We start from the raw sequence: 54701 nt of genomic DNA on the forward strand, positions 1-54701 counted from the left end.
CGTTTCGTCGGCCCGAGCATCGGCGCCCGCCCGGTCGACCCGGCGTTCGACGCCGAGCGGCTCCGGGACCCGGTGCTGTACGCCTCGCTCGGCACGGTGTTCAACGCCGATCCCGAGCTGCTGCGCACCTTCGCCACCGCGCTCGCGCCGCTGGGCGGCACCGTGGTCGTCTCCACCGGGCAGACCGATCCCGACGCGCTGGGTCCGCTGCCGGCGAATGTGCTCCCCCTGCGTTTCGTGCCGCAGCCGGAGGTGCTGGCCCGCGCGGCGCTGTTCATCACCCATGGCGGGATGAACAGCGTCAACGAGGCCATGTACGCAGGGGTCCCGATGCTGGTGGTGCCGCAGGGCGCCGACCAGCCGATGATCGCCCGTCGCGTCGTCGAGCTCGGCGCGGGCCTGTCGATCCGTACCCGGGACGTCGCCAAAGGCTCCGTGCGTTCCCTCGCCCGACGCCTGCTGCACGAGCCCGGGTTCCGGACGGCCGCGACCACTCTGAAGGCCGCCCAGCACGACGCGGGTGGATACCGGCGGGCGGCCGACGAACTCGAGCGGTACGTGCACACGGCCGCCCCGGTCCGCCAACCGGTCCCGACCGATCCGTCCCGGCGAGGCTGAGCGATGTCCGCTGTCGTCGTCCTGCTGCTGTTCGCCGGATGGTCGGAGGCCGCCGGCCGCATCCTGCCCCTGCTGGCACACCGGCCCGGCATGCCGCGCACGCTGGTGGGCGGGTCGCTGCTGGCTGCCGGCCTGGTCGAGGCCGCCGTGTTCGCGCTGTGGCCGCTGACCGCGTGGACCCTGGCCGAGCTGGTGGTGTCCACTCCACCGCCGGGTGACGGGTTGGAGTGGACGCCGGGCCTGGTCGCGCCGCTGATGCTCGCCGCCGTCCTCGCGTTCCCCTTGCTCGGGCCGCTGCTCCACCTGCTCCTCTTCGTGGGGGTCGGCGCCGGTCTGGCCGACCCGCTAGCGACGGCGTCCGGGCTGGGCTGGTGGGCCGCCGCCGGCTGCGTGGCCCTCGCCGGGGCCGGACTCGGGGTCGCTGTAGAGGCCGTTCGGCGTCTGGTCGTGAGGATCAGCACGCCCCGGACGACGGAGCCGATCGTATGAACGACTTCCTGCTCTGGGCCTGTGTGCTCGGGCCGGTCCTGCTGGCCGAGGGTCTGCTGGCCCGCTACGAGGTGCTGGTCTACAGCGCCGGCTTCCGGGCACCCACCACCGATCTTCCCGAGGGCGTGCCCTACGCCCGGGGAGCGGCCGCCGACCGGCCCCCGGACGCCTACCTGGTCTACCTGGACGGCATCGGGAAACGCCGCTTCCGCGACACCCGGGACGGCGGTCAGCTGGTCAAGGCCGTGCTCGCCGGGGCGCCGGAACTGCGCGTGCTGGGGCAGGTGCAGCCGTACTCGCCGCTGGCCGATCCGCTGGCCGATCGGCCGGTGTGGGCGCGGCTGCGCCACCACGTCGGGCTGCTGCTGTTCCTGCACAACGTCATGCAGATCTTCGTCGCCGCCGATCACCGGTACCGCCCCCTGTACAACCGGGCCGTCGGCTCCCAGATCGCCACGCAGCTGCAGCTCGCCGGCTACCGGCCCGACAGCGGTGTCCCCGTGGTGCTGCTCAGCTACAGCGGCGGCGCGCAGGTCGCCACCGGCGCGGTCGACGAACTGCACACCCGGTTGCGCTGCCCGCTCATGGTGATCACGCTCGGCGGCTTCCACAACGGCGCCAACGACCTCACCCACGCCGAGCACGTGCATCAGCTCACCAGCGCGTACGACCGGATCGAGCGGGTCGGTACCTGGATCTTCCCGCAGCGTTGGCGTCTGTTCCGCCGCAGCGGATGGAATCGCGCCCGCCGGGCCGGGAAGATCACCGTGCATCGGCTCGAGCCGGCCACCCACCTCGGTCCGCGCGGCTACATCAGCCCGGAGGCACAGCTGCCGGACGGCCGTACCTTCCTGGATCGCACGACCGACACCGTGATCACGCTGATCCGCGCCCGGCACGGAGCGACCGCGGGGACGGACAGCCCGGCGCGCTGAGAGCGGCTCAGCTCTTGGGTTCCTCGTCGAGTCCGGAGACCAGGCCGCGCAGAAGGGGGCCGTACTCCGGGTGGGCGAGGGCGAACGCCATCTGGGCGACCAGGTAGTCGGCCGGGTTGCCGGTGTCGTACCAGCGGCCCTTGATGACCTGGCCGTAGACCGCGCGGGTGGCGGCGTAGGCGTTGATGGCGTCGGTCAGGTAGACCTCGCCGGTCCGGTGCTCGTACCAGCGGCGGGTCTGCTCGCGCAGTTCGTCGATGATGCCGGGGGTGACGACGTAGCCGCCGATGGCCGCGTACGACGACGGGGCGGCCGCCGGCTCGGGCTTCTCGACCAGACCGGTGATGCGCAGCTGGCCGTCCCCGAGGTCCTCCTTGACGATGGGCACGCCGTAGCGCTGGGACTCGGTGGGGTCCATCGGCAGCAGGGCCAGCACCGGGCAGCCGGTCTGTTCGTAGGCCCGGATCAGCTGCTGGGCGCGGGGGACCTCGGCGACGAAGACGTCGTCGGGCCACAGCACCAGCACGGGCTCGTCGCCGAAGGAGCGGGCGGCGTTGAGCACCGGGGTGCCGTTGCCGTACGGGCCGTACTGGTCGAGGTAGGTGATGTGGCCCTGGCGGGCCAGCTCCGCCACCTCCTCCACGGCGTCGGCGTACGCCGTCTTGCCGTCCTTGCGGAGTTGCTCGACGAGGGCGGGGTTGGGGCGGAAGTGGTCCTGGATGAGGCTCTTGCCGCCGGAGACCACGATGGTGATGTCGGTGATGCCGGAGTCCACCAGCTCGCGCACGGTGTGCTCGATGACCGGCTTGTCACCGACCGGGAGCATCTCCTTCGGTGTCGCCTTCGTCAGGGGCAGCAGTCGGGAGCCGAGTCCGGCGGCGGGGATCACAGCCCTGCGAATGGTCGGGGACATCACTTCTCTCTCGTCGACGGTCGCGCCGGACCGGCGGGCACGGCACATGGTCGACGCTACCAACGCCTGCCGCGGCCCCGCCGGTCGACCGATGCGCCGACCACCGCACCGGACCGCGGCCGCCTGCCCGCCCCCGACAGGGGTACTCGGCACGAGCAAGCATCCCGTCGGCGCCATGGCGCCGGTCGCACTGTCACAGGTGCGCCACCTGACTGGTCTGGCTTCATATGCTCCCTTCCCTGTCAGATGTGTCCGTCGTGCCACCCCGTCGGGAGGCACCGGACGCGTACGCGATCAGCGCCGAGTTCTACGACATCCTGCAGGCGGACCAGGACAGGGCACGCGTACGCCGCTTCTACGGCCGCGCTGTCCGCAGCGCCCGCCGGGGTGTGCTGGACGTGGGCGCCGGCACCGGGCGGGTCACGTTCATGAGCCTGGCTCGATCGCGGGCTCCGGTGTTCGCCGTCGAGCCCACGCGCTGCATGCGGTCCCTGCTGATGACGCGCCTGGCGGCGCTGCCCGTGGACGTGAGGACGCGCGTCACCGTGTACCCGCACCGGCTCGATGAGGCCGCCCTGCACGAGGTGGCCGACGTGGGCATATGCCACAACACGATCGCCTGCCTGCACCCGACCTCGCGCCGGGCCCTGTGGCCGGCGGTCGCCGACGCGCTCGTGCCCGGAGGGGTGTTCCTCGTACAGCTCCCGCCCGACCGCCTTCCGGACGGCGCGGCCACCCATGCCCTCCCGGCTCAGAAGGTGGGCCGCCACGAGTACGGGGGACGCATGGTGATGTCGGCCGACGCGGACCGGATCCGGACGCGGTTCGACTACTGGGTGCGGGACGAGAGCGGTGTGCTGCGCGCGTACACCGAGACGTTCTGGATGTGGCCCGCGTCCCGTGCGGAGGTGCTCGGGGAACTGGCGGGGTGCGGGTTCGTCCCGCTGCCGGAACGAGCCGATCCCGCCGTGCTGGCCGTACGGCTCGGGCGGCGTTGACGTGCGCCCTTTGAAGGCGGGTCCGGACGGCGCGCGCCCTGCCCTGCCCGCTTGTAGCCTGGTCGTCCAGGACTGGAGGACATCCATGCGCGCCGAGGACGACGCGGGCTCCCTCGACCGGGCGACCAGGCAGTTCATGGCAGCGCGCCCCCAGCTCTTCGGCATCGCGTACCGCGTCCTCGGCAGTGCCGCGGAGGCCGAGGACGTCGTCCAGGAGGCGTGGCTGCGGTGGCAGCGGACCGACCGCGCCGAGATCCAGCAGCCGACGGCGTTCCTGGCGACCGTCACGACCCGGCTGGCGATCAACGTCGCCCAGTCCGCCAGGATGCGGCGTGAGTCGTACGTCGGACCGTGGCTTCCGGAGCCGGTCGACACCCGTACGGATCCGCAGCTCGGTGCGGAACGGGCCGAGGCGCTCGACCTGGCGGTGCTCCTCCTCCTCGAGAAGCTCAACCCCGTGGAACGGGCTGCCTATGTGCTGCGGGAGGCCTTCGACTACCCGTACAAACGGATCGCGGACATCCTGGAGACGAGCGAAGCCAACACGCGCCAGCTGGTGACCCGCGCCAGGAAGCACCTGGCAGCGGAGCGCAAAGCGCCGGCCGGACCCACCGCTCACCGGCGTCTGCTGGAGGTGTTCCTCGCCGCGGCACGGACCGGCAACCTGTCGGAGCTGGAGCAAGTCCTCACGGAAGACGTGGTCAGCTACACCGACGGCGCGGGGATGCGCGGGGCCTCCCGGATCCCGGTCGTCGGGCGCCTTCGCGTCGCCAAGTACCTTGCCGCCTTCGCCCCACGGTTCTGGCCTCCGACGGACGTCCGCTGGGTCGAGGCCAACGGCAGGCCGGCCGTTCTCGTCTCCGCCGACGGGAAGGCGGTGGCCCTGCTCTGCGCCGATGTGTCGGATCGGGGTATCGAACGCGTCATGTGGGTCATGAGTCCGGCCAAGCTGGCTCCGTACGTGGCTTCGCTGGCCGATTGAGTGCCCGGCTGCGGCCCGGGGCTGTCACAAGTTAGGTGACCGGTCGGTCAACCAGCTGTCCCGGACCGGGAGTTCCTCGACGAGGCAAAAGGGTGCATCGACCATGAGCGAGCAGTTCGGGTTGCCCGACCTGTCCATCGAGAAGGACTACGTCGGAGAGTCCTTCTCCCCCATCTACACCACGACGGTGACGGTGAGCGGCGGGCCGGCGAGTCACGGGCGGGCCTCCGGCCGGGCACGCTCGTCCGACGGCGTCCTCGATCTCGACCTGCGCATGCCTGCCGAACTGGGCGGAGACGGCCGCGGGACGAATCCCGAGCAGCTGTTCGCGGCCGGTTTCGCCGCCTGCTTCCACGGTGCCCTGAGCCTGGTGGCGCGCCAGGAGGAACTCGACCCCGCCCCGATCTCCGTGGAGGCGACCGTGGCCTTCGGGCGGGATCCTGGAGACGGCGGCTACCTGCTGCACATCGACCTGGTGATCAGGTGGCCGCACATCGACCCGGAGATCGCCGCCCCGCTCCTGGAGAAGGCGGACTCGCTGTGCCCCTACGCGAGGATGGCATGGCAGGGAACACCGACGACCATCACACTGGCGTCCTGACGGAACCTTGTCACAGATCCTCCGACGGCCCGGTCGTAATGAGTGACGCCCCCTGATCGGAGAAGACCGTGGCTATCACCGAACAACGTCTTTCCACCATGGTGCTGGTGATCGGCACCGGCGGTGCCGGCCTGCGCGCGGCGATCGAGCTGGCCGAGGCCGGTGTCGACGTCCTCGCCGTCGGCAAACGCCCCAAGGATGACGCCCATACGGCGCTCGCCGCCGGAGGAATCAACGCGGCGCTGGCCACCATGGATCCCGAGGACAGCTGGCAGCAGCACGCCGCGGACACGATCAAGGAGAGCTATCTGCTCGCCGACCCCCGCACCGTCGAGATCGTCACGCAGGGCGCCGGCCGGGGCATCGACGACCTGGAGCGCTACGGCATGGCCTTCGCCCGGGAGGAGGACGGCCGTATCTCCCAGCGGTTCTTCGGCGCGCACAAGTTCCGGCGGACCGCCTTCGCCGGCGACTACACCGGCCTGGAGATCCAGCGCACGCTCATCCGGCGCGCCGAGCAGCTCGACATCCCCGTGCTCGAAGGCGTCTACATCACCCGGCTCCTGGTGCACGACGGGGCCGTGTTCGGCGCCTACGGCTTCGACCTCGCGAACGGAAGGCGCTACCTGATCCACGCGGACGCGGTCATCCTCGCCGCGGGCGGCCACACGCGGATCTGGCGGCGCACCTCCTCACGGCGCGACGAGAACACGGGGGACTCCTTCCGCCTGGCCGTGGAAGCCGGTGCCCGGCTGCGCGACGCGGAGCTGGTCCAGTTCCATCCCTCAGGGATCATCGAGCCGGAGAACGCGGCCGGCACCCTGGTCAGCGAGGCCGCCCGGGGCGAGGGCGGGATTCTGCGCAACGCCCTCGGGGAACGGTTCATGGCCCGCTACGACCCCGACCGGATGGAGCTGTCCACCCGCGACCGCGTGGCCCTGGCCTCCTACACGGAGATCAAGGAAGGACGGGGCACGCCCAAGGGGGGTGTGTGGCTCGACGTCTCCCATCTGCCCCGGCAGACGATCATGACGCGCCTCCCCCGCGTCTACCAGACGATGCTCGACCTACAGATGCTGGACATCACCCGCGACCCCATCGAGATCGCGCCCACCGCGCACTACTCGATGGGCGGCGTGTGGGTGCGTCCCGAGGACCACAGCACCGACGTGGCGGGGCTGTACGCCATCGGTGAGGCGTCGAGCGGGCTGCACGGGGCCAATCGCCTCGGCGGGAACAGCCTCATCGAGCTGCTGGTCTTCGGCCGCATCACGGGGCAGGCGGCCGCCGCCTACTCACAGTCCCTGACCGCGCAGCGCCGGTCGGCGTCGGCCGTCGCCGAGGCCCGTGCGGAGATCGACGATCTTCTCGCGGCGGACGGGCCCGAGAACGTACGCGCCCTGCAGCGGGCCATCCGCAACACCATGACCGAGCACGCGGGGGTCGTACGCGACGAGGAGGGCCTGCGTGCGGGGCTGGCGGAGCTCGCCGTGATCGAGAAGCGGATGGCGGACGTCGGTGTGCACCCGGACATCGCCGGCTATCAGGACCTCGCGCACGCCTTCGACCTCAAGTCCGCCGCCCTGGCGGCCCGCGCCACCCTCGAAGCGGCGCTGGAGCGGCGCGAGACCCGAGGCTGTCACAACCGCAGCGACTACCCCGACCTCGATCCCGCTCTGCAGGTCAATCTCGTGTGGTCCCCGACGACCGGTGTCACCCGCGAAAGCATTCCGAGCGTTCCGGACGAGATTTCCGCCCTGATGGAAGAGGTCTCGACGGACGGAAAACTCGCCGAATGACCTGATGGCGCCGCGCGGAGAATTTCCTCGATTCCTGCGAGGCACCTGTCACATACCGAGACCCTGTCCTGTCTCTTCTGGTGCAGACCGAATTTTTCCCGAGAGGAATCCGCTATGAAGATCGTCGTGATCGGTGGAACCGGGCTCATCGGTTCGAAGCTGGTCGGCAAGCTCAACGAGCACGGGCACGAGGCGGTCGCGGCCGCGCCCAACACCGGCGTCAACACGCTGACGGGCGAGGGTCTCGCCGAGGTCCTGAAGGGCGCGTCGGTCGTGGTCGACGTGTCCAACTCCCCCTCGTGGGAGGACGAGGCCGTCATGAACTTCTTCCGCACCTCCACGGCCAACCTCCTCAAGGCGGAGGCCGAGGCCGGCGTGACGCACCACGTGGCGCTGTCCGTGGTCGGCACCGACCGTCTCCAGGAGAGCGGGTACTTCCGGGCCAAGCAGGCCCAGGAAGACCTGATCAAGGAGTCCGGCATGCCCTACTCCATCGTCCACGCCACCCAGTTCTTCGAGTTCGTCAGGGGGATCGCGGACCTGTCGACCGACGGCGACACCGTGCGTCTGTCCCCCGCCAGGATCCAGCCCATCTACTCCGACGACGTGGCCACGGCCGTCGGCCGCACCGCGGTCGGCACTCCCGTCAACGGTGTCGTGGAAGTCGCGGGCCCCGACGTGTTCCAGCTCGACGAGCTGATCCGCAAGGCACTCGCCGCCAAGAACGACCCCCGCACGGTCGTCACGGACCCGCACGCCCCGTACTCCGGTGCCGAGCTGAAGGAGAACACGCTCCTGCCCGGTCCGGACGCGCAGATCGCCGAGACCAAGTTCTCCGACTGGTTCGCGCGGCAGCAGTAGAGCGATAACGCGGCAGCGGTGAAGCCTCCGATGTGGCCCCTTCTTTCCGGCGGGGGCCACAAAAGGTTTCGGGTTACAGGGGCTGAGGTCCCACATCTGTACGGGTAGCCGAACCCTCCCGCGGGACATCTCACTGGGAAAGGAGGGATGCCCCATGGCGAGTGGGGAAGACGCGGTGCCGATCGCCGAGTTGCTCGACGAACGGCGGCATCTGCTGGATGTCGCGTACTGGATGCTGGGCAGCAGCCGTGCGGCCGAGCGTGTCATCGACGAGACCTACCGGCGGTGGTTCCGGTTGCCGGATCCGGCGCGGGCACAGATCACGGCGCCGCGGGCCTGGCTGGCGAAGGTCGCCGGAAGTATCTGTCTGTCCCGGCTGGCCGCGCCGGGCCGGGACAGGGAGCGTGCGGTCGCGGAGGCGGCCGCCGGTGCGGGTGCGGTGGCACGGGGGATGCTGGCGGAGGAGATCAGCGGGGTTCTGCTGGATGCGCTGGACTCCCTGTCGCCGGCCGAGCGGGCGGCGTTCGTCCTCAACGATGTGTTCGGGATGGCGCCGGGCGCGGTGGCCGACATCGTGCGCCGGACCGAGCCGGAGTGCGCCGAGTTGGCCGACCGGGCGCGGCGCAGTCTGCGGGCACGGCGTGCGCGGCCCACACCGGCCGAGGAGCACGATGCGGTGGCACGGGCGGTGCGTGAGGCGTGTGTGACGGAGGACGAGGCGGTTCTGGCGTCGCTCGTGGCGGCCGATGCCACGGCGTTCTTCGACGGCGGCGGCAAGGTACGGGCGCTGGTCAAGCCGGTGCACGGCAGTGCCCAAGTGGCCCGCAGCCTGCTGACGTTGCTGGCCCGGCAGCCACGGACCGGCGTGCACACCCATCCCGTCAACGGCCGTACCGGCCTCGTGGTGCGCTACGGCCGTCAGGTGGCCGCGGTCATCAGTCTCGACATCGCCGGTCCCCACGTCGTACAGGTCTGGGTCACCCTCAACCCCGACAAGCTCCGCACCTGGAACCACCCCGGCCCCGCTCACCCCTGAACGCGCGAGGGCGAGTCGAGGAACGCCGCGATCTTGCTCGGGTTGAACACCCACATCAGCTGGTGAATGCCCGCGGGCGAGGCCGCCAACGTCATGAACGTCGTCGGCTGCCCGTCCCGGTACAGCAGCACCGCGCCGCGTCCGTTGGCCATGACGTGGCGGACATCGACCCCGCCCCAGAACCGCCGAGTGGCGGTCGCCAGGTTCGCGACGCGTGCGCGGCCCAGCACGGGGACGCGAGCGGCGCCCCGGATGCCGTTGCCGTCGGACAGGCTGACGGCATCCGGCGTGAGGAGAGCCTCCAGCGAGGTGACATCTCCGTTCCGCGCTGCCGAGACGAAGGCGTCGAGGAGCCGTCGGTGCTCCAGGGTGTCCACGGTCCCCCGCTGTTCGGCCGCGAGATGCTTGCGTGCCCGGCTCACGATCTGGCGGACGTTGACGCTGCTGAGCCGCAGAATCTCCGCGATCTCGGAGTAGGCGTAGTCGAACGCCTCCCTCAGGACGTACGCGGCCCGCTCCGTGGGATTCAGCCTCTCCAGTACGAGGAGCAGAGCCAATTCCAGGGCTTCCGCCCGCACCGCGCCCACTTCGGGATCGTTGCTCGTGTCGACGGGCTCGGGCAGCCACGGTCCGATGTAGGTCTCGCGGCGCACCCGAGCGGACTGAGCGACGTTGATGGCCAGCCGGGTGGTGATGCTCGACAGAAAGGCCACGGGGCTGAGCACTACGGAACGGTCGGTCCGCTGCCAGCGCATCCAGACTTCCTGAACCACGTCCTCGGCCTCGGCCGCGCTGCCCAGCATCCGGTACGCGATGCCGAAGAGCCGCGGACGGAGCTCCACGAAGACGGAAACGGCGTCGTCCAGGGTGCTTTCCGTGGGGCTTTCCGTGGGGGACGTCTTGAGTTCCATGCTTCATAGACCGAGCAGCCCGCTGTTCTGTGACAGCGATTTCGAGCGGGGAGAGAGGCGTCCCGAGGCGTGTTCCAGGGAATGGACGCCTCTTGGTGGAGAGCCGCGGCTGCTGTACACATGTGCCTCATGAGTCCCGAGCCCTTGGTGCGACGCCTGGTCATCGACCTGTGCCGACGCCCGGGCGCGTGTTGTCGCTGAGCGAGCCCTTTCTGATGCGCCCTGCCGTGCGGTGATGGCACCCGCACCACCGCACCAGGGCGGTTCCCGCGCCCTGTCCCTGGGCGCGCTCTCTCTTCGTTCGGCATCACTCTCGCTCGGGGTCGTCCATGTCCACGATTTCCCCTCTGTCCAAGCCTGATGACACCACGTCACCCGCCGACGTTCCGCGCGGACCACGCTCGCCGGCACGGGGCGTGTGGGCGCGCGTGCGCCATGTCGCGCTGCCGTTCGGCTCGTTGCTGCTCTTCCTCGCCCTGTGGCAGCTGCTGGCGGCGAGCGGGACGTGGAGCGAGACGCTGGTGCCGTCGCCGGCCAAGGTGTGGGACGCGTTCGTCGACGTCTCCACCACACACGACGGCGTACGGGGCTACAACGGCACGACTCTCGTCGAGCACCTAGGCATCAGCCTGCGGCGCATCGCGCTCGGCGCCGGTCTCGGTATCGCCGCGGGCGTGGTCCTCGGGCTGCTCATGGGCACCGTCGGCTGGGTGCGCTCCCTGTTCGAACCTTGGATCACCTTCCTGCGGACGCTGCCGCCGCTGGCGTACTTCTCGCTGCTCATCATCTGGCTGGGCATCAACGAGGAGCCGAAGGTCACGCTGCTGGCCGTGGCCGCCTTCCCGCCGGTGGCGGTGTCCACCACCACGGCCGTCGCGGCCGTACCGAAGAGCCTGATCGAGGCCGCCCGTGCGCTGGGCGGGTCACGGTGGGACGTCGTCAGGGATGTCGTCGTCCCGTCCGCCCTGCCGGAGACGCTCACCGGGATCCGGCTCGCCGTGGGGGTCGCCTACTCCTCCCTCGTCGCCGCCGAGTTGGTCAACGGTCTGCCCGGTATCGGCGGCATGGTGAAGGACGCCGCCAACTACAACAACACCCCTGTGGTGCTGGTCGGCATCATCGCGATCGGCGTCTCCGGCCTGATCATCGACGGCCTGCTGCTGCGGCTGGAACGCACGGTCGTGCCCTGGCGCGGTCGCGCGTAGGCCCCTTCCTCCCCGCACGGTCCCCTCTCCGTAGCGCCTCCCTCCCCTTTGCACAGAAACGGCCCCGTCATGTCTCCTGTCCCCCAAGGTCCGTCCCGCCGTCTCCTCCTCGCCGGCGCCCTGGCCGCCGTCTCCGCGGCCGTCACCGGGTGCTCCTCGGACAGTGAGGCGTCGGCGTCCGGCGGCTCCAAGCGGCTGCGCATCGGCTACTTCGCCTTCCCCAGCGGCGACTTGCTGGTGAAGAACAGAAAGCTGCTGGAGAAGGCGCTGCCGGACTACGAGATCACCTGGATCAAGTTCGACTCCGGCGCGAGCGTCAACCAGGCCTTCCTCGGCAAGTCCCTCGACATCGCCGCGCTGGGCTCCAGCCCGTTCGCCCGCGGGGTGTCCGGCAGTTCACCGATCCCGTACAAGGTCGCGTGGATCCTCGACGTCGCCGGCGAGAACGAGGCCCTCGTGGCGCGCAAGGCCACCGGCATCACCGACGTCGCCGGGCTCAAGGGCAAGAAGATAGCCACACCCTTCGCCTCCACCTCGCACTACAGCCTGCTGGCGGCGCTGGCGGCGGCCGGACTCGAGCCGTCCGACGTCGAGCTCATCGACCTGCAGCCGCAGCCGATCCTGGCCGCCTGGCAGCGGGGCGACATCGATGCCGCCTACGTCTGGCTGCCGACCCTGGACGAGCTGCGCAAGGACGGCACCCAGCTCACCAGCAGCAAGGAGATCGGCGCGGCGGGCAAGCCGACCCTCGACCTGGCCGTCGTGTCGGACGACCTGATCGCCCGCGACCCCGAGGCGATCGAGGCCTGGCGCACGGCGGAGGCCGAGGCGCTGCGCCTGCTCAAGTCGGACCCGGACGGCTCGGTCAAGGCCGTCGCGGCCGAGCTCGACATCAGTACGGCGGACGCCGAGGCGCAGCTCGCGCAGGGCGTGTTCCTCACCCCGGAGCAGGTGGTCTCCGCCGACTGGCTGGGCTCCGACGACAGCCCGGGCAAGCTGCTCACCTACGTCACCGACACGGCCCGGTTCCTGGCCGACCAGAAGCAGATCGACGCCGCGCCGTCCGAGGACGTCGTCCGCAAGGCGTTCTATCTCAAGGGGCTCAAGGGGCTGTCCGATGACCTCAAGTGAGATCACCGAGGCCGAGGGGGCGGTGGACACGGCGCGCGCCGGATCCGTCCGTATCGACCACGTCATCCACCGGTACGGCCGGGGCGGCGAGGCGTTCACCGCCGTCGGGCCGGTCGACCTGACCGTGCCGGCCGGGGAGTTCCTGGTCCTGGTGGGCGCCTCCGGCTGCGGCAAGAGCACGCTGCTACGGCTGATCGCCGGTTTCGAGCGGCCCACGCAGGGCTCGGTGCGGGTCTCCGGCGCCGAGCCGCGGCCCGGTGAGGCGGCCGGTGTGGTGTTCCAGTCACCGCGGCTGTTCCCGTGGCGGACCGTGCGGGGCAATGTCGATCTGGCGCTTCGGTTCGCGGGTGTGCCCCGCGCCCAATGGCCCGAGCGACGCGCGGAGTTGCTGGCCAGGGTCGGTCTCGAGGGCACCGAGAGGCGGCGCACCTGGGAGATCTCCGGCGGCCAGCAGCAGCGCGTCGCGATCGCCCGGGCCCTCGCCGCCGAGAACCCGCTCCTCCTGCTCGACGAGCCGTTCGCGGCCCTCGACGCACTGACCCGGGAACGGCTCCAGGAGGACGTCCGCCGGGTGACCGAACGGACCGGGCGGACCGCGGTGTTCGTGACGCACTCGGCGGACGAGGCGGTGTTCCTCGGCTCCCGCATCGTGGTGCTGACGAAGAGCCCCGGGACGGTGGCGCTGGACCTGCCGATCACCCTGCCGCGCGGTGACATCGAGGCCGAGGAGCTGCGTGGCTCCCGCGAGTTCGCCGAGCTGCGCGCGCGGGTCTCCCACGCCGTCAAGGCCGCCGCCGCGGCCTGATCCCCGTACTCACTCCGAAAGGACACACAGGTGAGCATCCTCAGTGAGCGGCCCGCCGTGGCCGAACTGCCGATCACCGCGCTCGGCCCCGGCTTCGGCGCCGAGATCCACGGCATCGACCTCGCCCGCCTCGACGACGACCAGGTCCTGGCAGTGCGCGAAGCACTCGTGGCGTACAAGGTGCTCTTCGTGCGCGGCCAGCACGGCCTCGACGACACCGCGCAGATCGAGTTCGGCAGACGCCTGGGCGAGGTGACCGTCGGGCATCCGGTCCACGACTCCGGTGACGTGCCCCCCGAGGTGTACTCCCTCGACAGCCAGGACAACGGGTTCGCCGACGTGTGGCACACGGACGTGACGTTCGTACGGCGGCCCCCGGCGATCTCCGTGCTGCGGGCCGTGGTGCTGCCGCCCAACGGCGGCGACACGAACTGGGCCGACAGCCAGCTCGCCTACGAGTCGCTGTCGCCGGGCCTGCGGGCGTACGTCGACACGCTCACCGCCGTCCACGACGGCAGCAGGGAGTTCGGCTACTACCTGGCCCAGCGCAGGCAGGGCAAGGGCAACCTGTGGGAGGGCGAGGTGTTCACCGAACTGACGCCGGTGGAGCACCCGGTGGTGCGGGTGCACCCCGAGAGCGGCCGCAAGGGCCTGTTCGTGAACCCCGGCTTCACCTCGCACATCGTGGGCGTCTCGGAGTACGAGAGCCGGGGCATCCTCGACATCCTGTACGCCCACCTCACCAAGCCCGAGCACGTCGTACGCAATCGCTGGCAGCCCGGTGACGTCGCCCTGTGGGACAACCGCAGCACGGCCCACTACGCCAACCGCGACTACGGCGACCGGCATCGCGTCATGCACCGCATCACGTTGCGCGGGGACACCCCGGTCGGTCCGGCGACCGCTTCCCGCTGACCGGGCGTACGCCGACACGGGCGCGCGGGCTCCGACAGGGTCTCCCGCGCGCCGGCCGTCGGGCTGCCCGCCGGTACGCCACGTGCCGAGCGGCGGGCCGACGCGTCACTCGTCCTCGATCACGAGCCCTTTCGACGTCGGCAGCGGCGCGAGACCGCACATCTCGACGACGGTTCGGCCCGCCCGGTACGCGGCGATGTAGCCGGCCTCCGCGTGCACCCGCTCGCTCCTGCGACGCGGTGGCCACCTCCGCGGCGTCTTCCCGACGGACGACGACCACGCCGTCGGCGTCGGCCCGCATCACATCGCCCGGCCGGACGAGGACGCCGCCGACGGTGACCGGTTCGCACATCGGTCCGACGGTCTCCTTGACCGTGCCCTTGATGGAGATGCTGCGCGAGAAGACCGGGAAGCCCAGGGCGCGCAGATCCTCGGTGTCCCGGACCCCCGTGTCGGTGATCAGGCCGCCGAGGCCCTTGGCCCGGCACGCGTTGGCGAGGGCGTCCCCGAAGGAGCCCGCCTCCTCGTAGGCGCCGGCGGAGACGACGATGACGTCGCCCGGGCGGGCGTAGCCGATGGCGGTCTGCAGCATCAGGTTGTCGCGCGGCGCGCGCTGGAGGGTGAACGCGGGGCCGCACAGGGACATGCGGTGGTCGACCGGCTTGATGGCCGACTCCAGGGCCCCCAGACGGCCCTGTGCCTCATGGATGGTGGCCGAGGAGTAGGCGCTGACGAACGCGAACCCATGGGCGAGGACCTGTCCCCGCTGGTGGCGGAACCGCGCATCGTCACGCTGCCCCACATCGCATCGGCGACGGAGACCACCCGGGCCGCCATGGTCGACCTGGCCGTCGACAACATCCTCGCCGCCCTCGCCGGACACCCGGCCCGCACGCCGCTTCCCGGGGGCGCAGAGGCACACGCATGAGCCCGCGATGACGAACGGTCTCGCAGCGTCCAAGGGTGCGTCTCCTGTCAGAGACGCCGTCCAGCCGGTGGCTCAGCCTTTTGTCGGCGCCCCTCAGTACGTCCGGGCGGGCCACGGAAGGCGTGGCGCGGGCGCTGTCGGCGGCCTGGTGCGCGGCGTCGGTGACGATGCCGATGCGCGTTGACCGGCACCGAGACCTTCCCCCGAGCCCTACCTCCCCGTCCCCGGGCACCTGCCCAGATTGTCAGGCAGCCATGTGGCAGTGCCCCCAAGGGAATTCGTCAGCCCTGCACGGCCTATGCGCCACGACGGACCCGGGCTGCCTTGCGCGCCTCGGCCATCTGGCGTGCCTCAGCGGAGCGGCGAGACTCGCCACCGCCGCTGCCGGCCCGCCCCTGGCGGGTGCCCAGACCTCGGAAGGGGACACCGCCGCGCTTCGGGCGCTCGGCGACCGGCCCACTGCCGTTGAGGGGGACACCGGAGGGAGCCTGGGCGCCGGTGATGCGGCTCAGCTCCGCTTCGCCGGAGCGGACCTGCGTGATCTGGGGCCTGATGCCCGCCTCGGACATGAGGCGGGCCATGTCCCGGCGCTGGTTGGGCAGGACCAGCGTGACGACACTGCCGGACTCGCCGGCCCGGGCGGTACGGCCGCCGCGGTGCAGGTAGTCCTTGTGGTCGCTGGGCGGATCGACGTTGACGACGAGGTCGAGGTCGTCGACGTGGATGCCGCGGGCCGCAACGTTGGTGGCCACCAGGACCGTGACGTGGCCGGTCTTGAACTGTGCCAGGGTGCGGGTGCGCTGGGGCTGTGACTTACCACCGTGCAGCGCCGCGGCCTTGACGCCACTGCTCAGCAGGTGCTTGGTGAACTGGTCGACAGCATGCTTGGTGTCCAGGAACATGATCACGCGCCCGTCGCGGGCGGCGATCTCGGTGGCGGTGGCGTACTTGTCGGCGCCGTGCACCTGCAACACGTGATGCTCCATGGTGGTGACGGCGGCCGCCGACGGGTCGACCGAGTGGACCACCGGGTCATGGAGGTAACGCCGGACCAGGAGGTCGATGTTGCGGTCCAGCGTGGCCGAGAACAGCATGCGCTGGCCGTCGGGGCGTACCTGGTCCAGCAGTTCGGTGACCTGAGGCATGAAGCCCATGTCCGCCATCTGGTCGGCCTCGTCCAGGACGGTGATGTTCACCCGGTCCAAGCGGCAGTCCTTGCGCGCGACGAGATCCGCGAGGCGGCCCGGAGTCGCAACGACCACCTCGGCCCCGGCACGCAGCGCGCCTGCCTGCCTGCCGATCGACATCCCGCCGACCACAGTGGCCAGCCGCAGCTTCAGCAACCCGGCGTACGGGGCGAGCGCATCGGCGACCTGCTGGGCAAGCTCGCGCGTGGGGACGAGGATCAGAGCCAGCGGCTTCCGCGACTCGGCACGCTTCCCGGCCGTGCGCACGAGGAGCGCCAGGCCGAAGGCCAGCGTCTTGCCCGATCCGGTGCGCCCGCGGCCCAGGACGTCGCGCCCTGCGAGGGAGTTCGGCAACGTGACGGCTTGGATCGGGAACGGCTTGTCCAGGCCGAGATCGGTGAGCATCTTCAGCAACTCGGCGGGCATGTCCAGTTCGCCGAAGGTCGCAGCCGCGGGGAGGGCGGGGGTGAGGGTGACCGGCAGCGCAAACTCCCCCTGTGGCGCGGAAGGGCGGCGTCCGTTGTCGCCCGAACCGACATCGGGGTGACCCTGACCCCGGGGCCGGAAACGATCGTTCGTGCTGGCTGAACGGCTCATGGAGAACCTTCCTCGACGGGGCGCGCGTCGAGGAATTCCCGACAGAAATGAGCCGGATGAATTGCAAGAACGAGCCGAAAGTAAGACTGAGGGAATTTCACCGGAATACAGAAAAGCAGCAAGCTGAGGCTTCACCAAAAGGTGCGAGCCCCAGCTGCCTCATACGCTACGACGTCAGGCGGGAGTGATGTTCTCCGCCTGCGGACCCTTCTGTCCCTGCGTGATGTCGAAATTCACCTTCTGGCCTTCCTGGAGCTCACGAAAGCCCTGGGCGGCGATGTTCGAGTAGTGGGCGAAGACGTCGGGGCCGCCACCGTCCTGCTCGATGAAGCCGAAGCCCTTTTCCGCGTTGAACCACTTGACGGTGCCGGTAGCCATGTCACATCTCCTTCGGGGCAGTGCCCAGAGGCCCACACCGTGTGAGCCTTGCGTTGCGACAATGAACCCCGTCCGGATGAGCACCGGAGACACAAAGCGCTCGACGACATATAGCCGCCGAGGTATTTGAATTTTCGGGAACCACAACTGCAACTACCGTCAAGCTTAGCACGGTACATGCACCCGCACTAACTCTTGTGCGTAGCTCCGGACAGCCGCGCGGGCCTGCACGAACTCAAATACAGGCGAAGGTTAATTTTCAGTTTGCACAAGGCGCGACCAAGGGGAAATCGCCCCATCACCTTCTGGGTGCGGCCTCGACGCAGCAGTGTCCATCAGTAGACGATGGACACGATCCGGCAGGCGGCTTCGGCGATCTGGCGCTCTCCGCTGATGCGGACTCGGGCGAGGGCGGTGCCAGGATCAATGCCGCGGGTGCAGAGCCGCCAGGCGGTCTCCGGGTCCAGCCGCACTGATGCGGTCGGCCGGCCGCCGGGGGCTTCGGCCAGTGACCAGCGGTCCGCGGTGGCGGTCACGGTCCAGGTGCCGCCGGCCGCCTCATCGACGACCACCAGAAGTTGTGTCCCGGCGGGCGCGGGCGTGTGACGCAGTGTGTGGGGCAAGGCCCTCATGAAGGTGTCCAGGACCGCGGACAGGGCGTCGGGCTCCGGGTCGGTGTCCTGCCCGGTGGCGTGGCGGATCTGCTGGCGGTGGGTCCAGTACTCGGTGAACTCCCGGGCGATGTCAAGCCACTTGGGCGCCGGATCGGCCCCGGCCCAGGACACTCCCATGCCAGTTGTGTCGAGGTCGGCGCCCTCGAATTGACGGGCGACCTGGGTCCCGGCAAGCTCCAGGGCCTCGATGAGCTCGGCGGTCAGCCCGGGACCGCGGTCCTGCTCCACTCGTCGCGCCGCAGACCACGCAGCAGGTCGAGGAGCGACGCCAGCTCTGGCCCGAACAGCGGGCGAGCGTCGATCGGCTCGCCCAGCCAGGAGGGGTCGGACACGTAGTGGGACTGGAGAGTCATGGTCAAAGCCTGTCAGCCGGGAGGCTCGGCCTTCCATCGAATACCCCTGACCTCACTGGGGGTTGCCGAGGTCGCGTTCGTAGCGATGAACTCCCGTATCCCGGCAGCGAGATGGAGGCCCACGAGGCGCACGTTGCCCATGCGTGGCACATCCGCGAGCGCCGGCCCGCCCGACAGCAGACCCTCCCCGTCGGCATCCCGGCTGCGACCGGCAGTTCCCGGACATTCCCAGGGCCGTTGGCCGCGCAACACTTCTCCGGGTGCGGCGTCGGTCCTACCCGCTTCTGTCCTGGGCCTCCGAGATGCCGGCTCCCCCATTGGAGGGTTCGAGGCGGATCACGATGGATTTGGTCGCGGGAGTGTTACTGGTCTCGGCCGTGGAGTCCAGTGCGACCAGCACGTTCGTCTCCGGGTAGTAGGCGGCGGCGCAGCCACGCGGTGTCGGATAGCGGACGGCGCGGAAGCCGGGGGCGCGGCGTTCACCGTCAGCGTTGACGCTGACCAGATCCACCCGATCGCCGTCGTGCAGGTGGAGGTCGCGGAGGTCGTCCCCGTTGACGAAGACGACCCGCCGTCCGCCCTTGATGCCGCGGTAGCGGTCGTCGAGGCTGTAGACGGTGGTGTTGAACTGGTCGTGCGACCGAACCGTCGTCAGCAGCAGATGTCCCGGCGGGACTTCGGTCGCAGTCGGTGGGTTGACGGTGAAGCGCGCCCTGCCGGTCGGTGTGGGGAAAGTGCGGGAGTCGCGCGGTGCCCGGGGGAGCATGAAGCCGCCGGGCTGACGGACGCGCTGCTCGAAGGCGTGGAATCCGGGGACGACGTGCTCGATGTGGCGGCGGATCAGGGCGTAGTCGTCGCGCATGTCGCGCCAGCCGAGGTCGGCGCCGAAGAGCGCGTGCGCGAGGTCGGCGATGATCGCGACCTCGCTGCGCAGGTGCGGTGATCCGGGAACGAGCCGTCCGCGCGACGAGTGCACCATGGCCATCGTGTCCTCGACGGTGACGAACTGCTCGCCGGAGGCCTGCAGGTCGCGTTCGGAGCGGCCGAGACAGGGCAGGACAAGGGCCTCGGTGCCGTGGCACAGATGGGTCCGGTTCAGCTTGGTCGCGACATGGACGGTGAGGTCGCAGTTGGCCAGTGCGGCCTCGGTGACCTCGGTGTCGGGCGTGGCCGAGGCGAAGTTGCCGCCGAGGCCGATGAACACGTCGACCTCGCCGTCGCGCATGGCCTTGATCGAGTCGACGGTGTCCAGGCCGTGGGCACGGGGAGGTTCGAACCCGAACTCGTCGCGGAGCTTGTCCAGGAACGGCTCGGGCATCTTCTCCCAGATGCCCATGCTGCGGTCGCCCTGGACGTTGCTGTGCCCGCGGATCGGGGCGGGCCCGGCACCGGGGCGTCCGATGTTGCCGCGCAGCAGAAGGAAGTTGACGATCTCTCGGATGGTGGCCACCGCGTTGCGGTGCTGGGTGAGCCCCATCGCCCAGCAGACGACGACACTGTCCGCGGCGAGCACGTCGGCCGCGCAGTCCTCGATCAGGCGGCGGGACAGACCGGCCATCGTCTCGATCCGCGACCGGTCCAGGGCACGCCATGCCGCTGCCGCCGCCTCGAAGCCGTCGCAGTACCGGTCGATGAAGTCGTGGTCGAGGGCGGAGCCCGGATGAGCGTCCTCCCGCTCGATCAGGGCGCGGTTCAGGCTCGCGAAGAGGGCCAGGTCGCCGTTGACGCGGACCGGGAGCCAGCGGTCGGTGAGCTTGGTACCCGGGCCGATCAGGCCGCGTGCGGTCTGCGGGTTGTGGAAGCGGCCGAAGCCGGCCTCGGGGAGCGGGTTGGCGGCGATGACACGGGCGCCGCGCCGCTTGGCCTGTTCGAGCGCGGTGAGCATGCGGGGGTGGCAGGTGCCGGGGTTCTGGCCCACGACGATGATCAAGTCTGCGTGATCGGTGATGTCGGTGTAGGTGATGAGGCCCTTTCCGACACCGATGGTCTCGGTCAGGGCCGCGCCGCTCGACTCGTGGCACATGTTCGAGCAGTCCGGCAGATTGTTCGTGCCGAACCTGCGCGCCAGCAGCTGATAGAGGAAGGCGGCCTCGTTGCTCGTCCGGCCACTGGTGTAGAAGACGGCACGGTTCGGATCGGCGAGGCCGCGCAGGCGGTCGGCGGTGAGCGCGAGCGCGTCCTCCCACGAGATGGGCTCATAGTGTGTCGCGCCGCGGGCGAGATGCATCGGCTGGACCAGCCGGCCCTGCGACTCCAGCCAGTGACCGTCCCGCTCCCGCAGTGCGGCGACGGAGTACTCGGAGAAGAACGCCGCGTCGACGCGTTTACGCGTGGCTTCCCAGGCGACGGCCTTCGCGCCGTTCTCGCAGAACTCCGCGATCTTCCGGTGGTCGGGATCGGGGTCGCCCCATGCGCAGCTCGGGCAGTCGAAACCGTCGACATGGTTCATCGTCAGCAGCGTCTGCAGACTCCGCTTCGGCCCCATCTCGGACATGGAATACCGGACGGATTCAGTGATGCCGTGCATTCCGACGCTGGACCTCTTGGGACCTGACGATGTCGGATCCGTACCCGTCGTATCGATCGGTCGCTCAGCCATGACTGCCTCTTCGACCCGTACGGGCCCAGCTCACGGCCGGTCGGCTGCTGGTCCCTGGCTTCCCGCAGCCGACCCGTCGCCATGCATGGACGGTGAGCGTCCTCACCACGGCACCACCACCACGGCACCACCCTGGCGGACGCCCTCTCCAGTCCTTACGCCGCGAGCGCGTGACCAGGATGCAGGACGACCTTGGTGTAGCCCTCGATCCGCTGGTCGAACTTCTCGTACGCGCTCGGCGCATCCTCCAGCGGCAGTTCGTGGGAGACCACGAAGCTGGGCTTGGCGCGCCCGGCGATGATCAGGTCACGCAACTGGCGGTTGTACTGCTTGACGTTGCACTGACCGGTGCCCATCCGCTGGCCCTTCTCGAACATCCTGCCGATGGAGACCAACAGTTGACCGTGCTTGGCGTTCTCGTCGGGTCCGCCCGGGTCGGACGGCACATACAGGCCCGGTACGCCCAGCATGCCCGTCGGCCGCACCGTCTCGACGAGCGTGTTGAGGACGACGGCGGGTTCCTCGTGGCTCGCGTCGTGCGCCTGGGCCTGGTAGCCGACGGCGTCGACGCCCTTGTCCGTTCCCTCGCCGCCGGTCTGTTCCTTGATCTGCGCGGCCGGGTCGCCCTTGGTGAAGTCGATCGGGATGGCTCCGATCTCCTCGGCCTTGGCGAGCCGCTCGGGCACCCGGTCCACGGAGAACACCTTCGACGCACCACGCAGCAGCGCGGAATACGCGGCCATCAGCCCGACCGGGCCGGCGCCGAAGACGGCCACGCTCTCTCCCGGGGTCACCTGGGCGAGCTCGCATCCGTGGTAGCCGGTCGGGAAGATGTCGGCGAGCAACACGAAATCGGTCTCGAAGTTGTTCGACGGCAGCTTCAGACAGTTGAAATCGGCGAACGGCACCCGCAGCAGCTCTGCCTGCCCGCCGGTGTACGGGCCCATGGCCACGTAGCCATAGGCTCCGCCTGCGAAGCCCGGATTGACCGTCAGACAGAAGCCGGTCCTCCCGGCAAGGCAGTTCTTGCAGAATCCGCAGGCGACGTTGAACGGCATGACGACGCGGTCGCCCTTGGACAGAGAAGTCACACCCGCGCCGACTTCCTCGATGATGCCCAGGTTCTCATGTCCGAAGACGATGCCCGACTCGGCCGCCGTGCGGCCCTCGTACATGTGCAGGTCGGATCCGCAGATAGCGGTCGAGGTGACCCGTACCAGCACGTCGTTCGGGTGCTGGATCTGCGGATCGTCGACATCCCTGACGGTGACACTGAAGGGCTTCTCGTAGACAACGGCTTTCACCTGGATCACCTCCGCGTCGAACGCCGGGTGACGATGACGGGCCGCCCCGATCGAGGCCCCTGCCAGGAGAACAGGCAGCGAGGCGGAGCCCCTCGGTCCGTGTCGCAGCCCAGGCGCCCTTGCTTCCCCTTTGAACACTTCCAGGGAACGCCCGTGACGCATGCGCTGCAACCCGCGCCGGTCGAAATCCCGGCGTCGAGTAGCACACTGCGCACACGCGGCTCCTCACCGGCACCCTTCTCCCCGGCAACACCTTCCGGCACATGCGCAACATCGTCGCGCGACGGCCTTGGCGGCCGCTGTACCAGGAGTCCGACCGGCACCGGAGCCGCACCGATGGGTCCCGTGACGGATCTGGCGGTGGATCCGTCTCTCGGCGGCCAGGGGGGCCTGTCAGTGCCGCGTGCTTCGATGGCCTGCCCAGCGCATGTGAGAGGTATGGAGATCCCGTGACACGTACGACGCCGCCGCGGCCTTTGGATGTGACCGGGGCGTTCCCGGAGTTGGCCACGATGTCCAGGAACGTCACTCGGCTGCATCCGCGGTCGGGCGTGCCCACGGTTGAGGACAGTTCGGTGGGTGGCCCGCTGCTGTGGCCGCGGGACGAGCCGTGGCCGACGTGCACACGGTCGCACGAGGTGTACGAGGTGGTGGAGCTGGAGGCGGTGCGCGCCTGGTATCACATTGCGGTCGCCCGGTGGTCACGGCCGGACGATGAACCGCCCACGCCCGAGGAACAGTCGATCTTCGACCGAAGGACACCGAGGGAGACCGACAGCCCCTGTACGGATCCGGTGCCGCTGCTGCCCGTGGCTCAGCTCTATGCCCGGGACGTCCCCGGACTGCCTGTCCCGGATGGCACCGACCTGCTGCAGATCCTGTGGTGCCCGTTCATGGACCACGACGACGACATCCCGGCCATCCACGTGCGCTGGCGCCGTGCCGACCGGGTCACCGCACTTCTTTCGCCACCACCGGAGCCGCCTGTCATCGAACTGGACGACTATTGGCCCGCCCCCTGTGTCCTGCATCCGGAACAGGTGACCGAGTACCCGGCGCCCACCCAGCTGCCTGCTGCGGTGAGCGCACGCGTGGACGCGTGGCAGGAGGAGACCGGCCATCACTACACCGAGTTCGCGGTGGCTCCGGGCTGGAAGACCGGCGGCTGGGGTGTCGTCTCTTCGGACGATGCCGATGCCGCCGACCCGCCACGATGCGAATGCGGCACGGTGACCGAGCCCCTGCTCACCGTTGGCCTCAGTGAATGGAACGAGGACAACGAAGGCGGTTGGCGCCCGCTGGAGGACGCCGACGCCGATGACCGGAGAGGCTACCCACCGGTGGGCGACCCGACCATGATCAATCTGGGAGGCGAAGAATTGCAGATCTACTACTGCCCAGAGTCCTATGAGCACCCGCCGCTGACCGTTCGGGTGTACCGAACGCTGTAGTGCGTTGTGGCAGAAGGAGTCCCTGTTCGATGAGCAGGGCCTACTTCGTGTGCGGGCCGTGATCGCGGAAAGGGAGGGGCAGGCAGCGGACGGCTTGTTGTTGATCGAGGAGGTTGCGATGCCGTCGGTGCTGGGGTTGATGCCGTGACGGGACGGTACAGAGCGGGGGCAGCCGGCACCCAGTGAAGATCGAAAGAGTCTTCCGAGTGGCCGAAGCCACGGCCGCACGACTCCCGCTGCCCGGCAGCATCCGCTTCGATCGGGCCGCACGCCGCACCAACCAGGCGATAACCACGTGATCAAACATCGGTGTCGTGCCCCCAGCACCCACGACGAGCTGCTCACCCTGCTGGTCGCACCCGAAACGCATTCCCGAGGACAGTTCAACGACGAACTTTTGGCCAGCTCCTATCTCAGGCGCGTCGGGAGACCGGTCAGTTCCGCCGAAGGCTCCCATAGTTGCTCGGCCAGCTGCGGGTCACGGGTCTGCGGGTTCTTGGGCTCCTCGCGGTTGAGCCGGTGAAAGTAGGCGCCGTTCACCGACTGAGGATTGGCGACGGTGGCCAGGTGCAGCAAGGGCTCGGCGCCCTGTTCAGGGTTGAGCAGACATGGTGACGTTTTTGTCCCGCACGCGTCGAGCGAACTCCTGTGTGAACAGAACCGTGCCGAGCTCGGCGGTCCCGTACGCCTTGATCATGCGGTAGCGGCCTTTGGTGCTGTTGAGGTCGTCCAGGTCAATGTGACCCTTGCGGTACTGCATGCTTCCCGTGTTGATCACCCGTCCGTCCGGGGACGCGGCCAGTCGGTCCATGAGTTCCCGGGCCCACTTGTGCCTCGGTGTGCCGTCGTACTCCGGAACGTCGTCCCAGCCCACCCGCTGGAAGAACACGGCTATCTCGTACCCCTTCAAGTAGAGCAGCGGCGTCTCGTCCCCACAGATCAGGTGGGCGATCTCCGTCAGCGTGCTGTCGTCGAAGATCTCGTGCCCATCAGACTCCTTTGAGAGAGACGGAGGCATCCTCATCGAGCATGTCGTCGAGTTCATCAGCGGTGAGGTCGGCATCGTCCATCTCGACCGGGGCCCAGGTGCTCCCCGAGTCGCCCTGGACCTCCTCGGTGACTCCGGGCTGGATGCCCAGAGCGTCAAGGCGCTTCCACAACGGAGTCAGCGAATCTTCCGGAGCCAGGGCGAACTCGCTGCTGCGTATGCGCCAGAACTGCCAGCCGGCCCGGCGCAGTTCTCGCTCCCGCTCGTAGTCGTCACGGATCTGGTCAGGCGTGGAGTGATACGGGCTGCCGTCGCACTCCACGGCAAGGCGGCTCGTCTCTCCGACGACAACGAGGTCGATGCGTTTGCCGCTGACTTTCCACTGAGGGACGACGTGGTAGCCGCGTTCCTTGATCCTGCAGTCTGCTGCGCAGCTGGTCCGGCGTGACTGGGGTGAACAGCCACATCTCGGTCAGTGAGTCGATCGCGGACATGTACGCCCGCGGATCACGGGCGGTGACGGCCCGGTGCACCTCCGCCAGTTCGGCCACTCCGCGGGCATCGGGCCGCGGCAGCCGCTCGGCGATGGACCGCGGCCTCTCCTCCGCCTCACGGGCACGCGGTAGCCGTTCCGCGCCGTTCGCCGACGTACGCACGTCGTCCCACTGCTGTGCTGTCCGCACCGTGGCTTTGATCCGGGCCTTGAGCAGACCCGCTGCCGCACCGTCCCCCTGGCCGTGCATGTCCTTACCGGCAGATGAACAAGCGGGCCGCTATACGATCGCACCCACTGGGCTTCCCCTAGGCTGCCCCTCCCAGTTGACAGCCGGCAAGGAGAAAGACGAATGGCCGGAGCACGCGAACTGCCCCCGGACGAGGTCCTGGTCCAGCGGCTGCGTGACGGTGACGAGGACGCGTTCGCCCTGGTGCTGGACACGTGGTCGGGCAGCATGCTCCGGCTGGCCATGTCGTTCGTGTCCACCAAGGATTCCGCGCAGGAGGCCGTCCAGGACACCTGGCTCGCGGTCATCAGGGGGATCGGCGACTTCGAGGGCCGTTCGTCCCTGAAGACCTGGGTGTACCGGATCCTGGTCAACACGGCCAAGGCGCGCGGCACGAAGGAGAGCAGGACCGTTCCCTTCACCAGCCTGCTGCCGGAGGAGGAGGGACCGACGGTGGACGCCGAGCGGTTCCGCGGCCCCGGCGAGCCGTACGCCGGGCACTGGGCCGTAGGGCAGAAGCCGCACCCCTGGCACATTCCCGAGGACCATGTGCTGCGCGGCGAGGTCCGCGAGGTGATCGCGGAGGCCATCGACGAGCTGCCGCCCCGCCTCCGCACGGTGATCACCCTGCGCGACGTCGCGGGGTACGCCTCGGAGGAGGTGTGCTCCCTGCTGGAGATCTCGCCCGGAAACCAACGCGTCCTGCTCCATCGGGCCAGGGCGTTGTTGCGCCGTAAACTGGAGACCTACTTGTCCGGTGCCCATGACGTCGCGGGCGGGAGGGGACAGTCGTGAACTGCAACGACTTCGTGGAGCTGGTGACCGAATTCCTCGACGGCGCCCTGCCCGAGGACGACGAGCGGCGCTTCATCGAGCACCTGGCGGAGTGCTCCGGGTGCGAGACCTATCTCGACCAGTTCCGTCAGACGATCGCCGCCACCGGCGAACTGACCCCGGACGAGATCTCGTCGGAGGCCCGGGAACAGCTGCTCGGCGCCTTCCGGAACTTCAAGCGGCAGTGAGCCGACGGGCCTTGTAACGCTCGTGCGGCGTGCCCGCTCTGAACGGGCATGACTCTGCTCAGAAGACTCCTGTTCGGCATCCTCGCCGGACTGCCCGGTGGCGCGATCGTCGCTGCCGTCACGGACCCGCCCTTGCTCCCCTGGGCCGCGCACACTGCGGTGCTGGGTGCTGTACTCGGTCTCCTCTTCGGCGAGCACCGGCAGAGCAACGGCTCGGCGTTCTCCGTCGGTCTGCTGGTCGGCCTGCTCGACTGGGTGACCTGGACCCTCACTCTCGCTCCCGCGCTGGAGGGCAGGACACCGTCCTGGACGATCGCGGTGGCCGTGGCGCGCTTCCCCGAACTCGTCGGTGCCGCCCTGTTCGGCGCGACAGCCGGGCTCGTCCGCCACGCCCTCGCGACCTGGTTCCCGCCCCAGCCGGCTCCCCCACGGGCCAAACCCCACATCGTGATCGTCGGCGGTGGGTTCGGCGGCGTCGGCGCCGCACGCGAGCTGGACCGGCGCGTCGGCCGCGGGCTCGACGCCCATGTGACGCTGATCAGCGACTCGAACTTCCTGCTGTTCACCCCGCTGCTGGTCGGCGTCGCCTCCAGCACGGTGGAGGCCAGACATGTGAGCGCCCCGGTGCGGTCCGGGCTCGACCACACCTCCTTCCTGCACGGGCGAGTGACGTCGATCGACACCCGCACGCGCAACGCCTACGTCTCCGCGGGCAAGGAGGGAACGCTCCGTGTGCCGTACGACGAACTGGTCCTGGCGGTCGGCGGGGTGCCGCACTTCTTCGACCTGCCCGGAGTGGGCGAGCACGCCGTCCCGATGAAGTCCATCGAGGACGCCACCAGGCTGCGCGACCAGGTGCTGAGCGCGCTGGAGCGGGCCGACCTCGAACCGGACCCGGCCGAGCAGGCCAGATTGCTGACGTTCGTGGTCGCGGGCGGCGGATTCGCCGGGACGGAGTTGGTGGCCGAACTCTTCGACCTCGTCCACGACGTACTGCACTTCTATCCGCGGCTGCACGGGCTGCGCCCCAGGTTCGTGCTCGTGCACTCGGGTGAGCGGCTGCTGCCGGAGCTGTCGCCGAAGCTCGGGCTGTACGCGCAGCGCAAACTCGGTGGACGTGGCATCGAGTTCCGCCTCGGCACGCGCGTGAGCAAGGCCACCGCCGAGGACATCACGCTCGACTCGGGCGAGACCATCCCCACCCGCACACTGGCCTGGACGGCGGGCAACCGGCCGAACCCGCTGGTGCAGCAGGTCATGCAGGGGCCGGTCGCCGTGGAACCCAGCATGCAGGTCCCCGGCCTGGCCGGCCTTTGGGCGCTCGGCGACTGCGCGCGAATTCCCGACCCGGCGGGCGGGGTCTATCCACCGACCGCACAGCACGCCGTCCGCGAGGGCAAGGCGGTGGCGAGGAACATCGCCGCGGTGCTCCGCGGACGCCGTCCGGTTCCGTTCCGCTTCGGCGGGCTCGGCGTGCTGGTTTCGCTCGGGCACCGCACGGCGGCCGGCGAGATCGGCGGGCGCCAGGTCTCCGGCTTCCTCGCCTGGGTCCTGTGGCGCTCGATCTACCTGAGCAAGCTGCCCGGCGTGGAGAAACGGCTGCGGGTACTCGCCGACTGGACCCTCGACCTGGTCTTCCCCAGAGACATCACCCTCTCCTCTTCCTCTTCCGCTTCCTCGACGGGGGATCGCCATGCGTGACGCCATATGCGGAGCCCTCGCCGGTCTCGTGGGAGGACTGGTCTTCGGCCAGGTGATGGCGGTGATCGGGTATCTGCCCACCGTCGCGGCGATCGTCAGAACCGACTCGCCCGTCGTGGGCTTCGCCGTCCACCTGCTGATCGCGGCGATCATCGGAAGCGTCTTCGGCGTGCTCGTGGCACGCCAGCGCGAGCTGCTGTTCTGGGGGCTCGCATACGGCGTGCTGTGGTGGTTCCTCGGACCGCTGACGCTGCTGCCGCTGCTGCTCGGCAGGCCGGTGTCCTGGGATGCGGCGACGGCGCAGGCGCTGATCCCCAGCCTGCTCGGCCACCTGGCCTACGGCGCGGTCACGGCCGCCGTCCTCGCCGTGCTGTCCCGCAAGGAACGCCGGCTCAGGCCCGGTCTCCTGCTACGTGCCGCCGCCGCGGGGCTGTTCACCGGCGCGGTACTCGGCCTCGGCTCGAACGGGCTGTCCGCCGAGGCGGTGCTGGGCCTCGGCTGGAACGGGCTGATCGTCGGGGCGCTGGTCGGCGCCTCCTACGCGGTGGTCTTCGGCGACCCTCGCGAGGGCGCGGGTCCGGCGCTGATCCGCGGCGCCGCCTTCGGCTTCGTGTGGTGGGTGCTCGCGGCCGTGACGCTCTCGCCGCTGTTGGACGGCCGCGGGCTGCAGTGGACGTCGGCCGCGGTGCGCACCGCCGTGGCAGCGCTGCCCGCTCATGTGCTGCTCGGTGCCGGTACGGCCCTGCTCACCAGCCTGCTGGGGGTCCTGTCGCGGGCGGTGTTCTCCGACGACGTACGGCACACCCTGGAGGGACGTCTCGCCGGTGGGCGGGTGATCTCGATCTGGCACGGCGTCATCGCCGGGCTGGCCGGCGGTGCGATCTTCACGGGTGTCATGGTCGCCGTGGGTTTCCTGCCCGTGGTCGCCTCCCTGGTCGGCTCGGAGTCCGCGGTCGCGGGCCTGGTCATCCATCTGCTGATCTCCCAGGCCGTCGGGGTAACTTACGCGGTGCTCTTCCGCCGTCGCAGCTTCGACCCGGCCTCCGGGATCGGCTGGGGTGTGTCGTACGGCTTCGTGTGGTGGGTCCTGGGCAACCTGACGCTGCTTCCCGTGCTGCTGGGCGCGGAACCCCGGTGGAGCGCCGCCGCGCTGGCCCTCTCCTTCCCCTCCCTGATCGGCCACCTCGCCTACGGCGCCGTACTCGGCCTGGTCTACCAGCGGCTGGAGGAGCGGGTCGCCCCGTGGCACCTGACCCGCAGTGAGGCGACCGCGGCGCGGGCGGCGGCGCGTCACGAGCAGACGCTGAGCGCGGCGCCCGCGCTGTGGAGCCTGATCACCTGCGTGGCTCTGCTCATCCCGATCCTGGTGTCGTAGGACCTGTCCGAACCGGAAAAGCCGTGGAGCGGGTGGCATCGTCACCCGCTCCACGGCCTTCTGTACGGCTTTTCGTCAGGCGCGCTGCTCCAGCTCGGCCGCGCCGAAGGAGACGCTGAAGCGCTCACACCAGATCGTCACCGTGGAGAACTTGTCGAGGTCCGTGCCCGCCGGGATCGCGTAGTTCTGGTTGCCCTCGTTGCCCTTGAGGTCGCCGAGGTCGATGTGCTTGCCGTCGTCGAGGTTGCTGCCGCCGTCCTTCTCGACCGGCTGGTCGCTCAGCCACACGTGCAGCGCCGGGCCGTCGGAGGTGCGCAGGTCCGCCAGGCGCAGCGTCGCCTTGCCGTCCGCGAGCTTGTGGACCTCCACCGCGCCGCTGGTCTTGTGCTCGTGGGAGATGAAGTCACCGGTCGCCAGCGGCGCGGCGGCGGCCCCCTGCCGGCCGGAGCTCGCCGGAGCCGCCTCGTCCACGCGGTTGGTGGTGAACAGCCGCCAAGGCTGGAAGAGGTAGAGCCCGACGGCCGCCACGACGACGACCACGGCCGTGGCGATCCAGAGGACGGGGCGCTTGTTTCGGCACATGAGGATTTTCCGTTTCTTGTCTGGGCGATGGCCTCTGCGTCTTGGCCACGGGTATTCAGAGACGGAAGAGCGGCGAACGTTACACATGAACGTCCGCCGCTCTTCCAGGAGTCACGTCAGCACTGCTCCGCGGGGCGCTGCGGCTCGGCTTCCACGGAGACGGGGTGCGCGGCCCTCGCGCGGCGCAGCTCGTCGGCCTCGTCACGGACGGCGTCGAGCCGGACCTCCAGCATGCCGACCCGCTCGCGGTAACGCTCCAGCTCTGCCCGGACGAACTCGGCGTCCGCGATCTGCCGGGACGTCTCCTCCCGGATCGCGGCGGTCTCCTCGGCGAACTTCTGCTGCGCCGTGTCGAGCGCGGTGACGGCCAGGTCGGCCGCCTCCTCGGCGAGCGTCGCGCGCTCCTCTGCGGCCAGGATGCGCTGCGCCGCGGCCCGGGTGACCGTCTCGATGCGGGCCTCGGCCGCCGCGGAGTCGGTGATGATCGCCAACTCCTCGATGTAGGAGGGCAGATCGGAGGCAAGCCGCATGATGAGCGCGACGAGAGCGTCGCGTGACTGGGCAGCACGGTCGCCGTCGACCGTCGGGATCACGACCATGGCCTCCATCGCCGCTATCGTCTCCATCTCGGCGTGCACGGCTTCTGCCGACGCGTGCCCGGACGCCTCGGCGACCGGCGCGTGTCCATGCGCCTGGGGCACCACTTCGGCGCCAGGGATCTGCCCGGACAGCTCCGGGGCGGCGGGCCAGGACTGACCGGCCACCGGCGCCTGGGCACCCTTCCACTCCTCCTTGGCCGCCTTCTTGGCCTCGGCCGCCACACGCCTCTCCTCCTTGCGCTGCTGCCGTTTGGCGCGGAACTTCCTGAACGCGCCCAGCGCGTTGTGCTCCGGGTGCCCGCAGTAGCGCGACGCCGGGCCCTGCGCGTCGGGGGCGGGCGTCTCGGGCGGGTTGGTACAGCCCGGGTAGGCGCAGGTGGGGACGGTCTCAGTGGTCTCGGCGGTCATCTCGGCGGTCACCTCAGCAGTCTTGTCGTCGGTCACTTTTCGGCCTTTCGTTACTTACTTAGCGATATTCCGGATTCTCGAAGTCGAACCGGCACCCCGCGTCCCACTGGGACCGCTGGTTCCCGTGCGCCGGAATGCCACCGGCGTCCTTGAGCAGCCGTGCCATGTGCAGCAGGTTCCACGTCATGAACGTGGTGTTCCTGTTGGTGAAGTCGTTGGCGGGACCGCCGGAGCCCGGATCGAGATAGGAGGGGCCCGGCCCGGCCTCTCCGATCCAGCCCGCGTCCGCCTGCGGCGGGATGGTGTATCCCAAGTGCTGCAGGCTGTAGAGGACGTTCATCGCGCAGTGCTTGGCGCCGTCCTCGTTGCCGGTGATCAGACAGCCGCCCACACGCCCGTAATAGGCGTACTGTCCGGCGTCGTTGAGCAGGCCCGAGCATGCGTAGAGCCGCTCGATGACCAGCTTGGCGACCGAGCTGTTGTCACCCAGCCAGATCGGACCGGCGATGACGAGGATGTCGGCGGCCATCACCTGCTCGTAGATCGACGGCCACGCGTCGCGTTCCCAGCCGTGCTCGGTCATGTCCGGCCACACACCGGTGGCGATCTCGTGGTCGATCGGCCGCAGGTGCTCGACAGAGACGCCCTGCTTCTCCATGATCCGCGAGCTGAGGTCGATCAGGCCCTGGGTGTGGCTGCGCTCCGGGCTCTTCTTCAGCGTGCAATTGAGGAACAGTGCACGCAGGTCGTCATGGCTCATACCCCTCAGTGCGTGCGGCCCGCCGAACGTTACAAGTCGGCTTGGCGGTTGAGTGCCGGGCTCGGCGAGGCACTGATCCGCAGTGCCGTCAAAGTCGGTCCGGCCGCAATGCGTGTCCGGCGGGTCGCGCCTGGGCCGTACACGCTCCATGGCCGCATCCCGAATGACGTATTCCTGAGGATCGAAGCGCCACATATTTTCCCCGCACGCTGTGACGTGTCGCTTCTCCGGTTACGGCTTCCTCGAGCCTTGGTGGCCGGGCGGTGAGCGACCCATGATGGAGCCATGACCACCGCGTCACGTGCCATAACGCAACTGGCGAGCTGGCCGGACCTTTCGGAGGCCCCGCCCAGCTGCGGCACCGGCCGGGCGCTGCGCTCGCCCAGAGCCGAGATCGCACACTTCCACTCGGACCGGAGCGTCGACCTGCACCTCACGGCCAGGACGATCCTCCGCTTCCAGGACGACCTGAAGGACTCGACCGCGATCCGGCTGGTGCCCGGTTCGCACTGGGTGACCATCCGCCTGGAATCCGACTCGGACATCGACCTGCTCATGACCCTGGCGAGCCTCGCCCTGCAAACCCACCAAAGGTCCCCGGATCCAGACGACGTACCGTCCGCATGGTGCAATGATCATCGTGGCAGGGAAATACAGTTGGCCATGCTGTGACAGCCGATCGCTGCACCCCGTAGTCACATGGTGCCGACCGCGTTGACCCGCGGCCCCGGCCGGCATCGCCCCTTGAGTAGGGCGTCAGGTGAGGGGACGAGCGCCCCACGCGTTCTGGAGAGCCGGCTGCACGTCTTCCCCAAGAACGCCGTGCGTCATCTTGCCTGGCAGGGTGGGCAACTCAGCCCAGTGAGTCACGGTTTCAGCACTGATCAGGCCGTAGGGCAGACGGACAACCCCGTCGGAGTCGACGAAGCAGTCTCTGTGCTCCACCCCGTCCTCACTCCAGTGCAGAGTCGTGAAAACCATCGGCCTGACCAGCCAGAATTCCTCACCCACCGCCGTATCGGACTCAGATGCGCTGTCAGCTGGATACCGGCCCGTGATCGCTGCTGCCACCGGTGTACCGCTCCGAGGCAGTCTCTCGCGTGCGTCAACCCACGTCACCACGGTATTCGGATTCGCCATCTCCACCCTCACTCAGGCACTCGACAAGTCGTCTTTGCCCGTCGGCCGGCGCGTCGGCAAGGTCCCCGCCCCGACCTCGACATCCGGCAAGACCGCCCGGCGCTCGCGAAGGTTGCTAGAGACGGAACGAGCACGGCACCCAGCGATCCGCGACCACCTCTCTCCCCCTCCAGACTGGGCCGCGGTTCGCCGCTCCGCCGGGGAACCAAGTGACATGCAGCTCAGCGTGGTCGACCCGATGCCGATGGCGTCTCCTCCGCCCTCATGACGACAGCGTTCCCGCCGTCGGCATGCTCCCTCGGCGGCGAGGCGAGCCCGGCCCCTCCGGCGGCCTGCGTGGTGCCCACGACGTGGAAGGACTCGGTCCGGGTGGCACCGGGAGACAGGGCCAGCCAGCACCCGCAAACCGGTACCGCGCGACTCCTCCCACAGCGCCTCGGTAAGGCTCAGCACGAATGCCTTGGTCGCCCTGTACAGCGCCATGCGCGGGTTGGGCTGGTAGGCAGCCATGCTCGCCACGTTGACCATTGGAAGGGACCGAAGGTGGCGAACCCGGCGTTGTTGATCACGCCTTCGTGACCGCCCTTCAGGTCCTGCCGCCTCATCAGCTCGCCGTGCTCATCCTTCGCGACGTCCTCGGATTCCACGCGAACGAGGTGGCCGACATGCTCGACTCGAGTGTCCAGTCCGTCCACAGCACCCTCAAACGGGCCCGCGCCGGTCTGCGGCGCCCGTGACAGAGTTCGCCCGCGCCTACGGGTCCGGGGATGTGGACGGGCTGGTCGCCTTGTTCACCGACGACGTCTTCGTGTCCATGCCGCCGATTCCCCTCGAACACCAGGGCCGCGATGTCGTGGCCGGTCTTTTCGCCGGCATCTTCCGCTCGGGCAGGAGGGTCGACCTCGCGCCGACGCGGGCCAATGGGCAGCCTGCGTTCGGGACCTACCTTCGCTCCCCCGCCGGCATCCGCCATGGAACCGGCATTCGCCACGGCAGCGGCCTGTTCGTCCTCACCCTCACCGGCCTGCGGATCCGTGCCTTCACCCGCGTCGACAACAGCGTGCTGCCCTGGTTCGGACTGCCGCGCTCGCTGCCCGGCCGATAGGCAGCTTCGCCCACACGCGACGCGCGCTCTGCGAGCTCGGCGAGCTCGGCGAGCTCAGGGGACAACGGCTCGCCCGCCGGCCCGATGCGTCGGAAATCATTGACGCGTCGGAAATCTCCGACGTATTGTTGCGGCCATGCCCCCGGACGTCTTCAGCGCACTCGCCAATCCCGTGCGGCGCCAACTGCTCGATGCCCTGCGGGAGGGGCCGCGTGCTGTCAATGATCTCGCCGGCCGCTTCGCACTGAGCCGACCTGCGATCTCCGAGCATCTCCAGGTGCTGCGCCAGGCCCGGCTCGTACGGGAAGAGCCACGCGGCCGCCAGCGCTTCTACCACCTGGAACCGAAGCCACTGGCGGAAGTCGGCGAATGGCTGCACCCCTTCGAGCACTACTGGCGCGCCCGCATGCGCTCACTGAGCGACCTCCTCGACGAGCAAGAGCACGCCGAGCAGGGACTCGACCCGAAAGAAACCGACCCGAACAGCAAGGACGCCGCCCAGCCATGACTTCCGAATCCGCCGAGAGCGCTCCCGTCATCCACTGCGACCAGTTCCTGCCTCACTCCCCCGCCACTGTCTGGAAGGCGCTGACCGACCCGGAGCTGCACGCCCGCTGGTGAGCCGCCGGCGACGTACGCCCGGCCGTCGGCCACCGCTTCACCCTCGACATGGGCCCCTGGGGCGAGCAGCCCTGCGAGGTCCTCGCCGTCGACCCGGAGCGGCTGCTCCGCTACAGCTTCGCCGAGGGGAGCCTCGACACCACCGTCACCTGGCGGCTGGAACCCGAGGGTCACGGCACCCGGCTCTTCCTCACCCACGAGGGCTTCGACCTCGACTCCCCGCTCGGCAAGGCCGCCTTCGACGGCATGGGCGACGGCTGGCCCGGCGTACTGGACCGCCTCGCCGCCGTACTCGCGAGCCCTGCGGCCTCGTAAGACCCGGCAACAGCACTGCTGTACGCCTTGCGAAATATCGCTCCCGTATCTCAGCTGTCCAGCGGCGGCTCAGTGTCCGTCCCGGTGAAGAGGCGAGGAATGGCCCTCACCCGCGGTTCCCGAAGGTGACGGCGGCGACGGATGCGTCGAACACGGGCATCAGCCGATTCGGCCCGTGATGTAGTCCTCGGTCCGCTGGTCGGAGGGGTTGGAGAAGATACGTGCCGTCTCGTCGTACTCGACCAGACGGCCGTGCCGCTCCCCCTCGCCACCGACGTCCGTGGTGAAGAACGCGGTGCGATGCGAGACGCGGGCGGCCTGCTGCATGTTGTGCGTGACGACGACGATCGTGAACTCCTGCGCCAGGTGCTCCATCAGGTCCTCGATCTTCGCGGTGGCGATCGGGTCCAGGGCCGAGCAGGGCTCGTCCATCAGGATCACCTCGGGCTTGACCGCGATGGTGCGCGCGATGCAGAGCCGCTGCTGCTGCCCGCCCGACAGGGCCAGCGCCGAGGTCTTCAGCTTGTCCTTGACCTCGTCCCACAGCGCGGCATGGGTGAGGGTCTCCTCCACCAAGTCGTCGAGGTCGCCCTTGAAACCGCCCACCCGAGGTCCGTAGGCGATGTTGTCGTAGATCGACTTCGGGAACGGGTTGGGCTTCTGAAAGACCATGCCGATGCGGCGCCGCACCTCGATCGGGTCGACGTCCCGGCCGTAGAGATCCTCGTCGTGGTAGCGGATCTTCCCGGCCACGCGGGCCGTGGGGATGAGGTCGTTCATCCGGTTGAAGCAGCGGATCACGGTGGACTTGCCACAGCCCGAAGGGCCGATCATCGCGGTGATCTGGCGGTCGCCGATGGTCATGTTGACGTCTCGGACGGCTTCGTGGGCGCCGTAGAAGACCGACAGGCCGCCCACCTCGAAGACCGGGGTGGTCAAGGGCGGGGCGTCTCGATAGGAGACCTGCGGGACCGTAGTGCCGCCGGTGGGGACGGGGGCCTCGGAGGGGGAGGCCACCACGGGCGCCCGCGCGTACCGAAGGGCCCGCAGACGAAGGCGTGGGAGGCGTGGAGAGGGTTGTGCGGTCATGGCGCGGTCACCAGCGGTGGGAGTAGCGGTTGCGGAGCCAGATGGCCAGGGAGTTCATGGCCAGCAGAATGACCAGGAGGATCACGATCGCCGCGGCGGCGAGTGAGACGAATTCGGCACGGGACTGGCTGATCCAGTTGAAGATCTGGATCGGCAGCACCGTGAACGGGCTGTCCGGACCGGTCGGATTGAAGGTGATGAAGGTCAGCCCGCCGAGCAGCAGCAGCGGGGCTGCCTCACCGATGGCCCGGGACAGGGCGAGGATCGAGCCGGTGGCCATGCCGGGCACGGCGGCGGGCAGCACCTGGCGCCAGATGGTCTGCCACTGGGTGGCACCCAGCGCCAGGGACGCCTCGCGGATGGACGGCGGTACGGCGCGGATCGCCTCCCTCGCGGCGATGATCACGGTGGGCAGGACCAGAAGCGACAGGGTGAGCGAGGCGGTGAGGACGGTCTGCCCGAAGCCCAGGCCCCGGGAGATGATGCCGAGCCCGAGGATGCCGTAGACGATCGACGGCACCGCCGCGAGGTTCTGGATGTTGATCTCGACCGCGCGGTTCCACCAGCGCTCCGGGTCGGCGTACTCCTCCAGATAGATGGCGGTGAGGAAACCGACGGGCAGGCAGTACAGCGCGGTGAAGGTGATCACCCAGATGGTGCCCATGATCGCCGACTGGGCGCCGGCCTGTGAAGGGTCGATGATGTCGGGGAAGTTCGTCAGGATCCGGGAGTCCAGCCGGGGCCATGCCTCCACCACGACATACACGAGCAGGCAGCCGAGGAACACCACGCCGACGGCGAGCGAGGCCCACAGGCCGAGCTGGAACAACCGCTCCCGCCACGGCATGCCGTCGCCCCTGAGCCGGCGTGCCTCCGGGATGCCGGCTTCTGGTCCCTTGTCGAGGACGGGGGCGCCCATCACTCGTACACCTGCCGGTACCTGCGCACGAGGCGAATACTGACCAGGTTCATCACCAGCGTCATGACGAAGAGCAGCGCCCCCACAGCGAAGATCGTCTGGTAGCCGACGGAGCCGGTCGGCAGGTCGCCGATGCCGGCCGCCGCGATGAACGCGGTCATCGTCTGCATGCCCTCAAGGGGATTGAAGGACAGATTGGGCCGGCCGCCCGCCGCAACCGCGACGATCATCGTCTCGCCGATCGCACGCGAGACGCCGAGCACGATGGCGGCGACGATGCCGGACAGCGCGGCCGGGAAGACGACCCGGGTGGAGACCTGCATACGGGACGATCCGAGCGCGAAGGCGCCGTCGCGCAGGTCGTTCGGCACGGCGTTCATGGCGTCCTCGGAGAGCGAGGCGATCGTCGGGATGATCATGATGCCCATGACGAAGCCCGCCGCGAGCGCGTTGAAGACCTCCGGCCCCTCGCCGCCGGGCCAGATGTCCTGCAACAGCGGGGTGACGGCCTGCAGGGCGAAGAACCCGTACACGACGGTGGGGATACCGGCGAGGACCTCCAGGATCGGCTTGAAGAACGCCCGGACCCTGGGCCTGGCGTACTCGCTCAGGTACACCGCCGCACCCAGCCCCAGCGGCACAGCGACCAGCAGCGCGATCAAGGTGACCATCAGTGTGCCGGTGACCAGGGGCAGGACACCGAAGTGCGGCGGCTTGAACAGCGGCGACCAGTCGGTGCCGGTGATGAAGTCGCCGAAGCTCACCTTGCCGAAGAACTCGGCGGCGGGCGGGATGAGCGCGATGACGATGCCGACGGTGGTCAGCACCGAGACCAGCGAGGCGGCCACCAGCAGGACCTTGACGGCCTTCTCGCCGTAGCGCGGCTGGGACCGTCTCAGGAAGCCGGGGCCTCCCGGGACGGTCCTGCGCCCGAAGCCTGTGGAAGTCATGAGCTGTGCTGCTCCTGCAGCCTCTCCAGATCCTTGTCCAGCTCGGCCTGCTGGGTCTTGTTCAGCGGTACGAACTGGGCCTTCTCGGCGATCTCGGCGTTGTTCCCCACGTAGTACTCGACGAACGCCTCGACCTCCGGCCTGTCGAGCGAGGACGCCTTGGGATAGATGAACAGCGGTCGGGACAGCGGCTTGTAGCTGCCGTCCTGCACGGTCTTGGCGGTCGGCTCGACGCAGCCGTCGCCGTCGTTGATCTTCAGCACCTTCAGCTCGTCCTTGTTCTCCTCGTAGTACGACAGGCCGAAGTAGCCCATGCCGCCCTTGGAGCCGGACACGCCCTGCACGGTGACATTGTCGTCCTCGCTCGGGGAGTAGTCCGTACGGGAGGCGCCTTCCTCCCCGTTGATGGCCTCGGTGAAGTAGTCGAAGGTGCCCGAATCGGTACCCGGGCCGAAGAGCTCCAGTTCCTCGTCCGGGAACTTGGCGTCGACCTGGTTCCAGTTGTCGACCTTGGAGCCGGGTTCCCAGACCTTCTTCAGCTGCTCGACGGTCAGGCACTCGGCGAAGTCGTTGTCCTCGTTCACCACGACCGACAGCCCGTCGTTGGCGATCTGGAGCTCCTCGTACTGAATGCCGTTCTTCTCGCAGGCCGCCTTCTCGTCGTCCTCGATCGGACGCGAGGCATCGGAGATGTCGGTCTCGCCCGCGCAGAACTTCTCGAACCCACCACCCGTACCGGAGGTGCCCACCGTCACCCTGACCCCGGGGTTCTCCCCCTGGAACAGCTGGGCCGCCGCTGTGGACAGCGGAGCCACCGTGCTGGAACCGTCCACCCGGATGGTGCCGGACAGGTCGCCCTCGACACCGGCGTCGGAGCCGCTGGCGGAACCACCGCACGCACTTGCGGTCAGCAGCAGTGCGGCGGTCAGGGCCATCGGGGCGACGGGTCTGCTCGGCGACATGCGAATACTCACGTGACTCCTCGATCCTCGCATTGACTTCCCCTTTGGCCAATATCGGACAAATAGTCGGAGCTCACTACTCGGACAGTCATGCCCGAGCGCAGCCGGCCCTGCTCCGCGGTGAACGGCGTCGGGGTCGCCGGTTTCCGCAGACGCCGCCTCCGAACAGTCCGCGCACGCTCCCCGCACCGGCATCTGGTGTGCGGGGCGGCCGCCCTGCTGGTCCTGGGTGCGGCCGTACTGCGGGAGACCGTGGTGATACGACAGTTGCGGCAGCGTGGGACGCATACGCAGGGCATCGTGGTCGACAACGTGCGGACCACCGACTCCGGCGGGCCGATGTGGGTGCCGGTCATCGCCTTCACCGACCGGCGTCGGTACGCGGGTGCGGGATGGGGCTGGCGACGGGGCGGGAAGTGGATGTGGTGTATCTGCCGCACGACCGCAGACGACCCGGGTGCTCATGTGGCGGCACACGGTGGGGCCGGCAGTGTCCCTGTTCCTCGGTTGCATCGTTTCCTGGGCGTCGCTGTGTCGATCGCCTTGGCGGGCTGACCGTGTCAACCGCGACCGGTCCCGCCCCCGGCCGAGAGCGGCGCTCACTGCGCCCGGATGGCCTCCGCGGGTGGTGTGCGCAGTGCCTGGCGGGTGGGGAGTTCGATGGTGAGGAACGCCGTCACGGTGACCGTCAGGGCGAGGGCGGGGAGCAGCCATGGCGGGCCCGCGGGCCAGGGGCGGCCGAGGAAGCCCTGGCCCAGGAGGGCGAGCGGAATCGCGGACAGCAGCAGGGCTGTGGTGAGTGCGGTGGCGGCGGTGACCTCGCCACCCGTCAGCATGCCCCAGGTCTGCGGACCCACAATGCCGTCGACGGTGATCTCCACCCGACGCTGGTACTCGCGCACCCGACCGTCCGAGGCGGTGACGGAGTGAAGTACACCAGTTCCCTCAACGAACTTCCCAGGTCAGCAAGTCCCCAGCTCAGGCCCAGGCCGCCACCGGCACGAACGAGCTGTCCTGCCGGAACAAGTCCGTCCCGTTCGATCGTTCCACTCGCAGCTCGTAGCTGTAGTGCCGCAGGTAGTACCCGGGGTAGTTGTACGACTCGAAGCGGATCGAGCCGCTCGCCGTGCCGGTGCGGGCGACGAACGTGGCGTCCTTGGCGAACGTCGAGGTGCCGTCGTTGGTGTCGAAGCGGGCCCGGAAGTCCCAGTGGCGCAGATAGCGGCCGGAGGCGTCGCGGAAGGAGTAGCCGTTCGCGTCCGCGAGGCCGGCCACGACCGTGAACGTCGAGGCCTGCTTCTCGGCGGTCGTGCTGGATCCGCTCACCACCGGGAGGTTGAGCAGGGAGGACTGCGCCTGCCAGTAGCGGGTGGAGTAGTTGGCCGACTGGAAGGAACGGGTGACGTTCTTCGCGAGGGTCGGGCCGCCGGAGACCGTCTCCTTGATGACCGTGAAGTGACGTGCCGTGCCCGACACGGCGGGCAGGGCGGCCGGGGCTGACCAGGTGGCGAAGGTGTCGTAGCTGTCGCTGTAGTAGTACGTGCCGTCGCCGTAGCCGTCGAAGAAGAGCCGCCAGCCGCCGTTGTCGAGCTGGACGAGCGCGGGGCCCTCGCGGTAGCTGCCCCAGCCCGCCCAGTTGCCCGTACGGGAGATCGTGTAGGGGCCGGTGAGGTTCGAGGCGGTCGCGTACTCGATGTACTTCGTCGTCTCGTTCTTCGTGAAGGCGTGGTAGGTCGAGCCGATCTTCACGATGAAGGTGTCGATGTGGTTCGCGCCGATGCCGGACAGCGCGACCGGTGAACTCCAGGACGTCAGCGCGGAGTTCGTGGCCTTGAGCAGGTACGGGGTGAAGATCCACTCGTCGTTGGTGGTCGAGCAGGACACGATGACGTTCACGCTGCCGTCGCTGTCGACGAACCACTCCGGCGCCCAGGCCCGGGAGAGGCCCGCGATCGGGACCGTGTAGTCGTACAGGAACGTCCAGTTGACCCGGTCGGTGCTGCGGGCGAATCCGATGGTGGTGCTGGTGTCCTGCCAGGTGTGGGTCGTGTAGGTGATGTAGTAGTAGCCGTTGGTGTGCTTGAAGATGCTCGCGTCGCGGATGCGGTTGCTCGGCGGCGTGTAGGCGGAGGCCTTGGCCAGGCGGAAGTCGGTGGCGTCGTCCGACTGATAGACGTTCACGGTCCCGTCGTTGCTGTTCAGGAACGGCACGATGGTGTAGCGGGTGGCCGAGCCGCTCGGCGGTGCGGCCGCCAGTGCCGTGCCGAGCAGGCCGGGGGCCTCGCCCAGGATCAGTGCCGAGGCGGGCACGGCGGCCATCGCGCGCAGCAGGGCGCGGCGGGACGGGGTGTGGGGACGTCTGGTCACGTGCGGCTCTCCCTACGGTTCAAGGGACTTCCAAGCCGGTTCGGAATATCGAACGCAGTTCGGAAATTCGATCAGAAGGTAGGGGTGGGACCCAGGCACGTCAATGGTTTACACATGAGGAAGCGAGACCTGAGAGAAACCTGTGGTGAACCACGGGCCGCGCCCGGCGAAACCGTTCCACCACGGCCTCATGAAGGTTACCGTTCGGTAGACATCGTGGAGACAGCGTCGTCCCCCGGAGGTGCCCCGTATGACGCCCGACCGTGCCGTAGGCCTTGCCGAGTCCGCCCGTGCGCTGGCCGACGGGGAGGTGACGTCGCGGGCCCTGGTCGCCCAGGCGCTGGCGCGGATCGAGGCGACCCAGGGGTCCCTCAACGCCTTCCGGGTGGTCCGGACGGAGGCCGCCCTCGCCGAGGCCGAGGTCGCGGACAAGGAACTCGCCGCAGGCGGGCGCCGGCCGCTGCTGGGCGTGCCGGTCGCGGTCAAGGACGACATGAACGTGGCGGGCGAGCCGACGGCGTTCGGGTGCGGCGGGGAGTTCCCGCCCGTCGCCGAGGACGGCGAGGCGGTACGGCGACTGCGCGCGGCCGGAGCGGTGATCGTCGGCAAGACCAACACCTGCGAGCTGGGTCAGTGGCCGTTCACCGAGGGGCCCGCCTTCGGCGCGACCCGCAATCCGTGGCACCCGGAGCACACCCCCGGTGGCTCGTCCGGTGGCTCGGCCGCAGCCGTCGCCGCCGGACTCGTCCCGGCCGCGCTCGGCTCGGACGGCGCCGGCTCGGTGCGGATCCCCGCGTCCTGGACCCATCTGATCGGCATCAAACCGCAGCGCGGCCGCATCTCGACCTGGCCGCGCGGCGAGTCGTTCCAGGGCATCACCGTCAACGGCACCCTCGCCCGCACGGTGGCCGACGCGGCCCTCCTGCTGGACGCGGCCGCCGGCAACCACGACCTCGACCCGCACCGGCCGCCCGCGCTCGACGCCTCGGAGGCGGTCGGCCGCGACCCCGGCCGGCTGCGCATCGCGCTCTCCCTCAAGCCGCCGTTCACCGCCCTGCCCGCCCGCCTCCAGCCGGAGGTGCGGGCGAGGGTCGTCCAACTCGCCGGGAAACTGAGCGCGTTGGGACATGTCGTCGAGGAGGCCGATCCGCCGTACGGCCAGATCGGGCTGACCTTCGTACCCCGGGCGACGGCCGGCATCGCCGAGTGGGCGAGCGAGGTGCCCTCTCCCGCGCTGCTCGACCGGCGCACCCGGGACGCCGCCCGGCTGGGCCGGCTCCTCACCGGGTTCCCGCTGCGCGTGGCGCGGCGCGCGGAGGCGGCCCTGCACCGTCGTATCGGCGCGTTCTACGAGTCGTACGACGTCATCCTCGCCCCCACAACGGCCGCTCCCCCGCCCCGAGTCGGCGCGATGCTCGAACTCGGCGGGTTCGCCACCGACCGCGCGATGATCGCCGCCTGCCCGTACGCCTGGCCCTGGAACGTGCTGGGCTGGCCCGGCGTCAACGTCCCCGCCGGTTTCGTGGCCGGCCTGCCCGTGGGCGCCCAGTTGCTCGGACCGGCGAACAGCGAGCCCCTGCTGATCTCGCTGGCCGCGCAGCTGGAGGCCGAGCTGCGCTGGCACGAACTGTGGCCGCCGCAGCAGGACGAGACGGCGCCCACCGCGGTCGTGTAAGGCGGCACCGGAGTTCCTGGAGGCGGCGCCGACGGCATGGCGGACATGTTCGCCAAGGCGCTCACCATGGGCGGTACGGGGCTGGGCCTGGCCCGCCAGTTGCTGGCCACGATGAACCAGAACGGGCAGGCACCGAAAGAGACCTCGCCGCTGGACGGGCTCGCCCAGAAGGTGCCGATGGACGAAAAGTGACCCTTCACGCGTAACTCACGGGGGCAGCCCCTAAGGTGCCCCCGTGAGCACGTACACCGACGAGAACGCCCCGGGCCGCTACGGCCGCACCGCCACCACCGAAGCCGACCCCCGCGCGGTCGGCAAGGTGCGCACCGAGTACTCCCCCGCCCACGACGGCGACCCGGACCCCGGGGAGATCGTCTGGACCTGGGTTCCCTTCGAGGAGAACGACGGGCGGGGCAAGGACCGCCCGGTGCTCGTGGTGGCCCGGGAGGCCGGCGGCACGTTTCTCGCCGTGCAGCTCTCCAGCAAGCGGCACGACGGAGACCGGGAGTGGGTGGCGATCGGCAGCGGGCCCTGGGACCGGACGGGCCGTGACTCCTGGGTCGACGTGGACCGCGTCCTCCGCCTGCACGAGCAGGGCATGCGCCGGGAGGCGTGCGCACTGGACCGCGGGCGGTTCAACCTGGTCAGGCGTCGGCTGCACGAACGCTACGGCTGGACCTGAGCGCTACCGCAGCGGCTCACGCTCCGGAAACGCTCGTGCGAAAGCCGCGCGCACCGCGCTGTCCGGCGTGCGGTCGAGGATCCCGAACACCACGTGCTCGAAGGCCCCGGCGAACCGCCCGCCGGGCCCGAGCAGCGCCCGGAACGCGCCGGCCACCTGCGCCGGGTCGTTCTGGAACACCCCGCAGCCCCACGCGCCCAGCACCAGCCGCCGGTACCCGTGCGCCGCGGCCGTCTCCAGCACCCGCTCGGCGCGTGCCGCGAGCGCCTGCGGCAGCTCGGCCGTGCGCTGGGGCGTCGTACGCCGGACGACTCCCGCGTTCGGTGCGGCGGCGGTCAGGAAGCCCGCGGTGTACGGCTCGTCCAGCAGACGGCCGCGGTCGTCGCGGAAGACGGGCACGCCGGGTGAGTGGATGACACGGTCCGTGTAGAACGGGTCGCGGTGGGCGCGGTGGTGGTCGTAGAACTCACGGGCCTCGAGCAGGCAGGTGTACAGCGCCGAGCCGCGGCACAGGGCCTCTTCCTGGGCCTGGGCGCCGTTCAGGTAACCGCCGCCCGGGTTGCGGGCCGACGCGAAGTTCAGCACGGCGGTGTCGCCGCCGAGGCGACGTGCGGCTTCCAGGCTGCTCTCGCCCGTGACCTCGAAGAACGTCTCCGCTGCGGAAATCTCCGGCACCGGCACCGGGTCCGGCCCGACCATCCGCGTGCCGTCCCGTGCGGCCTCGATCGCCGCCGCGAGGGAGACCTCGTGGCCGTCCGGCGCGCGGTACCCGCCCGCCGCGACGATCTGTTCCGTCTGCTGCGCGAGGCCGCGCAGACGCGCGCTCATGGCGCCACCCCCGTGCGCGCCATGACCGTGCGACCGCGGCGGCCTCGCGTGGTCCTCGTCGTGATCTCCCCCGTCGTGCTCACACCGGCATCCTGAGCGATGCTGGTCATGCGGTGCAACAGAGTTTCCCTGGCCCCACAGCCGATCGAGAACGACCGGGAATGCCCCTGCGAACACCCGGGGCGCGGAGGTTACCGACCCGGAACGCGCCGGAACGCACCCTTGTGCGGAGCGGCGCGAGGGTCTTGGGTGGGACGAGTGTGCCGGCCCGCCCACAAGATCCGGGCCGGGCGGCACCGTGGACTCTCAGGAGGATCGCGACATGTCCGATTCGGTGAGTGACTGTACGGAGCAACCCCGCTCCGCCGTCACCGAAGCCGAGGTGGAAGCCCTGGTCAGGGGCATCTGCTTCAAGACCGGCCCGCCCCGCACCCTCGGGGTCGAAGTGGAATGGCTCGTCCACGAGCTGCACAGCCCGCAGCTCCCCGTCATACCCGAACGACTCGAAGCGGCCTACGCCGCACTACGGACCGTGCCCCTGAGGTCGGCGCTCACCGTCGAACCCGGCGGTCAGCTGGAGCTGAGCTCCCCGCCCGCCACCTCGCTGATGGAGTGCATCGGTACCGTCTCCGCCGACCTCGCCGCCGTCCGCGCGGTACTGCGCAAGCACGATCTCGGTCTGGTCGGCCTCGGCAACGATCCCTGGCACTCGCCCCGCCGGTTCCTGCGCGAGCCGCGCTACGACGCGATGGAGGCGTGCCTGGACCGCGCGGGCCCGGCCGGCCGCGCCATGATGTGCACCTCGGCCTCCGTGCAGGTCTGCCTGGACGCCGGATACGAGGAGCCCGGCCCGCTCGGGCACGGGCGGCGCTGGTGGCTGGCGCATCAGCTGGGAGCGGTGCTGGTCGCCGTTTTCGCCAACTCCCCGCTGGCCGGGCGTGAGCCCACCGGCTGGCTCTCCACCCGGCAGCTGCTGTGGATGGAGATCGGCGCGGGCCGCGCGGGCGCACCACCGCTGGACGGCGATCCGCGGGCCGCCTGGGCGCGGCACGTGCTGGACTCGCCGGTGATGTGCGTACGGCGCGACGGCGGCCCGTGGGACGTCCCGGACGGGCTGTCGTTCCGGGAGTGGACCAGGTCGGGGGCGCCCAGAACGCCCACGCACGAGGACCTGGACTACCACCTCACGACGCTGTTCCCGCCGGTCAGACCGCGTGGCCACCTGGAGCTGCGCATGATCGACGCACAGCCGGGCGAGGACGGCTGGATCGTGCCGCTCGCCGTGACCACCGCGCTCTTCGACGACCCGAAGGCCGCCGAGACCGCCTACCGCGCGGTGAAGCCGCTGGCCGAGCGCGCCCTGCCGCTGCCTGCGCCGCACAATCCGCTGTGGATCGACGCGGCCAGATCGGGCCTCGCCGACCCCGAGCTGCACGAGGTCGCCCTGGAGTGCTTCGCGGCGGCCCTGGAGGCGCTGCCCCGGCTGGGGGCGACGGCCGAGGTCAGGGACGCCGTGGCGGCGTACCACGACCGCTATGTCGTCAAGGGCCGCTGCCCCGCCGACGACCTGCTGGACGAGCTCTACGGCACGGACCGCACCCTGCACGGGAAGGACGACCGGACATGACCGACCCCGCCCACGACGTCGACACCCTCCGCGAGCGGGCACTGACCACCCTCACCACCGCCCGTGCCCGGACGAGCCTGCTGACCTCCTGCGTCGAGGACCCCGACCTCACCGCCCAGCACTCGCCACTGATGTCCCCGCTGGTATGGGACCTCGCGCACATCGGCAACCAGGAAGAGCAGTGGCTGCTCAGGACGGTCGCCGGACGGGAGGCGATACGGCCCGAGATCGACGGCATCTACGACGCCTTCGAGCATCCGCGTGCCGAACGCCCCTCGCTGCCGCTGCTGCCACCGACCGAGGCCCGGCACTACGCGGCCGAGGTGCGCGGCCGCGTCCTGGACCTGCTGGAGAGCACCGCGTTCCACGGGACGCGGCTGACCGAGGCGGGCTTTGCCTTCGGGATGATCGCGCAGCACGAGCAGCAGCACGACGAGACGATGCTGATCACCCATCAGCTCCGCAAGGGCCCGCAGGCCCTGCACGCCCCGGACCCGGAACCGGCACCCCTGCTCACGGGGCCGTCCGAAGTGCTGGTCCCCGGCGGCCCGTTCACCATGGGCACCTCGACCGAACCGTGGGCGCTGGACAACGAACGCCCGGCGCACCGGCGCGAGGTGCCGGCGTTCTACATCGACACGACCCCGGTGACGAACGCCGCGTACCAGGCGTTCATCGCGGACGGCGGCTACGACGACGACCGCTGGTGGACGCCGGAGGGCTGGGCGCACATCCGGCAGCACTCCCTCCACGCCCCGCTGTTCTGGCGCCGGGACGGCAAGCAGTGGCTGCGCCGCCGCTTCGGCGTCACCGAGGTCGTACCGCCGGACGAGCCCGTCCTGCACGTGTGCTGGTACGAGGCCGACGCCTACGCCCGCTGGGCCGGGCGCCGCCTGCCCACCGAGGCCGAGTGGGAGAAGGCGGCCCGGCACGACCCGGCGGGCGACCGCTCGATGCGCTACCCGTGGGGTGACGCCGATCCGGAGCCGGAGCACGCCAACCTGGGCCAGCGGCACCTGCGCCCGGCGCCGGCCGGCAGCTACCCCGAGGGTGAGTCGCCGCTCGGTGTACGGCAGTTGATCGGTGACGTGTGGGAGTGGACGGCGAGCGACTTCGCGCCGTACCCGGGTTTCCAGGCATTCCCGTACAAGGAGTACTCGGAGGTGTTCTTCGGCCCCGAGTACAAGGTGCTGCGCGGCGGTTCGTTCGCCGTGGACGCGGTCGCCTGCCGGGGCACCTTCCGCAACTGGGACTACCCGATCCGGCGGCAGATCTTCTCCGGGTTCCGTACGGCCCGTTCGGGAGACGTCTGATGTGCCGTCATCTGGCCTATCTGGGCCCCGAGGAGCCGCTCGGCCGGCTCCTCGTGGAGCCCGCGCACGGGCTGTACCGCCAGTCGTGGGCGCCTCGGCGGCAGCGGTACGGGACCGTCAACGCCGATGGTTTCGGGATCGGTTGGTACGCCGAGGGTGACCCGGTGCCGGCGCGGTACCGCCGGGCCGGGCCCATCTGGGCGGACCTGTCCTTCGCCGACCTGGCCCGAGCCGTCCGCAGCACCGCGCTGCTCGCCGCCGTACGGGACGCGACGGTGGCGGGCGCCGACGGGGAGGCCGCGGCGGCGCCGTTCGCCGCGGGTCCCTGGCTGTTCAGCCACAACGGCGCCGTGAAGGGCTGGCCCGACTCGCTCGCGCCGCTCGTCCCGAGCCTGCCCGCGGCCGACCTGCTGTCGCTCGAGGCGCGCAATGACTCGGCGCTCGTCTGGGCGCTGGTCCTGGCTCGCCTGCGCGGCGGTGACGACGAGGGTCAGGCCCTGGCCGACACGGTCCTGGAGGTCGCCGAGGCGGCCCCGGGCTCCCGGCTCAACCTGCTGCTCACCAACGGCGAGACCATCACCGCGACGGCCTGGGGCGACACCCTCTGGTATCTGACCCGGCCCGGCGGCGGCACCGTCGTGGCCTCCGAGCCCTACGACGACGACCCGCACTGGCAGGAGGTTCCCGACCACACCCTGCTGGCGGCGAGCCGCACCGACGTCCTGCTCACCCCGCTCAAGGAACCGAGCGACGCCCTGCCACCCTCACCCGCACGACCGAAGGAGCCCAGCACGTGAGTCCGTTCCTTCTCACCCGCACCCTGCCCGAGGACGCCACCGACGCCGCACTGCGCGCCGACGTCTTGAAGGGCCTGACGAGCACGCCCAAGACGCTGCCGCCGAAGTGGTTCTACGACGCGCAGGGCAGCGAACTGTTCGAGCAGATCACCGAGTTGCCCGAGTACTACCCGACCCGCGCGGAGCGCGAGATCCTCGTCGACCGGGCCGGCGAGATCGCCGCGGCCAGCGGCGCCCGCACCCTGGTCGAACTCGGCTCGGGCTCCTCGGAGAAGACGCGGTACCTGCTCGACGCGCTGACCGGGCTGCACACCTACGTCCCGGTCGACGTCAGCGAGAGCGCGCTCGCGCAGGCCGGGGAGGCGCTCGTCGAGGAGCGGCCGGGGCTGAACGTGCATGCCCTGATCGCCGACTTCACCCGCGGGATGGCCCTGCCGGACACGCCGGGGCCCCGGCTGGTGGCGTTCCTCGGCGGCACGATCGGCAATCTGCTGCCGGCCGAGCGCGCGGCGTTCCTCGCCTCGGCGCGCGGTCTGCTCGCCCCCGGTGACGCGCTGCTGCTCGGGACGGACCTGGTGAAGGACGAGAAGGTCCTGGTCGAGGCGTACGACGACGCGGCCGGGGTGACGGCCGCCTTCAACAAGAACGTCCTGGCCGTGATCAACCGCGAATTGGGCGCCGACTTCGATCCCGGCGCCTTCGACCACGTGGCGCTCTGGGACACCCGCAACGAGTGGATCGAGATGCGGCTGCGCTCCCTGACCGCGCAGACGGTGAAGGTGCCCGCGCTCGACCTCGCCGTGGACTTCGCGGCGGGCGAGGAGATGCGCACCGAGGTCTCGGCGAAGTTCCGGAAGGAGGGTGTGGGCGCGGAACTGTCGGCGGCCGGGCTGGAACTGGCGCACTGGTGGACGGACCGTGAGGCCCGCTTCGCGCTGTCACTGAGCGTGGCGCGGTGACGGACGGCTCGCGCGATGTCCGGCCTTGGGGCACGGTGGAGTGACGCGTGACAAAGCCGCCATGGCCAAGTCACGGGAGAGGAGCACCCCCATGTCGAACCACACCTACCGGGTCACGGACATCGTCGGTACTTCGCCCGAGGGCGTGGACCAGGCCATCCGCAACGGCATCACGCGCGCCTCGCAGACCCTGCGCAATCTGGACTGGTTCGAGGTGGTCGAGGTCCGCGGCCAGCTCGACAACGGGGACATCGCGCACTGGCAGGTGACCATGAAGGTCGGCTTCCGCCTGGAGGACGCCGAGTAGGACGGGGGAAAGTCCACAGCCCGTCCACTCCCGCACTCCTGCCGGGTGACACTCCCGGTCCCGCCGGGTAGCAAACCCGGCCCTCAGGTCCGCCCCTCCTGCTCCTGCGCCACCTTCAGCGCGGCGGACGGGGCGGTCCAGCGCGCCCGTACGACGGAGAAACCGGCCCGTTCGGCGTCCTCGCAGACCAGCTCGTCGTCGTCCACGAGCACCCGGATGTCCCGGGTGCGGGCGAGGCGGCGCAGGATCTCCAGCTTGGTGCGCCGGGCGGGCCGGCGGTCGTCGTTGCGCCGCATGTGCACACGCCCCTCGGGCAATCCGTGCGCGGCGAGCCAGTCGAGCGTGTCGCGCCGGCAGCGCTCGGGCCGCCCGGTCAGATAGCGGACCTCGCACTCCTTCGCACACTCCAGCGCCAGCGCGATGCCCTCCATGAGGGGCGGGTCCTGCGGGGCGGCCGCGAAGAAGGCGTCCCAGTCGCGGGGCTTGCGCTCGAGGAAGTGCTGGCGGTGTGCCGTGTCGGCGAGGGTGTTGTCCAGGTCGAACACGGCGAGGGGGCGTGCGCTGCTGTCGGTCACACGCCTCACCCTAGACGGGCTGCGCACCCCGGCAACCTTCGCGCGCCGGGCGACCACTGCTGTGCGACAGGGCACGCAGGCGGAGGCGGGAGGCCCCCATGGGCAACACGGCGAGCGGCAGGCGGGGTACGGCGATCTGGACGGCGGCGGCGGTGAGTGCGGCCCTGCTGACGGTGTGGGGCCCGGCGGGCGAGGCGCACGGCGCGACGACGCTGGTCGTGGCGACCGACGGGAGCGACTCGGCGCCGGGCACCCCGGACCGGCCGCTGCGGACCGTGCAGCGGGCCGTGGACCTGGCGAAGCCCGGCGACGTCATCGCCGTACGCGGCGGCACGTACGCCCTCACCGACAACATCACCATCACGACGTCGGGCACCGCCGCGCAGCCCATCACCTTGAGCGCCTTCCAGGGCGAGCGCGTGGTCGTCGACGGAGAGCAACTGCCCGCCAGCCACACGCCGGTCGGCGGCAGCATTCCACGGGCCGAGCGCGGCGCGATCCACATGGAGGCCTCGTACTGGCGGATCTCCGGCCTGGAGCTGGTCAACGGCCCGTACGGCGTGTATTGCGACGGCTGCAACAACAATGTCTTCTCCCGGCTGTCCACGCACGACAATTACGAGTCCGGCTTCCAGCTCCAGGGATCGTCCAGCAACAACCAGATCCTCAACTTGGACAGTTACGGCAATCGCGACCCCCGCAAGAACGGTGAGAGCGCGGACGGCCTGGCCGTGAAGGAGGGCAGCGGAACCGGCAACGTGGTGCGCGGGGCCCGGTTGTGGAACAACGTCGACGACGGGTTCGACGCCTGGAAGTTCGCTTCGCCGATTCTGATCGAGAACACCATCGCATACGGCAACGGCTACAACCGCTGGAACTTCCCGGACTTCTCGGGCGACGGAAACGGTTTCAAGATGGGCGGCGGCAGCCCCGCCCCGGCGGTGGGCCACATCCTTCGCCACACGATCGCGTTCAAGAACGCGGCGCACGGCGTCACGGACAACGGCAATCCGGGAGCCCTGGCGCTGACCCGCAACACGACCTGGGCCAACGCTGGCACCGGCTTCGACGCCGACGTCGCGGGCGGCACCGCCACCCTCACCGCCAACCTGTCCGTCGCCGACCCACGCGCGGCGGCCGTCGGTTCGGGGACGGTGACCACCGGCAACTCCTGGAACCTGGGCGGAACTTGGGACGCGTCGTCGGTACTCAGCACCGATCCGAGCGCGATCACGGGCCCGCGCTCCGTCGACGGTTCGCCGCCGTCGGCCCCGAACTTCCTCGTGCCCCGCAGCGGCGCGGCTGTCGGCGCCCGGTTCTGAGCCGCTCGGCCGGGCCGCTCCGCGCGGGTCGCGTTTGAGACAGTCCGACCGAAACCAATGGTCCGGACTATTTCCAGGAAGCCCCTTTTCGCAGGCCACACAAGGTCGGGAAAGGATCACGAGGGACGTGAATGCGCCATCGAAGTACGGCTATTCACCCCTGCGGTTGATTCTTCAAAGAGCCCGCTGCCATACTCCGGCTTCTGGCTTCACAGCCGCTCACCACCTCCCCAGACAAAATGTCCGCGCCCCCGTATGTCCCCGGCATGCCGCAGCAAAGAAGGTGCGCCTGTGCCCGAGTTTTCACCTTGGCACGACAATTCTTTCACATACAGTCCCCCGAATAATGAACCAGGGCCCTCCCAGCGCATATCCGAAGATCCCGAATTTCACTCACTGCGCCGCGCCCAGCGCAGGTTCGGAGTCCGTGCGACGGTCCTGTCGGTCGGCGGTTTCCTGTTGTACGTGCTTCTGTCGCATTCCGTCCCCGACCTGATGAACCAGCGCCTGTTCGGCCACCTCACCCTCGGCCTCGCGCTGGGCCTCGGGCAGTTCCTCGTGATGGCCGTGACCTCCTGGTGCTACGTCCGCCATATGCGCACCCGGGTCGACCCACTCGCCCGCGGCCTCGGTTCACGACTGGACCAGCACGAAGCCCGCTCGCTCCGCACCGCCGCGTCCCGCGCCGATGCCGGGCAGACCGCCCCCTACGGCTCCAGGGGGTACCGCACATGGTGACCATGTCCGAAGGCATCGTCGACCGGTTCAGCCTGAACCTGACGTTCGTGCTGTTCCTGTCGGTGGTCGTGGTCACGCTGTTCATGGCACTGCTGACGGCCCCTCAGCGCGACGAGCTCAGCGAGTTCTACCTCGGCAACCGCACGATGTCCCCGCTGCGCAACGGCCTCGCCATGTGCGGCGACTACCTGTCGGCCGCGACCCTGCTGGGCAGCACCGGCCTGGTCGCCCTCAACGGGTACGACGGGCTTCTGTACCTCGGCGGCACGGTCGTCGCCTGGATGATGGTGCTGCTGCTCATCGCCGAACCCCTGCGCCGGGCGGGCAGGTTCACCCTGGGCGACACACTGGCCCTGCGCCTGACCCGGCTCCAGCGCCCGGCCCGCCTCGCCCTGGCCGTGTGCACCCTGGTCATCACGACCCTGTACCTGGTGGCCCAACTCGTCGGCAGCATGGCCCTGTTGACCCAGTTCACCGGCGAACCCAGCGCCGCGACCCGCACCCTGTGCGTGGTGGTGATCGGCACCATCGTCATCGTGTACGCCGCCATCGGCGGCGCGCCCGGCGCCACGGTCATCCAGATCATCAAGGCCGTGATGCTGGTGGCGGGCGTGACGGTCACCGCGGTCATGGTGCTCCACCACTACGACTGGAACCCCGACGCCCTGCTGTCCTCGGCCGCGAACAACAGCGGCACCGGCACACAGTTCCTCGAACCCGGACTGCGCTACGGCGTCAGCACGACCAGCAAGCTCGACTTCTTCAGCCTGGAACTGGCGATCGTCCTCGGCCTCGCCGCACTCCCCCACGTGCTCATGCGACTGCTCGCCCCGCGCAAGATCGACGTCCTGCGCTCCTCCGTCGTGTGGGCGGTGGGCCTGGTCGGCCTGGTCTGCCTGGCGGCCGGAGTCCTGGGCCTCGGGGCCACGGCGGTCGTCGGCCGGGAGACCATCGCGGAGACGGACCACAAGGGCGACTCCGCCGTCCTGCTGCTGGCCAACGCCCTCGGCGGCGGCATCCTCACGGCCCTGCTGTCCTGCCTCGCCTTCGTCACGCTGCTCGCGGTCGCGGCCGGCCTCGTTCTCGCCGCCGCCACGTCCCTCGCCCACGACCTGTACGGCGAGGTGATTCGCAAGGGCCGCGCGAGCGAGACCGAGGAACTGACCGTCGCCCGGCTGTCCGCGGCCGTCATCGGCATCCTCGCGATGATGCTCGCCCTCGTCTCCTGGGGCGCCAACACCGCGACGCTCGCTTTCCTCGCCTTCGCCATCGCGGCGTCCGCGATCCTGCCGACGATCGTGTACACCCTGTTCTGGCGTCGCTTCACCGGCGAGGGAGCGCTGCTCAGCCTCTGGGGCGGCCTGATCTGCTCGGTCCTGCTGGTCCTGTTCTCGCCCGTCGTCTCCTCCACGCCGGGCTCGTTCTACCCGGACTCCGACTTCGCCTGGTTCCCGTTGCAGAACCCGGGCATCGTCTCCATCCCCGCGGGCTTCCTCCTCGGCTGGCTCGGCAGCGTGCTGAGCAGCCGCCAGGAACCACAGGAGGACGCCGCCTACGAGGAGTTCGAGGTGCGGATGCTGGTGGGCGCGAAGGAGTAGGACATGCTTCTGTCATGCCTACCCGTACGTTTCTGATCGGCGCCGCCCGCGAGCGCCCTTGCACGCTCGTCGTCTGCCGGGGCTGCTGCTGCGGCAGTCCCGCCAAACACCCCGGCACCGATCACGCCTGGCAATTGGAGCGGCTGCGCGCCGCCGGGGCCGAGCACGGTTTCCAGGTCCGTACAACCGACTGCCTCGGCCCCTGCGACCAGGCCAACGTGATCGTCGTCCAGCCGTCGGCCGCGGGGCGCCGGGCCGGCGGACGGCCCACCTGGGTGGGCTTCGCGATGGACGACGACTCCACGGAGGAGGTCGTGCGGTGGGCGGCCGCGGGCGGACCGGGCCTCGCGGAGCCGCCCGTCACGCTGGAGTTGCAGTTCATCGCGCCACCGCGGGACGCACGGGTGCGGTCACGTCGCTGAGCCCGGGCGGTCCCCGCCGGCGATCCCCCGCCGGCCCTCACCAGGACCCCGTCAATTGTTAATGGGATCCATTTTCATGTAGCGTCCTCGGTGTTCACCCACCGAGGAGGTCCGTCATGGCTGTCCCCAAGCGGAAGATGTCCCGCAGCAACACCCGCCACCGCCGCGCCCAGTGGAAAGCGAGCACGCCCCAGCTCGTTCCCGTCACCATCGAAGGCGTCAGCCACCTCGTGCCGCAGCACCTGGTCAAGGCCTACGAGCGCGGGCTGCTGCGCCCCGAGGGCTGACCGGGATGCCGTACGACCGCCGTCTGCCCGTCACCGTCCTGTCAGGCTTCCTCGGGGCGGGCAAGACGACCCTGCTCAACCATGTGCTGGCCAACCGTCAGGGGCTGCGCGTGGCGGTCATCGTCAACGACATGAGCGAGGTCAACATCGACGCCGCGCTGGTGCGGGGCGGCGAGGCCGCACTGTCGCGGACCGAGGAACGCCTGGTCGAGATGACCAACGGCTGCATCTGCTGCACCCTGCGCGACGATCTCCTGGAAGAGGTCGACCGACTCG

The 54701-nt window shown here is 69.8% G+C and carries 59 protein-coding genes and 3 pseudogenes (2 of these 62 running past the window's edge); 39 read left to right on the forward strand and 23 right to left on the reverse strand.

Going from position 1 to position 54701, the window contains the following annotated elements; translation table 11 throughout:
- The 3 genes in view from ABD932_RS38450 to ABD932_RS38460 are tightly spaced (at most 3 nt apart) and all read left to right on the forward strand, a layout consistent with a single transcriptional unit that may run on beyond the window.
- Positions 1-618 carry the 3' portion of a macrolide family glycosyltransferase gene (locus ABD932_RS38450; protein ID WP_345020396.1) on the forward strand. The gene continues 606 nt to the left of window position 1, outside the view, so only the last 618 of its 1224 coding nucleotides appear in the window; the start codon falls outside the window, past its left edge; it ends in the stop codon at positions 616-618.
- 3 nt (positions 619-621) lie between these two features.
- Positions 622-1107 carry a hypothetical protein gene (locus ABD932_RS38455; RefSeq protein ID WP_345020398.1) on the forward strand — a complete coding sequence of 162 codons (486 nt, stop codon included), beginning with the start codon at positions 622-624 and terminating at the stop codon, positions 1105-1107.
- Positions 1104-2042: a hypothetical protein gene (locus ABD932_RS38460; RefSeq protein ID WP_345020400.1), complete on the forward strand. Its 939-nt coding sequence runs from the start codon at positions 1104-1106 to the stop codon at positions 2040-2042. Before ABD932_RS38455 ends, ABD932_RS38460 begins: the two co-directional genes overlap by 4 nt.
- A 7-nt stretch (positions 2043-2049) precedes the next feature.
- Here ABD932_RS38460 and ABD932_RS38465 read toward each other — a convergent pair whose 3' ends face one another.
- Positions 2050-2955: a UTP--glucose-1-phosphate uridylyltransferase gene (locus ABD932_RS38465; protein ID WP_345020401.1), complete on the reverse strand. Its 906-nt coding sequence runs from the start codon at positions 2953-2955 to the stop codon at positions 2050-2052.
- A gap of 257 nt (positions 2956-3212) precedes the next feature.
- Here ABD932_RS38465 and ABD932_RS38470 point away from each other — a divergent pair, with 257 nt between their 5' ends.
- The 6 genes from ABD932_RS38470 (at position 3213) to ABD932_RS38495 (ending at position 9232) form a co-directional block, all read left to right on the forward strand.
- The gene (locus ABD932_RS38470; protein WP_345020403.1) at positions 3213-3953 is read left to right on the forward strand and encodes a class I SAM-dependent methyltransferase; all 741 of its coding nucleotides are present in this window, start codon (positions 3213-3215) and stop codon (positions 3951-3953) included.
- Between the two features lie 85 nt (positions 3954-4038).
- Complete coding sequence (locus tag ABD932_RS38475) at positions 4039-4935, forward strand: RNA polymerase sigma-70 factor (protein ID WP_345020405.1); 897 nt, start codon at positions 4039-4041, stop codon at positions 4933-4935.
- Between the two features lie 103 nt (positions 4936-5038).
- A complete protein-coding gene (locus ABD932_RS38480) occupies positions 5039-5536 on the forward strand; it encodes an Ohr family peroxiredoxin (RefSeq protein ID WP_345020406.1) in 498 nt (165 codons plus the stop codon).
- 98 nt (positions 5537-5634) lie between these two features.
- Entirely contained in the window at positions 5635-7335 is a 1701-nt protein-coding gene (locus ABD932_RS38485; protein ID WP_345020947.1) for an FAD-binding protein, read from the forward strand.
- A 114-nt stretch (positions 7336-7449) separates the two neighbouring features.
- On the forward strand, positions 7450-8196 hold the full coding sequence (locus ABD932_RS38490) for an SDR family oxidoreductase (RefSeq protein WP_345020407.1): 747 nt from the start codon (positions 7450-7452) through the stop codon (positions 8194-8196).
- Positions 8197-8350: 154 nt separating this feature from the next.
- The gene (locus ABD932_RS38495) at positions 8351-9232 is read left to right on the forward strand and encodes a sigma-70 family RNA polymerase sigma factor family protein (RefSeq protein ID WP_345020409.1); all 882 of its coding nucleotides are present in this window, start codon (positions 8351-8353) and stop codon (positions 9230-9232) included.
- On the opposite strand, the gene ABD932_RS38500 is transcribed toward ABD932_RS38495, so the two are convergent.
- On the reverse strand, positions 9223-10143 hold the full coding sequence (locus tag ABD932_RS38500) for an RNA polymerase sigma-70 factor (RefSeq protein WP_345020411.1): 921 nt from the start codon (positions 10141-10143) through the stop codon (positions 9223-9225). The two genes, ABD932_RS38495 and ABD932_RS38500, sit on opposite strands and share 10 nt — an antisense overlap.
- A gap of 329 nt (positions 10144-10472) precedes the next feature.
- On the opposite strand from ABD932_RS38500, the gene ABD932_RS38505 reads away from it, so the two are divergent.
- From ABD932_RS38505 to ABD932_RS38520, 4 genes are all read left to right on the forward strand, one after another.
- Positions 10473-11348 (forward strand): ABC transporter permease, encoded by an 876-nt coding sequence (locus ABD932_RS38505; RefSeq protein ID WP_345020413.1) that lies wholly within the window; start codon positions 10473-10475, stop codon positions 11346-11348.
- A 69-nt stretch (positions 11349-11417) separates the two neighbouring features.
- Positions 11418-12479 carry a taurine ABC transporter substrate-binding protein gene (locus tag ABD932_RS38510; RefSeq protein WP_345020414.1) on the forward strand — a complete coding sequence of 354 codons (1062 nt, stop codon included), beginning with the start codon at positions 11418-11420 and terminating at the stop codon, positions 12477-12479.
- Positions 12466-13284 carry an ABC transporter ATP-binding protein gene (locus ABD932_RS38515; protein WP_345020415.1) on the forward strand — a complete coding sequence of 273 codons (819 nt, stop codon included), beginning with the start codon at positions 12466-12468 and terminating at the stop codon, positions 13282-13284. The genes ABD932_RS38510 and ABD932_RS38515 overlap by 14 nt, the downstream gene beginning before the upstream one ends.
- A 30-nt stretch (positions 13285-13314) precedes the next feature.
- Positions 13315-14199: a TauD/TfdA dioxygenase family protein gene (locus ABD932_RS38520; protein ID WP_345020417.1), complete on the forward strand. Its 885-nt coding sequence runs from the start codon at positions 13315-13317 to the stop codon at positions 14197-14199.
- Here ABD932_RS38520 and ABD932_RS38525 read toward each other — a convergent pair.
- A complete protein-coding gene (locus ABD932_RS38525; protein WP_345020418.1) occupies positions 14150-15001 on the reverse strand; it encodes a 4-carboxy-4-hydroxy-2-oxoadipate aldolase/oxaloacetate decarboxylase in 852 nt (283 codons plus the stop codon). The genes ABD932_RS38520 and ABD932_RS38525 overlap by 50 nt on opposite strands.
- On the opposite strand from ABD932_RS38525, the gene ABD932_RS38530 reads away from it, so the two are divergent.
- Positions 14969-15127, forward strand: coding sequence for a hypothetical protein (locus ABD932_RS38530; protein ID WP_345020419.1), 159 nt, complete (start codon positions 14969-14971; stop codon positions 15125-15127). The genes ABD932_RS38525 and ABD932_RS38530 overlap by 33 nt on opposite strands.
- Positions 15128-15423: 296 nt before the next feature.
- Here the strand turns inward: ABD932_RS38530 and ABD932_RS38535 are convergent, their stop codons facing one another.
- The 5 genes and pseudogenes from ABD932_RS38535 to ABD932_RS38555 all read right to left on the reverse strand — a co-directional run bounded on the left by ABD932_RS38535 (position 15424) and on the right by ABD932_RS38555 (position 22219).
- Positions 15424-16911 carry a DEAD/DEAH box helicase gene (locus ABD932_RS38535; RefSeq protein WP_345020421.1) on the reverse strand — a complete coding sequence of 496 codons (1488 nt, stop codon included), beginning with the start codon at positions 16909-16911 and terminating at the stop codon, positions 15424-15426.
- Between the two features lie 174 nt (positions 16912-17085).
- Positions 17086-17289 carry a cold-shock protein gene (locus ABD932_RS38540; RefSeq protein ID WP_126388790.1) on the reverse strand — a complete coding sequence of 68 codons (204 nt, stop codon included), beginning with the start codon at positions 17287-17289 and terminating at the stop codon, positions 17086-17088.
- A 335-nt stretch (positions 17290-17624) separates the two neighbouring features.
- Positions 17625-18316: pseudogene (locus ABD932_RS38545) on the reverse strand (maleylpyruvate isomerase mycothiol-dependent enzyme family protein).
- Positions 18317-18590: 274 nt separating this feature from the next.
- Entirely contained in the window at positions 18591-20915 is a 2325-nt protein-coding gene (locus ABD932_RS38550) for an FdhF/YdeP family oxidoreductase (RefSeq protein ID WP_345020426.1), read from the reverse strand.
- A gap of 155 nt (positions 20916-21070) precedes the next feature.
- On the reverse strand, positions 21071-22219 hold the full coding sequence (locus ABD932_RS38555) for a glutathione-independent formaldehyde dehydrogenase (RefSeq protein WP_345020428.1): 1149 nt from the start codon (positions 22217-22219) through the stop codon (positions 21071-21073).
- 449 nt (positions 22220-22668) lie between these two features.
- On the opposite strand from ABD932_RS38555, the gene ABD932_RS38560 reads away from it, so the two are divergent.
- Positions 22669-23670, forward strand: a complete 1002-nt coding sequence (locus tag ABD932_RS38560; RefSeq protein ID WP_345020430.1) for a hypothetical protein — start codon at positions 22669-22671, stop codon at positions 23668-23670.
- Between the two features lie 592 nt (positions 23671-24262).
- On the opposite strand, the gene ABD932_RS38565 is transcribed toward ABD932_RS38560, so the two are convergent.
- Positions 24263-24688: a Rossmann-fold NAD(P)-binding domain-containing protein gene (locus tag ABD932_RS38565; RefSeq protein WP_345020432.1), complete on the reverse strand. Its 426-nt coding sequence runs from the start codon at positions 24686-24688 to the stop codon at positions 24263-24265.
- Positions 24660-25073: a hypothetical protein gene (locus tag ABD932_RS38570; RefSeq protein WP_345020949.1), complete on the reverse strand. Its 414-nt coding sequence runs from the start codon at positions 25071-25073 to the stop codon at positions 24660-24662. Before ABD932_RS38570 ends, ABD932_RS38565 begins: the two co-directional genes overlap by 29 nt.
- Before the next feature lie 430 nt (positions 25074-25503).
- Here ABD932_RS38570 and ABD932_RS38575 point away from each other — a divergent pair, with 430 nt between their 5' ends.
- The 4 genes from ABD932_RS38575 to ABD932_RS38590 are packed head-to-tail and all read left to right on the forward strand — an operon-like array spanning position 25504 to position 29478.
- Positions 25504-26175: an RNA polymerase sigma factor gene (locus tag ABD932_RS38575; RefSeq protein ID WP_345020434.1), complete on the forward strand. Its 672-nt coding sequence runs from the start codon at positions 25504-25506 to the stop codon at positions 26173-26175.
- On the forward strand, positions 26172-26402 hold the full coding sequence (locus ABD932_RS38580; protein ID WP_345020436.1) for an anti-sigma factor family protein: 231 nt from the start codon (positions 26172-26174) through the stop codon (positions 26400-26402). Before ABD932_RS38575 ends, ABD932_RS38580 begins: the two co-directional genes overlap by 4 nt.
- 48 nt (positions 26403-26450) lie before the next feature.
- Positions 26451-28103 carry an NAD(P)/FAD-dependent oxidoreductase gene (locus ABD932_RS38585; RefSeq protein WP_345020438.1) on the forward strand — a complete coding sequence of 551 codons (1653 nt, stop codon included), beginning with the start codon at positions 26451-26453 and terminating at the stop codon, positions 28101-28103.
- On the forward strand, positions 28096-29478 hold the full coding sequence (locus ABD932_RS38590; RefSeq protein ID WP_345020439.1) for a hypothetical protein: 1383 nt from the start codon (positions 28096-28098) through the stop codon (positions 29476-29478). Before ABD932_RS38585 ends, ABD932_RS38590 begins: the two co-directional genes overlap by 8 nt.
- A gap of 75 nt (positions 29479-29553) precedes the next feature.
- On the opposite strand, the gene ABD932_RS38595 is transcribed toward ABD932_RS38590, so the two are convergent.
- The 3 genes from ABD932_RS38595 to ABD932_RS38605 all read right to left on the reverse strand — a co-directional run bounded on the left by ABD932_RS38595 (position 29554) and on the right by ABD932_RS38605 (position 31827).
- On the reverse strand, positions 29554-30060 hold the full coding sequence (locus tag ABD932_RS38595) for a DM13 domain-containing protein (RefSeq protein WP_345020440.1): 507 nt from the start codon (positions 30058-30060) through the stop codon (positions 29554-29556).
- Between the two features lie 116 nt (positions 30061-30176).
- Entirely contained in the window at positions 30177-31103 is a 927-nt protein-coding gene (locus ABD932_RS38600) for a hypothetical protein (RefSeq protein ID WP_345020442.1), read from the reverse strand.
- Positions 31104-31125: 22 nt separating this feature from the next.
- Positions 31126-31827 (reverse strand): flavodoxin family protein, encoded by a 702-nt coding sequence (locus ABD932_RS38605; protein WP_345020444.1) that lies wholly within the window; start codon positions 31825-31827, stop codon positions 31126-31128.
- Positions 31828-32112: 285 nt separating this feature from the next.
- Here ABD932_RS38605 and ABD932_RS38610 point away from each other — a divergent pair, with 285 nt between their 5' ends.
- Positions 32113-32499 (forward strand): luciferase domain-containing protein, encoded by a 387-nt coding sequence (locus tag ABD932_RS38610; RefSeq protein WP_345020446.1) that lies wholly within the window; start codon positions 32113-32115, stop codon positions 32497-32499.
- Between the two features lie 84 nt (positions 32500-32583).
- Here the strand turns inward: ABD932_RS38610 and ABD932_RS38615 are convergent, their stop codons facing one another.
- Together ABD932_RS38615 and ABD932_RS44150 are read right to left on the reverse strand one after the other, a co-directional pair.
- Positions 32584-32967 (reverse strand): AQJ64_40280 family protein, encoded by a 384-nt coding sequence (locus tag ABD932_RS38615; protein WP_345020448.1) that lies wholly within the window; start codon positions 32965-32967, stop codon positions 32584-32586.
- Between the two features lie 12 nt (positions 32968-32979).
- On the reverse strand, positions 32980-33495 hold the full coding sequence (locus ABD932_RS44150) for an SDR family NAD(P)-dependent oxidoreductase (protein WP_425587580.1): 516 nt from the start codon (positions 33493-33495) through the stop codon (positions 32980-32982).
- 47 nt (positions 33496-33542) lie between these two features.
- On the opposite strand from ABD932_RS44150, the gene ABD932_RS38625 reads away from it, so the two are divergent.
- From ABD932_RS38625 to ABD932_RS38640, 4 genes and pseudogenes are all read left to right on the forward strand, one after another.
- Entirely contained in the window at positions 33543-33704 is a 162-nt protein-coding gene (locus tag ABD932_RS38625) for a sigma factor-like helix-turn-helix DNA-binding protein (RefSeq protein WP_345020450.1), read from the forward strand.
- Complete coding sequence (locus ABD932_RS38630; RefSeq protein WP_345020452.1) at positions 33701-34072, forward strand: nuclear transport factor 2 family protein; 372 nt, start codon at positions 33701-33703, stop codon at positions 34070-34072. Before ABD932_RS38625 ends, ABD932_RS38630 begins: the two co-directional genes overlap by 4 nt.
- A gap of 136 nt (positions 34073-34208) precedes the next feature.
- Positions 34209-34580: an ArsR/SmtB family transcription factor gene (locus ABD932_RS38635; protein ID WP_345020453.1), complete on the forward strand. Its 372-nt coding sequence runs from the start codon at positions 34209-34211 to the stop codon at positions 34578-34580.
- Positions 34581-34714: 134 nt separating this feature from the next.
- A pseudogene (locus ABD932_RS38640) lies at positions 34715-35008 on the forward strand (SRPBCC family protein); the annotation flags it as partial.
- Between the two features lie 159 nt (positions 35009-35167).
- Here the strand turns inward: ABD932_RS38640 and pstB are convergent.
- The 4 genes from pstB to ABD932_RS38660 form a co-directional block, all read right to left on the reverse strand.
- Positions 35168-35947: a phosphate ABC transporter ATP-binding protein PstB gene (pstB, locus tag ABD932_RS38645; protein ID WP_345020454.1), complete on the reverse strand. Its 780-nt coding sequence runs from the start codon at positions 35945-35947 to the stop codon at positions 35168-35170.
- Between the two features lie 157 nt (positions 35948-36104).
- The gene (pstA, locus tag ABD932_RS38650) at positions 36105-37016 is read right to left on the reverse strand and encodes a phosphate ABC transporter permease PstA (RefSeq protein WP_345020455.1); all 912 of its coding nucleotides are present in this window, start codon (positions 37014-37016) and stop codon (positions 36105-36107) included.
- A complete protein-coding gene (gene pstC, locus ABD932_RS38655) occupies positions 37016-37966 on the reverse strand; it encodes a phosphate ABC transporter permease subunit PstC (protein WP_345020456.1) in 951 nt (316 codons plus the stop codon). The genes pstA and pstC overlap by 1 nt, the downstream gene beginning before the upstream one ends.
- On the reverse strand, positions 37963-38940 hold the full coding sequence (locus tag ABD932_RS38660) for a PstS family phosphate ABC transporter substrate-binding protein (RefSeq protein WP_345020457.1): 978 nt from the start codon (positions 38938-38940) through the stop codon (positions 37963-37965). Before ABD932_RS38660 ends, pstC begins: the two co-directional genes overlap by 4 nt.
- A gap of 78 nt (positions 38941-39018) precedes the next feature.
- On the opposite strand from ABD932_RS38660, the gene ABD932_RS38665 reads away from it, so the two are divergent.
- A complete protein-coding gene (locus ABD932_RS38665) occupies positions 39019-39483 on the forward strand; it encodes a hypothetical protein (protein ID WP_345020458.1) in 465 nt (154 codons plus the stop codon).
- A 44-nt stretch (positions 39484-39527) separates the two neighbouring features.
- Here the strand turns inward: ABD932_RS38665 and ABD932_RS38670 are convergent, their stop codons facing one another.
- Positions 39528-39830: a peptidoglycan-binding domain-containing protein gene (locus tag ABD932_RS38670; RefSeq protein WP_425587581.1), complete on the reverse strand. Its 303-nt coding sequence runs from the start codon at positions 39828-39830 to the stop codon at positions 39528-39530.
- A 76-nt stretch (positions 39831-39906) separates the two neighbouring features.
- Entirely contained in the window at positions 39907-41295 is a 1389-nt protein-coding gene (locus tag ABD932_RS38675) for a glycoside hydrolase family 43 protein (RefSeq protein WP_345020459.1), read from the reverse strand.
- 250 nt (positions 41296-41545) lie between these two features.
- On the opposite strand from ABD932_RS38675, the gene ABD932_RS38680 reads away from it, so the two are divergent.
- The 3 genes and pseudogenes from ABD932_RS38680 to ABD932_RS38690 all read left to right on the forward strand — a co-directional run bounded on the left by ABD932_RS38680 (position 41546) and on the right by ABD932_RS38690 (position 43652).
- Complete coding sequence (locus tag ABD932_RS38680) at positions 41546-42970, forward strand: amidase (RefSeq protein WP_345020460.1); 1425 nt, start codon at positions 41546-41548, stop codon at positions 42968-42970.
- A 24-nt stretch (positions 42971-42994) separates the two neighbouring features.
- Positions 42995-43162: pseudogene (locus ABD932_RS38685) on the forward strand (flotillin family protein); the annotation flags it as partial.
- 43 nt (positions 43163-43205) lie between these two features.
- Positions 43206-43652 (forward strand): type II toxin-antitoxin system PemK/MazF family toxin, encoded by a 447-nt coding sequence (locus ABD932_RS38690; RefSeq protein ID WP_345020461.1) that lies wholly within the window; start codon positions 43206-43208, stop codon positions 43650-43652.
- Positions 43653-43655: 3 nt separating this feature from the next.
- Here ABD932_RS38690 and ABD932_RS38695 read toward each other — a convergent pair whose 3' ends face one another.
- Entirely contained in the window at positions 43656-44480 is an 825-nt protein-coding gene (locus ABD932_RS38695) for a TIGR02452 family protein (RefSeq protein WP_345020462.1), read from the reverse strand.
- A 322-nt stretch (positions 44481-44802) separates the two neighbouring features.
- Here ABD932_RS38695 and egtA point away from each other — a divergent pair, with 322 nt between their 5' ends.
- The 5 genes from egtA (at position 44803) to ABD932_RS38720 (ending at position 49483) form a co-directional block, all read left to right on the forward strand.
- Positions 44803-46107 (forward strand): ergothioneine biosynthesis glutamate--cysteine ligase EgtA, encoded by a 1305-nt coding sequence (gene egtA / locus ABD932_RS38700; RefSeq protein WP_345020463.1) that lies wholly within the window; start codon positions 44803-44805, stop codon positions 46105-46107.
- Positions 46104-47420 (forward strand): ergothioneine biosynthesis protein EgtB, encoded by a 1317-nt coding sequence (gene egtB, locus ABD932_RS38705; RefSeq protein WP_345020464.1) that lies wholly within the window; start codon positions 46104-46106, stop codon positions 47418-47420. Before egtA ends, egtB begins: the two co-directional genes overlap by 4 nt.
- Positions 47420-48217 (forward strand): ergothioneine biosynthesis protein EgtC, encoded by a 798-nt coding sequence (gene egtC, locus ABD932_RS38710; RefSeq protein WP_345020465.1) that lies wholly within the window; start codon positions 47420-47422, stop codon positions 48215-48217. The genes egtB and egtC overlap by 1 nt, the downstream gene beginning before the upstream one ends.
- Positions 48214-49176, forward strand: coding sequence for an L-histidine N(alpha)-methyltransferase (egtD, locus tag ABD932_RS38715; protein ID WP_345020468.1), 963 nt, complete (start codon positions 48214-48216; stop codon positions 49174-49176). The genes egtC and egtD overlap by 4 nt, the downstream gene beginning before the upstream one ends.
- A 91-nt stretch (positions 49177-49267) precedes the next feature.
- Positions 49268-49483, forward strand: a complete 216-nt coding sequence (locus tag ABD932_RS38720) for a dodecin (protein WP_126388835.1) — start codon at positions 49268-49270, stop codon at positions 49481-49483.
- Positions 49484-49566: 83 nt separating this feature from the next.
- Here ABD932_RS38720 and ABD932_RS38725 read toward each other — a convergent pair whose 3' ends face one another.
- Positions 49567-50058, reverse strand: coding sequence for a phosphatase domain-containing protein (locus ABD932_RS38725; protein WP_345020471.1), 492 nt, complete (start codon positions 50056-50058; stop codon positions 49567-49569).
- 98 nt (positions 50059-50156) lie between these two features.
- Here ABD932_RS38725 and ABD932_RS38730 point away from each other — a divergent pair, with 98 nt between their 5' ends.
- The 6 genes from ABD932_RS38730 to ABD932_RS38755 form a co-directional block, all read left to right on the forward strand.
- Positions 50157-51380, forward strand: coding sequence for a right-handed parallel beta-helix repeat-containing protein (locus tag ABD932_RS38730; RefSeq protein WP_345020474.1), 1224 nt, complete (start codon positions 50157-50159; stop codon positions 51378-51380).
- A gap of 255 nt (positions 51381-51635) precedes the next feature.
- Positions 51636-52118, forward strand: a complete 483-nt coding sequence (locus tag ABD932_RS38735) for a DUF485 domain-containing protein (RefSeq protein WP_345020475.1) — start codon at positions 51636-51638, stop codon at positions 52116-52118.
- Positions 52112-53716, forward strand: a complete 1605-nt coding sequence (locus ABD932_RS38740) for a sodium/solute symporter (RefSeq protein WP_345020477.1) — start codon at positions 52112-52114, stop codon at positions 53714-53716. Before ABD932_RS38735 ends, ABD932_RS38740 begins: the two co-directional genes overlap by 7 nt.
- Before the next feature lie 14 nt (positions 53717-53730).
- Positions 53731-54138, forward strand: a complete 408-nt coding sequence (locus ABD932_RS38745) for a (2Fe-2S) ferredoxin domain-containing protein (RefSeq protein ID WP_250081657.1) — start codon at positions 53731-53733, stop codon at positions 54136-54138.
- Positions 54139-54254: 116 nt separating this feature from the next.
- Entirely contained in the window at positions 54255-54425 is a 171-nt protein-coding gene (gene rpmF, locus ABD932_RS38750) for a 50S ribosomal protein L32 (RefSeq protein ID WP_030052879.1), read from the forward strand.
- A gap of 5 nt (positions 54426-54430) precedes the next feature.
- Positions 54431-54701, forward strand: the 5' end (the start) of a protein-coding gene (locus ABD932_RS38755) for a GTP-binding protein (protein WP_345020482.1). Its footprint extends 923 nt past the window's final position; the window shows 271 of its 1194 coding nt (coding positions 1-271); the start codon lies at positions 54431-54433; its stop codon lies beyond the right edge, outside the window.

It is taken from the genome of Streptomyces shaanxiensis (assembly GCF_039537145.1).
Taxonomy (GTDB): domain Bacteria; phylum Actinomycetota; class Actinomycetes; order Streptomycetales; family Streptomycetaceae; genus Streptomyces; species Streptomyces shaanxiensis.

What these genes read in the sequence shown, in the direction of transcription:
- ABD932_RS38455 (WP_345020398.1), top strand. Translation starts at nt 622, where the DNA reads ATGTCCGCTGTCGTCGTCCTGCTGCTGTTCGCCGGATGGTCGGAGGCC.
- ABD932_RS38460 (WP_345020400.1), top strand. Translation starts at nt 1,104, where the DNA reads ATGAACGACTTCCTGCTCTGGGCCTGTGTGCTCGGGCCGGTCCTGCTG.
- ABD932_RS38465 (WP_345020401.1), bottom strand. Translation starts at nt 2,955, where the DNA reads ATGTCCCCGACCATTCGCAGGGCTGTGATCCCCGCCGCCGGACTCGGC.
- ABD932_RS38475 (WP_345020405.1), top strand. Translation starts at nt 4,039, where the DNA reads ATGCGCGCCGAGGACGACGCGGGCTCCCTCGACCGGGCGACCAGGCAG.
- ABD932_RS38480 (WP_345020406.1), top strand. Translation starts at nt 5,039, where the DNA reads ATGAGCGAGCAGTTCGGGTTGCCCGACCTGTCCATCGAGAAGGACTAC.
- ABD932_RS38485 (WP_345020947.1), top strand. Translation starts at nt 5,635, where the DNA reads ATGGTGCTGGTGATCGGCACCGGCGGTGCCGGCCTGCGCGCGGCGATC.
- ABD932_RS38490 (WP_345020407.1), top strand. Translation starts at nt 7,450, where the DNA reads ATGAAGATCGTCGTGATCGGTGGAACCGGGCTCATCGGTTCGAAGCTG.
- ABD932_RS38495 (WP_345020409.1), top strand. Translation starts at nt 8,351, where the DNA reads ATGGCGAGTGGGGAAGACGCGGTGCCGATCGCCGAGTTGCTCGACGAA.
- ABD932_RS38500 (WP_345020411.1), bottom strand. Translation starts at nt 10,143, where the DNA reads ATGGAACTCAAGACGTCCCCCACGGAAAGCCCCACGGAAAGCACCCTG.
- ABD932_RS38505 (WP_345020413.1), top strand. Translation starts at nt 10,473, where the DNA reads ATGTCCACGATTTCCCCTCTGTCCAAGCCTGATGACACCACGTCACCC.
- ABD932_RS38510 (WP_345020414.1), top strand. Translation starts at nt 11,418, where the DNA reads ATGTCTCCTGTCCCCCAAGGTCCGTCCCGCCGTCTCCTCCTCGCCGGC.
- ABD932_RS38515 (WP_345020415.1), top strand. Translation starts at nt 12,466, where the DNA reads ATGACCTCAAGTGAGATCACCGAGGCCGAGGGGGCGGTGGACACGGCG.
- ABD932_RS38535 (WP_345020421.1), bottom strand. Translation starts at nt 16,911, where the DNA reads ATGAGCCGTTCAGCCAGCACGAACGATCGTTTCCGGCCCCGGGGTCAG.
- ABD932_RS38540 (WP_126388790.1), bottom strand. Translation starts at nt 17,289, where the DNA reads ATGGCTACCGGCACCGTCAAGTGGTTCAACGCGGAAAAGGGCTTCGGC.
- ABD932_RS38550 (WP_345020426.1), bottom strand. Translation starts at nt 20,915, where the DNA reads ATGGCTGAGCGACCGATCGATACGACGGGTACGGATCCGACATCGTCA.
- ABD932_RS38565 (WP_345020432.1), bottom strand. Translation starts at nt 24,688, where the DNA reads ATGCCTCCGTCTCTCTCAAAGGAGTCTGATGGGCACGAGATCTTCGAC.
- ABD932_RS38575 (WP_345020434.1), top strand. Translation starts at nt 25,504, where the DNA reads ATGGCCGGAGCACGCGAACTGCCCCCGGACGAGGTCCTGGTCCAGCGG.
- ABD932_RS38585 (WP_345020438.1), top strand. Translation starts at nt 26,451, where the DNA reads ATGACTCTGCTCAGAAGACTCCTGTTCGGCATCCTCGCCGGACTGCCC.
- ABD932_RS38590 (WP_345020439.1), top strand. Translation starts at nt 28,096, where the DNA reads ATGCGTGACGCCATATGCGGAGCCCTCGCCGGTCTCGTGGGAGGACTG.
- ABD932_RS38595 (WP_345020440.1), bottom strand. Translation starts at nt 30,060, where the DNA reads ATGTGCCGAAACAAGCGCCCCGTCCTCTGGATCGCCACGGCCGTGGTC.
- ABD932_RS38605 (WP_345020444.1), bottom strand. Translation starts at nt 31,827, where the DNA reads ATGAGCCATGACGACCTGCGTGCACTGTTCCTCAATTGCACGCTGAAG.
- ABD932_RS38610 (WP_345020446.1), top strand. Translation starts at nt 32,113, where the DNA reads ATGACCACCGCGTCACGTGCCATAACGCAACTGGCGAGCTGGCCGGAC.
- ABD932_RS38615 (WP_345020448.1), bottom strand. Translation starts at nt 32,967, where the DNA reads ATGGCGAATCCGAATACCGTGGTGACGTGGGTTGACGCACGCGAGAGA.
- ABD932_RS44150 (WP_425587580.1), bottom strand. Translation starts at nt 33,495, where the DNA reads ATGGTCAACGTGGCGAGCATGGCTGCCTACCAGCCCAACCCGCGCATG.
- ABD932_RS38635 (WP_345020453.1), top strand. Translation starts at nt 34,209, where the DNA reads ATGCCCCCGGACGTCTTCAGCGCACTCGCCAATCCCGTGCGGCGCCAA.
- pstA (WP_345020455.1), bottom strand. Translation starts at nt 37,016, where the DNA reads ATGGGCGCCCCCGTCCTCGACAAGGGACCAGAAGCCGGCATCCCGGAG.
- pstC (WP_345020456.1), bottom strand. Translation starts at nt 37,966, where the DNA reads ATGACTTCCACAGGCTTCGGGCGCAGGACCGTCCCGGGAGGCCCCGGC.
- ABD932_RS38665 (WP_345020458.1), top strand. Translation starts at nt 39,019, where the DNA reads ATGCCCGAGCGCAGCCGGCCCTGCTCCGCGGTGAACGGCGTCGGGGTC.
- ABD932_RS38680 (WP_345020460.1), top strand. Translation starts at nt 41,546, where the DNA reads ATGACGCCCGACCGTGCCGTAGGCCTTGCCGAGTCCGCCCGTGCGCTG.
- ABD932_RS38695 (WP_345020462.1), bottom strand. Translation starts at nt 44,480, where the DNA reads ATGAGCGCGCGTCTGCGCGGCCTCGCGCAGCAGACGGAACAGATCGTC.
- egtA (WP_345020463.1), top strand. Translation starts at nt 44,803, where the DNA reads ATGTCCGATTCGGTGAGTGACTGTACGGAGCAACCCCGCTCCGCCGTC.
- egtB (WP_345020464.1), top strand. Translation starts at nt 46,104, where the DNA reads ATGACCGACCCCGCCCACGACGTCGACACCCTCCGCGAGCGGGCACTG.
- egtC (WP_345020465.1), top strand. Translation starts at nt 47,420, where the DNA reads ATGTGCCGTCATCTGGCCTATCTGGGCCCCGAGGAGCCGCTCGGCCGG.
- ABD932_RS38720 (WP_126388835.1), top strand. Translation starts at nt 49,268, where the DNA reads ATGTCGAACCACACCTACCGGGTCACGGACATCGTCGGTACTTCGCCC.
- ABD932_RS38730 (WP_345020474.1), top strand. Translation starts at nt 50,157, where the DNA reads ATGGGCAACACGGCGAGCGGCAGGCGGGGTACGGCGATCTGGACGGCG.
- ABD932_RS38735 (WP_345020475.1), top strand. Translation starts at nt 51,636, where the DNA reads ATGTCCCCGGCATGCCGCAGCAAAGAAGGTGCGCCTGTGCCCGAGTTT.
- ABD932_RS38740 (WP_345020477.1), top strand. Translation starts at nt 52,112, where the DNA reads ATGGTGACCATGTCCGAAGGCATCGTCGACCGGTTCAGCCTGAACCTG.
- ABD932_RS38745 (WP_250081657.1), top strand. Translation starts at nt 53,731, where the DNA reads ATGCCTACCCGTACGTTTCTGATCGGCGCCGCCCGCGAGCGCCCTTGC.
- rpmF (WP_030052879.1), top strand. Translation starts at nt 54,255, where the DNA reads ATGGCTGTCCCCAAGCGGAAGATGTCCCGCAGCAACACCCGCCACCGC.